This window comes from Aggregatibacter actinomycetemcomitans DSM 8324, assembly GCF_000372365.1.
Taxonomy (GTDB): domain Bacteria; phylum Pseudomonadota; class Gammaproteobacteria; order Enterobacterales; family Pasteurellaceae; genus Aggregatibacter; species Aggregatibacter actinomycetemcomitans.
Genome location: NZ_AQUU01000003.1, coordinates 115,344 through 172,793, shown reverse-complemented (window position 1 = coordinate 172,793; position 57,450 = coordinate 115,344). Strand labels below are relative to the sequence as shown.

Sequence of the window (57,450 nt, the reverse complement as noted above, 5' to 3'; positions counted from 1 at the left end):
CATCGTTAATGATTTTTGAAAGGCACGCAAACCTAAAATACAACTATGGTAACCGACATTTTTGGTCGAAAGGCTATTATGTAAGCACGGTAGGGCTAAATACAAAGACAGTGGAGGNGTATATAAGGAATCAGGAAAAGGAAGACATGATTCAGGATAATTTATCNAAGAAAGNATATGTGGACCCCTTTAAGGGGTAGGTCATAGAGTTATTTCGCGGTTGTCAGTTTTCACATGCCCTTTGAAGGGCATGTGAAGTACTAGGCCCTTATAGGGTAGCCTAAAAACCGCACGTTTTACGTGCGGATTGTTATTGCGTTAAACATTAACGGGATAAAAACAACGCCGCGGCGCCACGCACGCCGCCGGAGTCGCCATATTTGGCTTTTTTAATCACCGGCACTTTGGCGCTACGCATTAAATGCGGCGGTAAGGCTTTCGATAAGGCGCCGTATAAATAATCAAAATTGGACAATCCGCCGCCGAGCACGATCAAATGCGGGTCAAAGGCGGTAATGATATTGCCGATGGAAATCGCGGCAAGCTCCACAAAAACGCCGACAAAATCCACCGCACTTTTATCGCCAGCATAGAAACGTTGAATAATTTCTTTGGCGGATAAAGCCTCGCCTTTTAAATCGCGGTATAACATTTCAAAACCGCGACCGGATAAATAGGTGTCCAAACAGGCTTTATTGCCGCAACCGCAGTCGTAAATCGGTGCCCTGTCCCAGCCGAGTAATTTCAACGCATGGTAGTTCAATTGCAAATGCCCTAATTCGCCCGCCATGCCGGTTTGCCCGGAATGAATCTTGCCGTTTAACACAAAACCGCCACCGAATCCGGTGCCTAAGATTAGACCTAATACGGAAGGATATTGGGCGTTTTCCGCATCCCAGGCTTCCGACAAGGCAAAGCAGTTAGCATCGTTTTCGGCGCATACTTCGCGTTCTAAAATAGCGGATAAGTCGCACAAAATGGGTTTGTTATCCGCCACGCGGATATTGGTGATTTCCGCAATGCCGGTGGTTTGATTCACAAAGCCCGGAATGCCTAAGCCGACGGAACCTTTACCGCCGAATTTTTCGTCGGCTTTTTTCACCAAATCGGCAATAGTGTTCAGCCAATCTTCATAGCTGGTTTTCGGCGTTTCCACCCGTTCGCGATATTGCTTCTCCAACTGCGAGTTAAACACCGCCAACTCAATTTTGGTTCCGCCAATATCCAATCCGTATAACATCTGTTTCTCCTGTTAAAATACTTAAAAAACGACCGCACTTTTGGCAAACTTATTCCGCTTTTTGGAAATACCGCTTTTTGGCTAAAAATGCGAACATCACCCAATGCACCAGCCACGCCATTAAAACGGAAATCAATAAATCTATCGGATAATGCATACCGAAACGCAGGCGACTGACCAACATCAATAGCGCCCAAATGCTCATAAAGCCAAGTAATAATTTCGCGTTCCCTTTTCTGTTGCCGAGTAATTGCACAAAGCCCACGGTTAACATCAGCCAGCTGGCGGCGAAAATGGTGTGTCCGGAAGGAAAAGAATAGCCCACTTCATCGGCATAATGCCCTTTAATCCATTCAGGCACCGAAGACTGGGTTTGATAGAATCGGTCAACGATTTGCGCCCGCGCTTTACGATCTTGCGCATAAAAAGCGTCGGTGCCCGTGCCGGTTTGTTCGGCGATGTAAGTAACGAAAGGGCGCGGTTCGGCAAATACATTTTTTAAACCGGATTTTAATCCCTGTGTCACCACCATCGAAAAAGCCATTACAGCAACAGCTAAAATCCATTGTTTACGATTAGAAAATAATGGTAAAAAGAGCAGCGCAAAAACGCCGCAAGTGATAATGGCATAAGGCACACTGCCGGTTTCCGTTAGCCAATATAAAGGATGTTCGTAATCCTCAAAAACCAGATTTCCGCTCCACTGCCATGCAGATAACCAGACAAAAACAGGGACAAGACAAAGCAATAGCGTATATAATGACAATCTTTTTAACATATTCATAACCATAAATGAAAATCGGACTGCCATTTTATCATCAGAATTCGACGAGAGAAAAAGAATAAGGACTAATTAAGGACAAGTTATGACAAAAATTGAATTAGTTGCCCAAGCGAATTTACCGACAGAATTCGGTCTGTTTAAAATCGTGGGCTTTGAATTTCCCGACACCAAAAAAGAACACGTTGCGTTGGTTTTAGGCGACATCCGCAATTCGGACGAACCGGTATTAGCGCGTATTCATTCCGAATGCTTAACCGGCGACGCACTACACAGCCTAAAATGCGACTGCGGTTTCCAACTGGCGGCGGCGTTACGTCAAATTCAACAGGAAGGGCGCGGCGTATTAATTTACCACCGCGAAGAAGGCAGAGGCATCGGCTTAATTAACAAAATCCGCGCGTATTCCCTACAAGATCAGGGCATGGACACCATTGAAGCCAACCTGGCTTTAGGCTTTGCCGCCGATGAACGCAATTTTGGCGTATGTGCGGATATTTTTGATTTATTGGGCGTAAAACAAATTCGTCTGCTCACCAATAATCCGGACAAAATCGAAACTATGAAACAGGCAGGAATCAACGTAGTTGCGCGGGTGCCGTTAAATGTGGGTGAGAATCGTTATAACACTGCCTATTTGGACACCAAAGCGAAAAAAATGGGGCATTTTATCGTGCATAACGGCGAACAGCATTTAATGGAATGCCCGTATTGTCAGGAAGAAGTGCCGAAAAAATAACACAAAAATTCACCGCACTTATAGGCTTTTAGGCACAGTACCGGAACCAGAACAAGGGCTGTGCTTTCTGACTTCATTTTACACTGCTATACAACCTCTTTCAGCCGGCCGGCACGATAGTAAGTTTATTTTACTTATACTATTCACCTCAACAAATCCACATTAACAATAGGGTAATTTTTACACAAACAGTTCTGTTTAAACTTGAATTTAAGCGAATTTTAAATAAAATGCTTCTCATTTGATTTTAACAACAATAGATACAAATTAAGATATTTATGTTTAAAACCTTAAGTAAACTTATTTCATCTTCCATTTCTATGGCATTTTTAGTTGTTTTAGGCTGGTCCACTGCTTATGCCTATGGTTGGGGACAATCTTATTTTTACGGCTTTCCATGGTGGTATGTAGATGTAGGCACGGGCAATGTAGCTCGTAGTTTCGGCTATGTGATCTGGGTTAGCATTATTCTTCTCAGCACCTATTTAATCGGTTTATTCGGACTGAAGAAAACCCAGCCTTACATGACAGATGCTTGCCTTAGTCTGCTAAGAACCTATATTTTATGTACCGTTTTCCTTATCCCCGGCGTTATTGGTTACATTTTGACTGTTGGGAAAATAAGTTATCTTTTTATACTCACTTACATCATCATAACGTTTATTGTTACCCTGCTGTTTAAGCATTACATTCGGAAACACATAAACACAATCTCGCTCAATACCACCATTACGTTTCTGTATCGAAATAAAAGCTATGTGATGTTGTCCACTTATTGCTATTTTGTAATCTGTGCCTTCATTGTCGGCTACAGCCGCCCGCACTTCAAAACAGTGTTTGATTCCTTGGAAATTGAAGGTAGAGCCTATTACGTTTTAGCAAAATATAGCGATACCTTTATTTTAGCTAAAAGCATTCACGCGACTAATGGTAACTTTTATCTATACAAAATCGATCCTAATTCCTTATGTCACGTTCAAGTAATCAACATGGAAAGCATACCGAAACAACCTGAATAAACAGCTGTTTTTTGGGCGTGCTTTGTGAATAAAAACTAATGCTCCGCTCAAAAAGTGCGGTGAAAAAAACCAACGTTTTTTAGACGTTGGTTTGAACAAAAATAGTGCTGAAAATAAGAGAAATCACTTTGTTATTAGTTTGTTAATTTCAGAACACGTTTTTACGACCGCACTTTATCTGAGCAATTCCGGTTATCTATGTACCATTGCACGGTTTTTCGTATTCCGGAGAAGAAATTTTCTTGTGGCTGCCAGCTTAATTCTTGTTGAATTTTTGTGGCATCAAGGGCGTAGCGGCGATCGTGGCCGGGACGATCGGTGACATGAACAATTAAATCAGCATAATATTTTACGCCCATCGGTTTATTGGGCGCCAATTCTTCCAAGAGCTCACAAATGGCACAAATCACAGCCAAATTTGTTTTTTCGCAATGGCTGCTGATATTGTAGCTTTCGCCTACATTGCCTTTCATAAGCACCAAATACAAGGCGCGAACATGGTCTTCCACATAAAGCCAATCACGAATCTGCTGCCTGTTGCCATATACCGGCAACGGTTTGCCATTCAATGCATTGGAGATCATAAACGGAATCAGCTTTTCAGGATATTGATAAGGGCCGTAATTATTGGCGCAATTAGTGATTATTATCGGCAAGCCATAAGTGCGGTGCCAAGCGTGAGCCAAATGATCGGCAGAGGCTTTTGAAGCGGAATACGGACTACTTGGCGCATACGCAGCATCTTCCTTGGATAAGGCGTGATTTTCCGCCACATCGCCATACACTTCATCGGTAGAAATATGTAAAAAACGAAATTCCGCTTTTTTTCGGCAGTCAATTTCTCGTAATAATTACGGGCAGCTTCCAACAAAGTGTAAGTGCCGATAATATTGGTTTGCATAAACGCGGCAGGTGCGTCAATCGACCGATCCACATGGCTTTCGGCTGCCAAATGGATGACGGCATCAGGACGATATTGCGACAATATATGCGCCATCATTTGTCCATCGCAAATATCCGTCTGTTCAAAATGATAACGCGGATGGGTTTCTACGCTGTACAAAGCACATAAATTACCGGCGTAGGTAAGCTTGTCAACATTAATGATGTCGTGCTCAGTATGTTGAATCAGCCACCGAATCAAGGCCGAACCGATAAAACCGGCACCGCCGGTAATGAGAAATTGCATAGATTACTTATTATTATAAAAGGATTAATTCGCTTTCACCTGATTAATCGTGTCACTCTCCCAGCCCACATATTCACCGGAAAATTTTTCCGCCAAACGCTCAAACTGTTCAACATAAGCAAAAATTTCATCCGTATCCAAAGACATTTCCTGTTCAATTTTAACGATATAAAAACTTTCTTTGTCTTCCTCGTCAGAAGCAGAAAAGATAATAGGTGCATTGCTGTAACTCATGGTGTTGAAAGAAATGTCACTGAGATTGGTTTCTTCCATGAATTGATACATCAGCTGTTCATCGGCAAATTGAAAGGTATGTTCGATGAGATAGTTATCCGCCAAATTTCTGCCGTTTTGCAATAACATATCGAGAATTTCTTCCGTAACGTTAAGCTTCATTTCCAATGGCGACGGCAGCAAAAAGTCAAAATAAGTGTCCCAATTCGGATCATCCTGCACGCCCGTATGATCAATATGTTCCTTGAATTGGTCAAGCACATCAAAAAGTGCGGTCGGTTTATCGCAATAAAAATGCAACTGCAAATGCCCGTCACCAATGATATGCCCGGCATAAAGCACATCGGATAGTGCTGAAACCTGAATCAGAATTTTGAACAATTCCGTGATAACACGATGATGTTCATCCAAGGTCGGCATAGCATTTTCATCAGGCTCATAAGGCAGAGAAACCTGCACGACTTTATTGTATTTTTGCGGAGAAAACGTCTCAAAAATATCCAAATTAACCGTGCAACTGGCGATTTTGCCATTAATTAATGTGCGGTAATTTTGCCAATTCTGTTCGGGATTTTTCAACGGCATTATTTAAACTCCGCCCAAATCGGTGCGTGATCAGAAGGCTTATTCATGGCGCGAATATCCAAGGCAATACCGGTATCCACACAATGTGCCACCAAGGCTTTATTTGCCAAAATGTGGTCAATACGCAAACCGCGATTATCATCAAACCCTTTGGAACGATAATCAAACCAGGAGAATTTATCATTAACCGTCGGATTCATGTGGCGGAAGGTATCTTCCAAGCCGTACGCATATAAACGCTGATACCATTCGCGTTCTTCCGGCAGGAAAGAGCATTTGCCGGTCCGCAACCAACGTTTACGATTTTCCTCGCCGATACCAATGTCTAAATCGGAAGGACTGATATTCATATCGCCCATGATAATGACCGGGTTTTGCGCGTTATGATCTTGCTCCAAATAACGCTGTAAATCTGCATAAAATTTTTGTTTCGCCGGGAATTTAGTCGGGTGTTCACGGCTTTCCCCCTGTGGGAAATAGCCATTAATAACAGTCAGTTGACCGAATTTCGTCTCTAAATCAATCATGATGATCCGCTTTTGCGCTTCCTCATCATCTGTCGGAAACCCTTTTCTGACGGACAACGGCGCCTGCTTACTCAATAACGCAACGCCATAATGCCCCTTTTGCCCGAAATGATTGACGTGGTAGCCAAGATGATCCACCAAATCATACGGAAAGACCTCATCCGCCACTTTGATTTCCTGTAATCCCAGCACATCCGGTTGATATTTATTAATAATTTCTTCTAATTGATGTGGTCTGGCTCTTAATCCGTTTATGTTAAACGACATGATTTTCATGTTTTGTTCCTTTGCTTTGTGTTGGGGCAACATTATACTTGCAACAAACAAAAAAGCAGAAGTTTATTCTGCTTTTTGATATGCTTATCCAATGAACAAGCTTTTAATAAGTCCCATTTCGAACTAATACAGTTTTTAAGGTTCAGCATAAAATGGCAAAATCATTCCATAAAGACCAATTTTTAACATACCGACATCGATGATCTGCCACCCCAAAATTGGATACCACACCTAACCAGTTAAGGTGCAGCTTTTTATGGGTAAACATTATTCAATCGAATTCAAACATCACATCATCAAACTTATTTTAGAAGAGCATTGAGGCATTCGTGAAGTCACACAACACGATGCCCATTCTTCTGTTATAGTTTGGTTGCAACGCTTTGAAAAATACGGAACCAATGAGCTACATCGTCAACATACCAAAGTGAGAAAAATACTCGCCTTTAAGAATGTAGCAGTGAGTAAATAAAAAAACGCACTAAGTTTGAGCTTAGTATGTTTTGCATTTTATCAGAGAAAATCAATCAGCTGCTTGGGCTAATATGCCCCTTTTCTTCTCAACACAATGTTGACGGTTTTTGCCAAGATCACAATATCATTCCACAACGACCAGTTTTTCACATACCATGCATCTAAATATACGCGGGTGGCGTAGCCAATGTCATTACGCCCGCTCACTTGCCATAAGCCTGAAAGCCCAGGGCGAACCATTTCGTAGTAAATTAAGTCATCGCCATAGTATTTCAACTCTTGCCTCGTTACAGGGCGAGGGCCAACAAGGCTCATTTCACCTTTAAAGACGTTCCATAACTGCGGCAGCTCATCAAGGCTGGTTTTACGCAAAATTTTGCCGATTGGCGTGATTCTAGGGTCATTCTTGAGTTTAAACTCTTTATTCCACTGCTCGCGGGCTTCCTCATCTTTCGCCAATAATTCACGCAGCACTTGTTGAGAATTAACCACCATCGTACGGAGTTTATAGCATTTGAAGACTTTGCGATTTCGCCCGACACGAACTTGGCTATACACTGCTTTTCCACCATCTTTACGAATCATCAAAAATAGCACCAAGAAAAGCGGGGCAAGCAGAATCAACAATAGGCTGGAAACCACAATATCAAAAGTACGTTTCATCAAACGGGTTGAGCGCTTAGCGAGCTTATTGGGGATCCGCAGCACAATGGTTTCAGAGCTAAAGAAATGCGAAATTTCCGCCCCATAAAGTGGGGTGCCTTGCAACGACGGAATAATAGATACATTGCGAAAATTCAGCGCCGAGAGTTTTTTCACCCAATATGCCAATAAATCTGCCTGATCGTGTTCTAAGGCAATAAATACTTTTTCATAACGGTGCAAATGTTTTAAAAATTCCTGCTCAGATATAAAATCTAGGTGTTTTGCCAGCACACAACTTTCTTGTTGAGAAACAAAGGTTTGCACTTTATAACCAAGGTTAGACTCAGCTTGAATCGCCTTGTATGCACGAAAAGCATTGCGCCCCGTGCCGATGATCACGCTTGGCATATCCCACAAACAGTTAAATTTGAGGACTTTTTTGCAAATGATCCGAAAAAGAGGAAAACAGAGAAAAAGCACGCCATAGACATAAATCCACGTTTCCATAGGATCGGGTACTTTGGCAAACACCAATAGCGCCAAATTAACAAAGGCAATCACAAAGAGTGAAAAATAGGTGTCTTTCAATTCGTCCCAAAATGGCTTACGGTAAGTGTAATGACGATAAAATACCCACAAAATCCCAATGCTTGCTAACATCGCCAAGAAAAAGGAACCCGCCCGATAGATAGAACCTTTCAGTTCCAAAATATCGCGAGAAAAATCATCTAAAGGTGAAAGCCAGTAGCCCACCGCAATCGCAAAAACATACGAAATCATATCGGTGAAAATCAAACTGATCTTATTGATGAGGGGCGCGGAGCCTTCTGTTTTTCTCATCTTTCCAATATCCTTTGTGCATACTTAATGCCTTACACCACGCATAAGGCAATTTTTGATAATGATACCCCAGTTGAAAGCCAATCCATTTGGCAAAGGTTAATAGCAAGGCTTTGGGTAACAAGTGCGGTGCATTTTTTACAAGAAATTTGAGTTCAGAAAGCACAAACTTCTTTCCTTCTGAAGCCATTTTTCCAAAGGTTTGCTGAATCCACCCTTGTTCTTGCTGAAACACGCCTGTGTCAAAATAGCGTTGTAATTCCTGGCGTAAGGTATAGTTGTGGCTATGAAATACCGTTGCTTCCGCACAATAGGCAACTTTATAGCCTGCTAACACCATTTTGGCGGTTAAGTACATATCTTCCGCTAAAATTGTATTATCAGGAAAACCCCCAAGTTCTTCAAACACCGAGCGACGATACGCCGCAAAAGAGTTCGACATAAAAGCCGTTTTAATGCCTAAAGAGGGAATATCCTCTTTTGATTTTAATTTCGATTGCGCCGGGTAATTAAAATAGCGTGCGTGAGCGGCAACAGGCGTGGAATTAGCGTGTGGCAACTGTTTACCATACACCGTCGCTACCTCAGGATCCGCAAAAGGCGCTAATAAATTTGCCAATGAATCAGGCGAAGCTAAAATCGCATCTTGTGTCATAAACACAACAATATCTGCAAAACTTTTAGCAAATTTAACAGCTTGATTGCGCGTGCCACCATGATTAAATTCCATTTGCGGAATACTATGTACAGAAAAACCCGCCTCCTCCGCCCATTTTACCGTTTGGTCGGAGGAAGAAGAATCTACCACAATCACCTCATCGGCTTTTCTGGTTTGTTGCTGATAGGTTGCAATCCAATCTTGCCATTGCTGGTCTGCGTTGTAGGTAGGCACACACAACACAAATGAAAGAGCGGTCATTTTTCTTCCTTATTTTGCGAATAGCAATAATAAAACTCGCTTTAATTTTGGCACTGAAAGGTATTGTCGTTTTGAACGAATTAGCAAGTTATGTGGCTTTCCATATTGTTTGACAAATTGTTCAAACATTTTTACTTGCCGAATAGCTTGCTGAAAGTTTTTCCAATAAGCATGGAAACGAAATAAACGCCATTTATAATTAAACACGCCTACTTGATTGCGGCTATGTTGACGATAATCTAACAAAGGCAAATCAATAAATTGCGTGTTGCCGTAATAACGTGCCAACAACGCCAGCCACCAATCGTGCATATAAAGTTCAGATAAATTAATATAAGGTAAGGAATCCAATGCTAAGTTTCGCAATGCACGATTAATCATACAAGCTGCGCCTTGCACACAATTTTTATACAAAATAGAGTCATCTACCAAACAATCTGCTGTTAAAGCTTGATAAACAAAAAAACTCGATGTAATTTCTTGATTATATTCATCAATCAAACGTGCATCGCTGAAAGTGAGTGTTGGTACATCAGGCGATTGTGTTTGTGCCATTTTTGAAAATGTTACAGCTTTTTTATGATGCCAAATATCATCTTGATCGGCTAAAAAAGTAAAGTCTGCTGAACTATAAGCCAATGCCGATAAAAAATTAGCAATCACACCTTTTTTCGGACCTTGAACAATTTCATAATCAGTAAAATTTGCTTCTAAAAAAGTCTGTTGAACAACATCCAATGTGCCATCAGTTGAACCATCATCAGACACAATAATTTTTTGTGGCAAAATTGATTGAGTCAAAATACTTTTTAACTGTGCAGATATAAAAGATGCACCGTTGAGGGTGCATACAATGAGATCATATTTAAAATTATTTAGCATTTTTATAGAAATAAGTTTTTCAAAAAACTAATTAAGAGATTAAGGCTATAGTAGATTTTACTTAGATAATATCTTTCTCAAATAAGATTGAGATGGTTTTTCAATAAAATTGTAGCTAATGATAGATACAAGAAAAGCTAAAAAGCTTATAAAAAATACCATCATAGTTTTATTTTGCTCATAGAAAGGATCATTATTTCTAATATAAAATTCACCTACATAAAATACTAACTGATGCCACAGATACAACGAAAAAGAAATATTCCCAAAAAATTCAAGAATACCAGGCAATCTAAAGCTACTATCTTTTTCAGAAACAACAGCTCCATACACAAGCATCGCTGAAGGTAATGTCAGAGTTAATACTCGATTATATGGAGACTCCCAACTACCCAATTCAACATTTACATACGCCATTACTACAAATAATATTGCACCAAAAACAAAAATCGTTCTCCCATAGCTAACCTTATACGTAACAATAAATTGAGCTATAATACACCCAACACAAAATTGTAAAATTTGAGGATTAAATGGAATATAGCTGTTCCATTCTGGTTTATATACCGCAACCAACGAAATTATAATAATCTCAAAAAAGATCCAACTATATAAAAATAAAAAGAATTTTTTTCTAAAAAATATTGCTAAAGTTAAAACTAAATAGAAAAACATTTCATATGCTAAGGTCCAAGCCACCATAACCTTGCTATTTGTCACGGTAGTTAAAGTAAGTAGTTTAAATAATGATACTTCAGGAAACCAATCTGGAGCCAATGTTACAAAAGAAGAAGCCAAAAAAGCCCCTCCTAAAACAACCCAATATACTGGATATATTCTTATAACCCTTTTAACAAAAAAAACAAAAGCACTCCGACAGCAGTCATTACTATTAGAATCTTTAAATGCAACTAAAGTTACAACAAAACCAGATATAACAAAAAATATATCAACCCCTGTTGGTCCAAATAAATAATACCCATAATAAACAGCCCAGTCAGGCATTATTCCTGGTTTAAAAGAAACTAAATGAGCAAAGAAAACTAATAAAGAAGCAATTCCTCTTAATGCCTGAATATTATAAAAATACATATATTATTTTGCTCCCCACACTGCCATTGAATCATAAGATCTTGCAGGGAAAACATTATATTTAGGTTTAATTTTTAAGTTGTGTTCAGCAATAAATTCTTCTACTGCCGTTCTTAAACTTTTAGGTTTTCCAGAACAGCAATTAAAGATACCTGATTCTTTGCTTATAATTCTTTCTTCGATTTGCAAAGATAAGTCTTTAATATCAACGAAGTCATAAAGCATTTCCCCGCTATTTAATGGGAAATACTCTTGTACTTCATCTTCCGCTTTCAAAATTTTAGTAAATATTGAGTTATTAAAACGATCATCTCCTGTAATATAGTAAAAACGTAACCATCGTAAATTTAGTTCAGGTGTAACACTTGCAAAATCAAACATTGCTTGACGTAAGAAGTTTTTCGCTATGCCATAGGGATTTCTTGGGTTACAAGGCGTATTTGCATCAATAGGTCCAACGAAATAACCTACTTCATGCATTGTTCCAGCAACAGAAATATTCTTAATCCCTAACTCTGCCATAGAAGTTAAAAATTGATAATGTTTCATCACATTGTTTAAATGAGATGGATCTCTATGATTAAAGCCTGCTTGCCACGCTAAATGCAATAAACATTCAGCATTTTGAACTAAATCAACTTTTTTCTCTTGAGATAATGCAAATATATCTCCGTAAAATAATTCAGCTCCGCTTAGGAAAGAATGGGGAGATTCCCCATCAAAAAGAATTGCTATTACTTTATGACCTTTATTAAGTAATTCTTTTACTACATATCTTCCAATATATCCATTGGCTCCAGTTATAATTATATTCATGGAATTAATGTCCTCTCAATTTATGATAATAATGTCTTAATTTTCTATATGGCATACGTGTAATTTTAGATAATTTAGGATAATTTCCAAGTACATGATTTTTCAATAGTCTTACTACATTAATAACAAAATAGCGACTAACATTTGGATTGTCCCCTGATACATTACCTAACATATATTTTGCATTATGTGCTAAATGTATTTGATAAGGTATATCGCCATTAGATAAATTACTAACTAGCCTTTGCATTTTATATTCTAATTTAGTGTAATTAAGCTCCATCATTTCAGCAGACATAATATTGCATGCTAAATAGCCTGCATCATGAGCTGCATAAACTAATAAACGTTCTAGAATATGTGCTAATGAACTATCCTGATGCATCGGCTCTTTATTAAAATCTTCAAATTTCCAGTTATATTCAAAAAGCTTTTTCAATGCTTCAGGTCTAAACCAAAACATTGTTCCATATGCCGCAAACGGAGATATATCATCAAAGGGTAATTTAATACCAACTCTCTCTGCTATTTTTATTGCTAAGTCTCTATTAGTGAACCAAGCGTGGCCTAAAGTAGGGTGTCCAATATGAACCATTGATGGCATTGCAAACCCTATTGATTTATTTTTGTCTAAGTAATTAATAACTTTTGAAATATAAGCTTTATCTTTCAAAATATTTAAATACATCATTTCTTTAAAATGTATAGACATATTATGAGAATTTTGAGGAGACTTCTTCGAATGAAGTCGGCATACCCAATCATATCTTTCCGATATTATTTCCTGCTTACAGGTAATGAATAAAGATGACATATCTCTACCACGGTTTTGTTCAACAACTTTTACATTAATACCTTTAGCTCCACTCATTTTAAGTATTGGATTCGATTCAATCTCTAACTTACTTTTCTCATTAGCAGTTGTAATAAGTAAATCATAAGAACAAGGAATATTTTGTGTATAACTAATAATTTCATCAAGCATATCTGAGTAGTAAATATGAGCCACGACTAAAATCTTAATATCACTTCTTACTTTTTCAACTTTAGATGAATCAAACACTTTTAATAATGTCAAATTAGTTGCAAGATCTTTAGGCTTAGTAGTCCTTAGGATATTTTTAAAGATAAGACTTGTATCATAAGTTGTATTATTTTCAACATACTCTATACTTCTACGCAAAAATAAACATTCTACATCATGATAGATTGGATCATGAAAGAATGGTCTTCTTTTTAAAATTGGACAACGATGTTTTAAAGTTTCTTCTATAGATAAGAATGTTGGATAATTTACTGGAAAATTATCAGAGCTAATATAAACAGAGTAACTATATCCTTTAGATAAAAAATAATCTGTAAATTTAGATTCATGCATTAATACTGAGTCAGTATACGAATTTATCATTGGCATATTTTTCCAATAATCTTGGAATTCATAAGAACCTAATAATCCTTTCCTAATTGCAATGAAATGTGATTGTATATGTTTAGGCAAAACACCTGTTCCAGTATAAGGATTAGGTTTTATTTCAGCATGATCAGAGATCCCCCAAAAATCTATATCTTGATTTTCAGACCATTCGAATAATTCACAAAATGGGAAAATAGGGGCAAAGAAAGTATAATTTAATAAAATAACTTCATCATATTCAGCTAGTTTTTCAAAACCAATTTTTTCAATTGCTTCTTTATAACCCCAAACATCAAAACCGATATTTTCTCTACACATAATATGATCTGTGCAGCCTTGGATCTTCTTACGAGATTCTACTGTTAACCCAGAGTTTGAGACAAACCAAATATCTTGAACAAATTCTTTAAGTTTCTCAAGTTTATATGGAATATAATCATCAACGATACCATCGTGATCGTAAAATAAATAAATTGCTAAGCGTTTCATTTTTTTCCTATTTATTAGTCATATAAGAGATGTATTCTTGAGAAACCACTTCTATTTCTCCTATAGATTTAATTTCTCCACCATAAAGCCAAATGGACTTAGAGCATAATTCTTGAACCTGTTCTATAGAATGCGAAACAAATAATAGTGTTGTACCATTACTTAGCAATGTTTCCATTCTTTCTTTGCATTTTTGTTGAAAAGCAATATCCCCCACAGCAAGAACTTCATCAACAATTAAAATATCTGGTTTTTTAATTGTTGCAATAGCAAAGCCTAATCGTGCAGACATTCCCGAAGAGAAATTCTTTATTGGTACATCAATAAAATTACTTAATTCTGCAAAATCAATAATATTTTGGAAGTGCTCTTCAATAAACGCTTTACTATATCCTAATAAAGCACCATTTAAGAAAATATTCTCTCTAGCCGTAAGTTCAGGATCAAATCCTGCACCTAATTCAATTAATGGTGAAATTGTTCCTGTTACTTTTACAGTTCCTTGATAAGGTTTAATTATTCCAGAAATTAATTTGAGTAATGTTGACTTACCAGAACCATTTTTCCCAATTAAGCCCCAAGACTCACCTCTTTTTACAGTAAAATTAATATTCTTAAGCGCTAAAAATTCCTCAAAAAACAGCTCCTTTTTTAGCACCTTGATTACATATTCTTTTAATCCACTAACACTTTCAGTTGATTTGTTAAATCGCACTGTCGCACTCTGGATTTCTATTACATTTTCGTTCATATGAGTTAAATATAAAGAATAAAATCATTCTCTTTACGATTAAAGACCCAAATACCAATTAATAATAAAATAATTGATATGAGGAACCCTTGCCCTAATGATTCTATGGATAATGTTTGCCCATCTAGAATAACCATTCTGAATTGTTCTACATAATTGACTAAAGGATTAAGATTGTCATACCACCAACGATATTCTTCAGAAATAATTGATACTGGGTAAATTATTGGTGTTAGATACATCCAAATGGATGTAAAAACCCCCCAAAGATATTGGATATCTCTAAAAAATACCGTTACTGCAGAAAGAAAGAAACCTAATCCAAGACTAAATATATATAATTCTAGAAAAATTAATGGTATCCAAACAACATTAAACGTAATTTCCACCTGAGTAAATATCATTACTAGAATCAGAGCAATCATTGCAAATAGCATATTTACTAGAGAGCTTGTTATCTTAGATACCACAAAAATATATTTAGGCACATACGTTTTCTTTATTAACGATGAATTATGTACAATTGCTGTAACAGAACTAGATGTGGCTTCTGCCACAAAACCAAATATTAGCTGCCCAGTTAGTAGATAAGCTGAAAAATTTGGAATATCAAATCTAAATAAATTAGAAAAAACCACTGTTAATACAATCATCATTAACAAAGGATTTAAGATACTCCAAATATAACCTAAATAACTTCTTCTATATTTTAACTTAATATCTTTTAATACGAGCTGCTTTAACAATTCAATATATTTGAATTGATTTAAGCATACTTTTCCTAGTTGCATATAGAAAACCTTTATTTAAAAGTGACCGCATCTTTTAATACCTTACCCGCTAAATCCTTAGCCGATAAACTCGGTTCACCTTCAAGCGGCCATTCAATGCCAACAGTTTCATCATTCCAAATGAGTGAGTGTTCCGCTTTTGGATTATAGTAATCCGTGCATTTATAGGTAAATTCAGCCTCATCAGTTAGTACATAAAAACCATGGGCAAAACCTTCTGGCACCCATAATTGGCGTTTATTTTCAGCAGATAAAATTTCACCAACCCATTGACCGAAAGTTGGGGAGTTTTTACGCATATCCACAGCCACATCAAACACTGCACCAGAAACAACACGAACTAATTTGCCTTGTGTATTTTCTGTTTGATAATGTAAACCGCGTAACACGCCTTTGATCGATTTTGAATGATTTTCTTGCACAAATGTGTGATCTGCTACATTTTCTCTAAACCATTCATCACGGAAGGTTTCCATAAAGAAACCGCGTTCATCACCGAACACTTGTAGTTCTAATAATTTTACATCAGGAATTTTAGTATCAATAACTTTCATCTTTACTCCGCATACGCTCTAATATTCTTCAAAGCCCTTTGCCAATCACTTGGTTGAATACCGAATGCTTGTTGAATTTTGGTTAAATCTAAACAAGAATTCGCAGGACGTTTGGCTAGGGTTGGATAATCTGCCGTGGTAATCGCATTCACAAGCGGTACATTCTCTAACACTTTTTGCGCAACTGCTTCATCAAAAATAGCTATGGCAAAATCGTACCAGCTAACACAAGGTTCTCCAGTAAAGTGATAGATGCCATATTTAACAGTTTCGCCTACTATGATCTTTTCTGCAATTTGAATTAAAACAGAGGCGATGTCACCTGAATAAGTCGGTCCGCCGATTTGATCCGCAACCACACCTAAAATGTCACGATTTTTAGCTAAACGTAGCATCGTTTTAACGAAATTATTACCATATTCTCCAAATGTCCAAGATGTTCGGAGAATTATGGATTTAGGAGATAAAGTTAAAAGTAAACGCTCTCCCTCTGCTTTAGACTTTCCATATACGCAAAGAGGATGAATAATATCTGTTTCTTTATATTTCCCTGATTTATATCCATCAAATACATAATCTGTAGAAACATGTAAGATCGCTGAATTATGTCTTATTGCAGCTTCAGCTAAATATTGAACCCCTCTAACATTTACACTATAAGCAGAAGATACTTCTAGCTCAGCTTGATCTACAGAAGTATAGGCCGCAGCATTAATAATCACATTAGGTTTAAATGAATCTATTATAGAAAATACCATATCTTTATTTGTGATATCTAATTCAGAAAAATCTAATGCTAGTACTTCATATCTTCCATTATCCACTAATAATTTAGCTAAACTGCGCCCTAGTTGTCCCCCAGCTCCCGTTATAAGGAGTCTCGCCATATTATCCAGTTTCCTTAATTATTCTAAGTAAATACTGACCATATTCGTTTTTTGCCATTGGTTTGGCTAATTTTTCAACTTGCTCAGAAGTTAGCCAACCATTACGCCAGGCAATTTCTTCCAAACATGCAACTTGCAAGCCTTGTACGTTTTCAATAGTACGAACGAAGGAGGCTGCTTCATGTAAGCTCTCGTGCGTACCTGTGTCTAACCACGCAAAACCACGACCGAGTAATTGCACGTTTAATGAACCATCTTTTAGATACATTTCATTTAATGTGGTGATTTCAAGCTCACCGCGCGCAGATGGTTTCACCTGTTTCGCGAAATCGACCACACGATTATCGTAGAAATATAAACCTGTTACGGCATAGTTAGATTTAGGTTGAACAGGTTTTTCTTCAATAGAAACAGCTTTGAAATTTTCGTCAAATTCTACCACACCGAAACGCCCAGGATCTTTTACTAAATATCCAAACACTGTTGCACCGTAAGGTCGAGCAACGGCTTGCTGCAACATTTGGGTAAAATTCTGACCATAGAAAATGTTATCTCCTAATACTAAACAACAGCTATCGCCATTGATAAACCTTTCCCCAATGAGAAATGCTTGTGCTAAACCATCCGGGCTAGGTTGAATAGTATATTGCAAATTCACACCAAACTCAGAACCATCACCTAATAAACGTTTGAAACTTTCGTTATCTTCTGGCGTAGTAATAATAAGAATGTCACGAACCCCCGCTAACATCAGCACAGAAAGCGGATAATAAATCATTGGTTTGTCATACACCGGTAAAAGCTGCTTTGATACACCACGAGTAATAGGATAAAGGCGAGTTCCAGAACCACCTGCAAGAATAATACCCTTCATAAAAAGACCTTCAAAAAGTACAGTCATATTTAGTGTTGTTTTTGCGAAAAAGAACTAAAATCTAACCGCTTGTAAAATTATTGACTGCCTAAACGCTCACGATTGTAAGAACCATCTAACACACGGCTCCACCATTTTTGGTTATTTAGATACCACTCCACCGTTTTACGAATGCCTGATTCAAAGGTTTCTTGCGGTTTCCAGCCTAATTCACGACTGATTTTGGTTGCATCAATCGCATACCGTACATCGTGACCAGGGCGATCTTTAACGTAAGTGATTAAATCTTCGTATTTGGTAACGCCAGCAGGTTTATTTGGAACTAGTTCTTCTAACAAAGCACAGATGGTGCGAACTACATCAATGTTCGCTTTTTCATTATGACCACCGATATTATAGGTTTCGCCAATTTTGCCTTCTGTCACAACTTTGTATAAAGCACGAGCATGATCTTCTACAAATAGCCAGTCACGAATTTGCTGACCGTTACCATACACAGGAAGCGGTTTGCCATCTAAGGCGTTTAAAATTATCAATGGAATCAATTTTTCCGGGAAGTGAAACGGCCCATAGTTGTTTGAGCAGTTGGTCACAATCGTTGGCAAGCTGTAAGTACGCAACCACGCACGAACAAGATGATCGCTGGAGGCTTTTGATGCAGAATAAGGACTACTTGGGGAATAAGGCGTGGTTTCAGTAAAGAGATTTTTCGTCCCATCTAAATCGCCATAAACTTCATCGGTCGAAATATGATGGAAACGGAATCCTGCTTTTTTCTCATCGTTTAAACTACTCCAATAAGCACGGGCGGCTTCTAATAAAATGTAAGTACCCACGATATTGGTTTCAATAAAAGCAGCAGGTCCATCAATAGAACGGTCAACGTGGCTTTCTGCGGCTAAGTGCATTACTACATCAGGCTGGTGCTGTTCAAATATGCGAGCAAGTGCTTTTGCATCGCAAATATCCACTTGTTCAAATATATAACGTGGATTATTTTTCACTGTTTCAAGAGATTCTAAATTTCCTGCATAGGTCAATTTATCAACGTTAACTACGCTGTCTTGCGTATTTTCAATAATATAGCGAACTACTGCAGAACCTATAAAACCTGCACCGCCTGTAACTAAAATAGTTTTCAACATAATTATCCCTCTAGGTTTAAAAAAATTATCTCACAACTTTATAAAATGACCTAATTCTAAATGTTTAAGCCTATTTGACTCTTTGCTCAATCCTATCAGCAAACATTCCAATACTGACAGCAAAATAGTTGGATTTATTCCAATGTAGCAAGGTTCTGTAATTATTAGAGACCAAAAATGCACGCCCTAATTCACGATCAGGCCTTACCAGCCATAAGTCTTGTGTGCCGGAAAGTGCGGTCAGTTTTTGTTGTGTTTGTGGAGTTTGGTATTTTAGGGTGACACCCATATTTTGCCAGTCGCTTAAAGAACGTTTTTTATTTTCCGCTGTGCCAGCAAGCGCCATGTCTAACGGTTGGGTTAGTGCAACTTCTACACCCCATGGCAGGTTTTCGTTCCAGCCGACGGTGTGTAAATAATTAGCGATGGAGGCGAAAACATCATAATGATCGGTCCAGATATTTTTCTCGCCGTCATTGTTGCCATCTGCGGCGTAGCTGAGGTAAGAACTTGGCATGAATTGGGTCTGTCCCATGGCGCCTGCCCATGAACCCAGCATTTTATAGCGTTGAATATGATCGCGCTGTAGTATTTTCATGGCGGCAATAAATTCTTTGCTGAATAAGGATTCGCGGCGTCCATCAAAGGCAAGAGTGGCTAAGGTGGATAATACATCGTAATTGCCTTGATAATAGCCAAAGCTGCTCTCCATGCCCCACAAAGCTAACAGATAATTTTTCGGTACGCTGAATTTCTTTGAAGCATTTTCAAGCTGTGGCAATTGTTCCCAATAACGTGCTTCTGCCGTGTCTACTTTATTCTTGGTTAATACACGATTTAAGTAATTGGTCGTGCCGTTCGGATTGATGATCGGTGGGGCATTTGGATCACGCTTGCGAATTCTGCCCGCTTGCTGATCGTCCAAATCCACGGATTTTTGAATATAATTAATATTATTTTGTGCATTCAATACGTCGGCAGAAACGCCTTCTGCCGCTGCTTTACCTTTTAAGAAATTCACATAATCGTTGAAGTTATCCAAAGTGCGGGACTTGCTGTACACCGCAGTGGGATTCACAGCCGTAACGGAATTCACCGGCTCGGAAGGTTGCGTCGGTGCACTTGAATTTGAGGAACAGCCCGCCAGAAAAAGTGCGGTCGAAATTCCGGATATTTTTAAAATGCAATTTAATTTCATCATATTATTTTCTTAAAAAGGTTTGATAGATGTTTTTCAGTAATGATGTCGGCAATAATCTGGCACCGGAACGCAGGACAAAAGTGAATAGCCCGGATAAAAATCCCTGAATGCCAAGATGGTGTTTTAGCTTAAATAAGCGCCATTCCGCTTTGGCTTGGTTTAAACCACGGCGTCGCCCTACCATGCCGTTGCCGACGCGCGCATAGACCAAAATATCGGGTAAATTTGCTACGCGCTGCCCTTGCGCCACCAGTTTGATCCACAAATAATAATCTTCCTGCAAATCCTCATATCCGCCGCAATTTATGACCGCACTTTTTTGATACCCCACCGTCATGTGATTAAACGGGCAGCGTTTTTGGGTAAATGTAGCGATGTCTTGCGCAGAAGTCGGCACATTTCGATATGCCACTATGTCATGGATATTTTCACCGAATTCGGCAATTTGCCCGCCGAACACAATAGTATCAGGATGTTGTTCAATAAACGCCACCTGTTTGGCAAAACGTTCCGGCACGCAAATATCATCGGTATCCATGCGCAGAACCCAATCGTACGAGCAATATTTTAAACCTTCGTTGAGAGCTTTGCCTAAACCTAAATTGTTCGGTAATTTCACCAAATTAAACGGCAGCTTCGATTCAAACTCGGCAACCACCGCTTCCAATTCAGGCGTCACCGCGCCATCAAACACCAGTACGACTTCATCGGCAGGGCAGGTTTGTGCCACCAAACTTTCCAAACATTCTCTTAAATATTGTGGATTTTCCTTAATATATAAGGACATTAACACTGAAAATTTCACTACCAACTACTCTACTCTTTTCTTCTTCAATTTCAATGGTACACATCCGGAGACGCATACAATCAATGCGCTATTTACATAAACCGCTTCAAATTAATCGCCAATTTAGGAGAAATCAGCACTACCAAGGCAATAATTAATTGTTTCAGACTTCTGGTCTGTTTAAAAATATCAAAATAATATTTCGCCGCTTTGCGGGATAAATTCATGATATGCGGATAAGCCAGAATATAACTGGCGTTAATGTTGAAATTGCGCGCCTGTTCCGGCGTTTTTACATAATGCTCACGAATATAATCAATGGCTTTTTGCGTATTGGTGGTATCCGTGGAAACGCTTGCCCGTTTGGTGTGAAAAGTGCAATAGGTCAGCAGTTCATTCACTTTGCAAGGCTTGAAGGTTGGCTCTTGTAACAACTTCAGCAGAAAATCATAGTCTTCCAAGGAGCGAAGTGCGGTGGATAATCCGCCTATTTTTAAGAACAAATCTTTCTTCACGCCGATCATCGGCATACCGCCGATTTTATTCGCCAACAAAATGCTTTCAATGCTGATATGTTGCGGGTCAATAGGATGGGTGACATAAGTAAAACCTTCATTTACCATCTCACATTTCGCCGGGTGATAGATAAAGTTAATGTCGGCATGATCGGCAATCATCGCTGCCAATTTTTCACATTTATCATTAGCGAAACGATCGTCATCGTCTAAAAACAATAACCAGTCATGTTGTGCATGGCGCGCGCCGATATTACGACTTTCCGCCGCGCCCTGATTGGTTTCATTGCGAATCACCCGCACGGGGAAAGGATAATTTTGCGCCACCGTAACAGGCTCCCTCGAGCAATCGTCCACAATCACCACTTCAAAATCATGCGTGGTTTGTTGGCTTAAACTTTCCAACAGCGCAGGCATTTCCCCTTTTCGATTATAAGAAGGAACGATGATACTGAACATTATTTCGCCTCCTTTAGTTTGAATAACACAATCTGTTTGCCGTGTGAACCAAATAAAGAGAAGAACATCAACATTACAAACATAATGCCCGGGAAGGCGAAAGTGTCGGCTTTCACGTTGCAGGCGGCGAGAATCACCAACGCGGAAAGAATAAACTTCCAACTGCCGTCAAACCAGTTGATCGCCACTTTACGCACAAAATAGAAAGTCACTAAAAAACACACCAGCGCATAAGTCACGCCGCCGTATAAAATCTGGCGCAAGAAGCCGGAATCCGTATGCCCGTAGTAACTCCCCACTTCCGTTTGCCCCGTCATATAAAGCCCGTCGCCGGAAATAAATTGTTTTAATGTCGGCATAAATAAATGTTTTTCCACTAACGTATCTGTCGAAGAACTGACAAAGCCCGCACCATGTAACACATTAATCACCGGCTCCAAGGCATGCGCTACATATTTATTACCCGGCAGGAAATACGCCAACAATAGCAGCAAAACGGCAAACGAAATCACTACCGGAATATACCGCACTTTGAAGTACAACAAAATGCTCACCGCCGAAAGCAGCAAAAAGGTTCTGCCGGAAATCAAACCGATGCACAGCATAAAGAAGATAATCAAACTTGGAATGCGGTTATGTTTCGCGTTGTAGGCAAGCAGAAAATGAAACAGCATTAAATAGAACAAACTTAGCTGGAAAAAAGCCGCCGATGTGACGTTATATAAGCGATATTCCTGTTCGGAACCATAAAACCGCGCCGGCAGCAGCGTGTTCGTGGCAAGCAGGAAATCAATTATAAAAGACACGCCGAAAAGCGCCAATAAGCCCAGAACGAACTGCGTCACCACGCCGATTTGCAGATCCCGCACCATTCTTTGCTGACCGTGGGCATCTGCATAAAAAACGTTATAGATGCCGATGCCCAAAACAAATAACACAAGGCCCTTCACGTACATCATGATGACGGAAAGATCCCGCGTGCCGTTAACCAACAAGGGGATCACACTGAACAGAATCAAGCCGCATAATACGGCAAGGCTGTCTAACGGCACGATAACGCCGTTGGTTTGCTGTTTTTTTACTAACCGATACGCCAGTACCGCCAAGGCAACCAGCCCGGCAATGAGCGACATGCGCAGAAAATGGAAGAACCAAGGATCGTAAAGATAAAACAGATTAAAAAGTGCGGTCATTTTTTTCGTTATTTTCCTAAGTTATTCTTCACGGCTAACAGTTTTTTCAACGGGTATTTCAGCAGTTTTTTCGCTAAATTATTGGACTTCGACCTGCGCACGGCTTCCAAATTACTCACCAGTTGTGGGTTTTCAATCACCATCAACGGGCGCACCACCTGATTGCTCACCTTGAATTGGATTTCAAACAGCAGAAAATCATCGGCGAGCCAAAATGGGGTTTCCTGTTCCAGAATGGCAAGAAACGTCCGTGCGGCGGATTTTTTAATTAAATACGCCACGGTGCCGGCAAAATAGCTTTTGTACGGGTAGGCATAAGTGACGTCACCGAGTTTTTTACGCAGAAACGTAAAGGTGGTCGGATAGTTAATTTCCAGCTCCGCATCATCAAATCCGGCAATTTTGGATTGCCCGATAAGGATGATGTCCGCCGTGCAATGTTGCGCCAAAAGTGCGGTCAGATTTTCAGGTAAATTTTTATTGAACAGGGCATCGTCTTCACACACCAAGGCATAATCCTTTTCCGCCACCTTTTCATCAGCGACAATTTGGCGGTAAACCTCAAGATGACTCAGAGTACAACCGATTTCACCTTTGGTTACTTTACGCCCGTAGTGCTGTTCAAATTTGACCGGATTAAACACCGCTGACAGTGCATCCCAATCCTTTTGCATGGTATTTATTGCCGGGAAAACCGAAAAATCCGCCGTACCGGGCTGTGCAAAAAACAGCTCACGACGCTGAACGTCTTTGTCTAGTGAAACCAAATATTTATTCATAATCATCTCAATTAAAATCTGTTGTATATTTGATTATGCGAAGTCTAAATAATTACATAATAGATTGCTGATTATACTAAAGAAAACTATAATCCCCCACCTATTTTACGGAAAAAGGTCAAGATTAATTCTCATCATGTCCAACAAAACCATCGCAAAAAACACCCTGTTTCTTTATATCCGAATGCTCTTCAATATGGGAGCCATGCTGTATATTTCACGCGTAGTGCTACGGGTGCTCGGCGTAAAAGATTTCGGGATTTACACCATTGTGATGGGCGTGGTGATTTTGTTTTCGTTTTTCAACGGCACTATGACGGCAACCACCCAGCGTTTTATTAACGTGGAAAAAGCCTCAAACGACTCAAACGACTCAAACGACTCAAACGACTCAAACGACTCAAACAGAGTAAATCAGGTTTTTAACATCAGCATCTTGAATCACCTGTTTATTATGCTGGTCGTGGTGATTCTGGCGGAAACGGTAGGATTATGGTTTTTAAATCATAAATTGAACATTCCCGCCCCGCGTATGAACGCCGCCAACATTGTGTACCAGGTAGCATTGCTCATTGCGTTGGTGGAAATCATTAAAGTACCCTTTAACGCTATGATCGTGGCGCATGAGCGAATGTCCTTTTATGCCTGGCTCGGGTTGGCGGAAACCGGCTTAAAACTGGGCGCAATTTTTATTCTCATGCAAATAGAAAACCACGATAAATTGATTTCTTACAGTTTACTGCTGCTATGCGTAAGTTTATTGGTTTTCACCCTGTATTTTCGTTTCACCCGCAACGCCTTTCACGCAGAAACCCGCTTTCACTTTCAAAAAGATCTCGGCAAAATCAAAGAAATGATGCATTTTTCCGGCTGGATGTTGGTGGGGCAGGTAGCTTATGTAGGTTCCACCCAAGGCTTAAATATGGTGGCCAATCTCTTCTTCGGCGTCACCGCCAATGCCGCCGTGGGCATTGCCACACAAGTCGATACGGCGGTGTACAGTTTCGTCAATAATTTCCAGGTGGCGTTCAATCCGCAACTGGTACAGTCTTACGCGGCGAAAGACTACGATCGCAACAAAAAGTTAATTTTAGGCACGTCAAAATATTCCTTCTATTTAATCGCCATTTTATCGGCGCCGGTGTTGTATTTCAGCCATACATTGCTCACCCTTTGGCTGGGCGATCATGTGCCGCAATATTCCGATAAACTGGTGCAAGCCACCATTGTTTGTTCCTTAATCAGCGCCATGGCGGGTTCCTTCTGGATGACGGCGCTTGCCATCGGTTCGCACACCATCAAACGATACAACATCGTTTTGGCAACCATTGACCTGTGCACCGTACCACTCGCCTATTATTTATTCACGCTGGGCTACAATCCGGTGTTTGCGTTCATCGGCAAATTCTGCACCGCCTCACTCATGCAAATTTACCGTCTGTATTTTATTAACAACAAAATTAAATTTAATCGAAAAGAATTTGTCTCATACTTACTGAATATCGGCATTATTTTTGCCTTTTTATTGGGTTTAATTTATTTATCGAACACGCAACGCACGTATTCCCTCGTGGAATTTATCGGCGAAGCCATCCTTATTGAAATCGTTCTGTTTGCACTCATCCTGCTCATCGGGCTGAACAAAACGGAAAAAAACGTCTTATTTAGCTATTTATTGAAAAGAGTGAGAAAATGAATCAACAACTTATTGATTTAAAACATAAGCTGGCGCCCATTGCGGATTTAATCAAAGATAAAAATGACGTGTTTTATCTGGATTATCCGTTACATTTAAATGTGGGCGATTTATTGATTTATCACGGAACGGAGCAATTTTTTACCGATCACAACATTCATGTGAGGTTAAAACGTAGCGAATACGATACGAATATTGACGAAATCAAACAAAAAATCACACCGAATACCACGATTTTACTGCATGGCGGCGGTAATTTCGGCGATCTTTACCCGCAACATCAAAATCTGCGCGAAGCCATTGTGCAAACATTCCCGAACAACCGCATCATTGTTTTGCCACAAACCCTGTTCTATAAAAACCCAAAAACACTGGAAAAATCCACCGCACTTTTCCGCCAGCATCCCGATTGCCATTTGTTGGCACGTGACGAACGCACGGCAAAAGCCTTTGAAGCATTTTCTCCAAATGTGTATTTATCGCCGGACATGGCACACGAATTGTACGGCACCTTGCCCACCAAAAATACACAAACCGGAAAAGCCCTGTATTTTCTCCGCAAAGACATTGAAGCCAGTGACATAGAAAAAAACATCACCGCACAATTGCCTGCCGGCAGCCATATTAAAGACTGGGATGACATCTTATCCAAACGCGACAGCCTGGTTCTCGCGCTAAGCTGGCGTTTAGCCAAATTTGCCAACAAATATCGACTAGGCTGGTTAAAAGATCTCGTCCAGTTCGTCTGGAAAAATTACACCCTGAGCATTGTAAAACGCGTGGCGCAGGATTTTCTCGGCTACAACATCACCACCACCACCCGCCTGCACGGACATATATTCTCCAGCCTGTTGGAAATCCCTAATGTCGTCTGCGATAACGCCTACGGCAAAAATACGGGCTACGCCAATTTATGGACCAAAGGGTTGAATTTTGTGACATTTTATAAATAAGTAGAAATTATATTCAGAAAGCATACATCATAAAATGTGTGCTTTTTTATTGAGGACAGCTTTTTATTGTGCAATAATCTGTACAATGTTTTTATTAAGGAGAATAACATGAATGTAATAAGTTATTCTGCGTTCCGTGCAGAATTAGCAACAACACTTGATCAGGTGGTTGCAGATCATAGCCCAGTCATGATTACCAGACAAAATGGCAAACACGCTGTTGTAATGAGTTTAGAAGATTTTGCAGCTTACGAAGAAACGGCTTATTTATTACGTAGTCCAAAAAATAGGGAGCGTTTATTAGCCTCTATTGACCAGCTCAATTCAGGTAAAATCATCGAACGGGAACTCCAGGAATGATTTTAGCTTGGACGGAAACCGCCTGGGAAGATTATCTTTATTGGCAGCAAGTTGATAAAAAGACGTTGTTGCGCATTAATAAACTTATCCAAAATATTACCAGAGCACCTTTCGAAGGCTTAGGCAATCCTGAACCTTTAAAACATCAGTTATCCGGGTTTTGGTCTAGAAGAATAGATAAAGAGCATCGTCTTGTATACCAAGTATCGGATAGCCATTTAACGATTATTCAATGCCGCTATCACTACTAAAAAACGTTTAATATGTTCGAACTCAAAAAACTCATCACCGCTATGCTGTTGCCGCCATTTAACGTATTGATTTTATGGTTGCTTTCCTTATTTTTTTCATTAATCAGATGCAAAGCCGTAGGGCGTTTATGCGCTTTGCTTGGCATTTTGATTCTTTATGTGGTCAGCATTCCTTACACGGCGCAAATCCTTAAAGACAGCTTGGTGACGGAAGATCATTTAACCTTAGAGGATTACAAGCAGGCGCAAGCTATTGTGTTACTGGGCGGCGGTGTGCGTGACAGCAAAGAATTATATGCGCCTCTCGCCTCTTCCGCCACGCAATTAGAACGTTTGCGTTACGCTGCTTATTTGCAAAAAGAAACGCAGTTACCGTTATTAATCAGCGGTGTCAGCCCGACGGGTGCTTCGGAAGCCAAGGTATCCGCACAGGAACTGCTGGATTTCTTTCATGTGCCGACCAAGTGGCTGGAAGAAAAATCCCTAACCACCAAAGAAAATGCGTTATATACCCGTCAATTGCTGGAAAAAGAAGGCATCAATAAAATCATCTTAGTGACGAATGAATGGCATATGCAGCGAGCCAAACTGCTGTTTGAAGGGCAAGGATTTCAAGTGTTGCCGGCAAGTGTCGGTGAAGGCATTACCCCTGAGGCTTATTCGTTAAATATGATGCACTTTATCCCACAAGCCGGCGCCATAGCAAAAAATATGCAATTACTGAAAGAATGGATGGGGTATTTGAAAGAAAAATAAACGCCGAGATTTTTGACCGCACTTTACCGCGAAAAAAATCGAAGAATGCGCCAAGACAAAGCGCATTTTTTCTTGTTTTCATTTTTGATTTGGGATCGCCGTCGCAAAAATTCACAGGCATTGTTTATCTATAGCGCGCCTTTACCTATGCTCCTTTTTTATTTAAAGGTACCCGTATGCGTCATTTTAAACTGCTTCTCACCCTCTGCTTTTTCAGCCTTTTTTGTTACGCAGAAAAACCGGATTTAATGCTGTTATAAAGCTATAAGAACCAAAATGTGACAGGATGGGTCATGAGCGAAAAATTAGACGGTGTACGCGGCTACTGGGACGGCAAACAAATGTTTACCCGCGGTGGCGTGCAACTTAGTCCGCCCACTTACTTTCTGGAAAAATTCCCGCCTTTTGCCATTGATGGCGAATTATTTAGTCAACGTGATCAATTTGCCGACATTTCTTCTATTGTTCGCGCTTATCAGGACAAAGGCTGGCATAAATTAAAGCTGTATGTCTTTGATGTGCCTGACGCTGAAGGAAACTTATTTGCCCGCTTGGCACAATTAAAAACCTATTTGGCGCAAAACCCAAGCGACTATATTGAAATTATTGAACAGATTCCTATTGAGAGCCCACAACATATTCAGCAATTTTTGCACCAGGTGGAACAGCTCAAAGGCGAAGGCATTGTCATTCGCAATCCTAATGCGCCCTACGAAAGAAAACGTAGTTCGCAAATACTCAAATTAAAGACCGCACTTGACGAAGAATGCACCGTTGTCGCCCACCACAAAGGCAAAGGGCAGTTTGAAAGTGTGATGGGATCGCTCACTTGCGAAAACCATCGAGGGCAATTCAAAATCGGTTCGGGTTTCAAGTTGGATGATCGCATTAACCCGCCCCCGATCGGCGCCGTCATTACGTATAAATATCGCGGTTTAACCAATAAAGGTAAACCCAGATTTGCAACCTTTTGGCGGACAACCGAGCAAATACAGATACCCTAAAAAGTGCCCGTAAAATTATTCATAAATCACTGAGGTAATTTATTCACCCCTTGGAGGCCGTTGTCAAAGCTAACGTTAAAAAACATTGTTTTTTATGACCGCACTTTTTTCTCATCGACAACAAAGCAAAAATTATACTTTCTCCAACTTCGCCAAATGGGCAATCAACCATTTAATGCCCTGATTCTGGAAAGCAATTTGCAGGCGTAAATTGTTGTCTGCACCTTCCACATTGATCACCGTACCGAAACCGAATTTTTCGTGTTTCACTTTCTGCCCCATTTTCCATTCGCTTCCCCCTACAACCGGCGCAACACTTCCGATTTTCGCTTGATTTAACGCACGGGTAACGGTACCGCGTAAACGGATTTCCTGCAAACATTGCTGGGGTAATTCGGTGATAAAACGGGAAGGCAAATGACGTTCTTCCTTGCCATATAAACGGCGGCTTTCCGCATAAGAAATGGTGAGTTTCTGCTTGGCGCGAGTAATCCCGACGTATGCCAAACGGCGCTCTTCTTCCAGACGCCCCGCTTCTTCAAAAGAACGGAAACTCGGGAATAATCCTTCTTCCACGCCAATCATGAAAACACGCGGAAACTCCAAGCCTTTTACCGAATGCAGCGTCATCATTTCGACGCAAGCCTGATGTGGCGCAGCCTGCTCCTCGCCCGCCTCCAATGAAGCGTGAGTTAAAAATGCCGTCAGATCCGTCATATCTTCCGCGTCTTCAGGTTTGATAAATTCACGGGCGGCAGACACCAATTCTTCCAGGTTTTCAATACGCACCTCCCCTTTTTCGCCCTTTTCCTGTTTGTACATTTGATACAAGCCGGAATGTTTAATCACAAAATCCGTTTGCGCAAACAGCGGCATTTCTTCCGTGTCCCGCTGCAAAGAATTAATTAACTCCATAAAGCGCAACAACGCTGTGGCGGCGCGTCCGGCGAGTTTGTTCTCCTGAAGCGCTAAGTTGGTGGCTTGCCATAAGGTGATTTGATGTTCACGGGTAAGATTGCGCAAAGTATCCAACGTACGATCGCCAATGCCACGCGGTGGCGTATTAATGACCCGCTCAAAGGCGGCATCGTCCTGTCGATTGGCAATTAAGCGCAAATAAGCCAAGGCATCTTTAATTTCCTGCCGTTCAAAGAAACGCATCCCGCCGTAAATACGATACGGAATTTGCGAACGAATCAGCGCTTCTTCAATGACCCGTGACTGGCTGTTGCTTCGGTATAAAATGGCACAATCATTTAATTTGCCGCCGTCTTCAACCCAAGTCTTGATTTGCGAAGCCACAAACAATGCTTCATCCAATTCATTGAAAGCGGCATAAATGCCCACCGGTTCGCCCTGATTGCCTTCCGACCACAAATTTTTCCCCAAGCGATTGCTGTTGTTGACGATCAATTCATTGGCGGCTTGCAAAATGTTCATGGTGGAACGGTAATTTTGTTCCAGACGAATGGTTTGTGCGTTGGCAAAATCCTTTAAAAACAGCTGAATATTCTCAATTTTTGCACCGCGCCAGCCGTAAATAGACTGGTCGTCATCACCCACAATCATCACTTTTCCGGTTTTACCTGCCAGCAAGCGAATCCATTCATATTGAATCTTGTTGGTATCTTGGAACTCATCCACCAAAATATGCTGAAAACGTTGTTGATAACGTTGCAAAATCAGCGGCTTGTGTAAAAAAAGTTCGTAAGAACGTAATAAAATTTCGGCAAAATCCACCAGCCCGGCACGATCACAGGCATCCTGATAAATTTGATAAATTTTGATCCATTCGCGTTCCTGACGATCATTATGATCATCAATTTGATTCGGGCGCAGCCCTTCGTCTTTTTTATTATTGATGTACCAACAAGCTTGCTTCGGCGGGAAACTTTTTTCGTCGAAACTGTGCAGTTTCATTAAGCGTTTGATTAAACGCAGCTGATCTTCCGAATCCAAAATCTGGAAATCCTGCGGCAAATCCGCGTCAAGGTGATGGGCGCGCAGCAATCGATGGGCAATGCTGTGAAAGGTGCCGACCCACATACCGAACAGGCGTTGATTGCCATCGGATAACACGGATTCAATACGATGACGCATTTCTGCGGCGGCTTTGTTGGTAAAGGTCACCGCCATAATACTGCCCTCGGAAATGCCTTCAACCCCAATCAACCACGCGATACGGTTTGTCAGCACGCGGGTTTTACCGCTCCCCGCCCCCGCCAGCACCAAATAATTCCCCAAGGGCGCACTCACCGCCTCCCGTTGTTTATCGTTCAGCCCGTCTAATAATTCTGCAAAATCCATACCTTATCACTCATTAATACTGTTTTTTTGTACAGGCTGAATTATAGCGATTTCTCCTCAAAATACAATGAAAGAAAAGGAATGGAGAAAAAGTGCGGTCGTTTTTGCCGGTGTTTTTGAAATGAAAAAGCGCACCATGATGATGCGCTTTTAGTGAATAAATAAAGTTAGAAAATGATGCTACCGATTAAGGCGATGATAAAACCGACGAAGCCGATGGAAGTTTCCAACATGGTCCAGGTTTTTAAGGTGGTTTTGGTATCCATTTCCAAGAAACGGCTCATTAACCAGAAACCGCTGTCGTTCACATGGGAGAATACAGTGGCGCCGGAGGCAATGGCAATCACGATAAAACATAAATCCAATTGGCTGAGATCGGTTGCGGCGGCAACGGTTGGGGCGATTAATGCGGCTGCGGTAGTCAGGGCTACCGTTGCCGAACCTTGTGCCACGCGCAATGCCATGGAAATAATAAAGGCGGCGATGATGATCGGCATACCGGTATTTGACAACATGGCGGATAACTCATCGCCGATGCCGCTGGCGCGCAATACGCCCCCGAACATACCGCCCGCACCGGTCACTAAAATAATGGAGCAAATCGGACCCAAGGCACTGTTACAAAGACTTTCGATTTGTTCATAACTGCGTTCTCCGCGCAATAAGGCAATGGCAATTAATAATGTGATTAATAACGCGATCGGGGTTTTGCCGATGAGGCGCAGGCTTTCGACCCACAAGGAAGAACCGTCAATCACTTTTGCCACACTGAGAGCATTTAACCCGGTATCAAACAAAATAAGGAAAATCGGTAAAACCAAAATAAACAGAACGCGCCCAAACGCCGGTGGATTTTGCACGGCGGTTTCACTGATGGCGGCGGTGTTCAAAAAGGTCTTCGGCAATTCAACAAAAAACTTTTTGCTGATGTACATACTGAACAAATAAGTACCGATGTACCAGGTCGGGATCGCGCAAATTAAGCCAACAATCACCATCAAGCCCATATTCACGCCGAGCAAATCACCGGAAGCCACCGGACCCGGATGCGGCGGTAAAAACGCGTGCATGACCGCAAAAGCACCGGCAACCGGGAAGGCATAACGTAAGACGGAACCACTGAAACGTTTTGCGACGCTAAAAACGATGGGTAACATCACCACCAAGCCCGCATCAAAGAAAATCGGGAAGCCGAACAGCAACGCGGCAATCCCCAGCGCAAAAGGCGCTTTCTTTTCACCGAATTTATTAATCAACGTATCCGCAAGCACTTTTGCCCCGCCGGTGACTTCCAATAAACGCCCGATCATGGTGCCCAAACCGACTAATAACGCTACAGACGCCAAGGTGTTACCGAAGCCGGTTAACATGGTCGGCAGGATTTTATCCACGGCAATTCCTGCAGCAAGTGCGGTCAATAAACTGACTAAAATTAACGCCACAAAGGCATGCATTTTAAATTTGATAATTAATAGCAGAAGTAAAAGCACTGCTGCGATCATAATAAAAATTAACATAATAATTCCTTATGTTGATAATGTTATCGGTAACATACCTTTTTGCCGACTTTTGGTAAATAAACAGCGTTTAAAAATGTGATCACAATCACAAAAAATTATATTTATGCGACATATTCAGCAATGAATGGCATTTTTTATCATATAAATATTGTTACCGATAACATTTTTACGTTAAGCTAAGCTGATTCAGAATTTCACGAAAAAGGAAATCACAATGGCAACAGGCAAAAGCATTATTTTAATGGGAGTTTCCAGTACAGGAAAAACATCAGTGGGGACGGAAGTAGCACGTCGTTTGGGGATAAAACTGATTGATGGCGATGATCTGCACCCGCGCGCCAATATCATAAAAATGGGCGAAGGACATCCGCTCAATGATGAAGATCGGGCGCCTTGGTTGGAGCGTATTCGGGATGCCGCCTTTAGTTTGGAGCAAAAAAGCGAGGTGGGCATTATCGTTTGTTCCGCCCTCAAGAAGAAATATCGTGACCAAATCCGTGACGGCAACCGCAACGTGAAGTTTCTCTTTTTACAAGGATCTTATGATGTGATTCTGGAACGTATGCGCCAACGCAAAGGGCATTATATGAAAGAATCCATGTTGAAAAGCCAATTTGATACACTGGAAGTGCCAGGAGCAGATGAACCGGATGTCATTCCCGCTGATATTGATGCCTCTTTTGAAGAGGTCGTCGAGCGTTGCGTTCAGGCACTGAAACCTTATCTTTCCTAAGGCAAAAAGTGCGGTTGTTTTTCTAAGTGTTTTTGCGATTGAAAAACGCTTGAAAAAATTACCGCACTTTTAAATGCTTTCGCCCAAATGAATCTGATAACCCAAGTTAATAATCGCACTTTGCGCCGGAATATCGTTAATGCGCGCCAGTAATTCCTGCGCGGCAATTCGCCCGATTTCCAGACGCGGGGTGATGACCGTGGCAAGTTGCGGCGTGATGGATTGCCCCACGTCGTGTCCGTGAAAGCCTGCCACGGCGATTTGTGCAGGAACCTTAATACCTAAACGCCGGCATTCGAAAATCGCGCCGATGGCGATGTCATCATTGGTGCAAAAAATACCGTCCAACTGTGGAAATTTGGCGAGCGCCTGATGTAACAATTCTCCGCCCAAGGTAAAAGAAGAATGCGCTTTGGTGGCGATCACCTGTGGCGTTAATTGATGCTTTGTCATGGCATTTTCATAGCCCTGTTGACGTAATCGGGTGCGTTTGTCCTGACGGGCAGCAAAATATGCCACATTGCGATGTCCGCGATTAATCATGGTTTCCACCATGGCCTGTGCCGCCGCAATATTATCAAAGCCGACGACTTGCTGAATGCCCACTTCGGTCGTATCCATAATTTCAATCACTGGAATATTCGCTATTTTCAGCATTTTTTTGGTTCTTTCGGAATGATGACTTTCCGACAAAATAATGCCGTCCACGTTATAGGAAAGCAGGCTTTCAATGCGCTGCTCTTCTTTTTCTTCGCTGTAGCCATAGTGCGCTAACATGGTTTGATAGCCCGCTTTATCGGTCACCTGTTCAATACCACGAATCACATTGGCGAACACCTGGTTGGTCAGCGACGGTACCAACACGCCGATTGCCCGACTCTTGGCATTCGACAAAATATCCGGCGCGCGATTAGGAATGTAACCGAAACGTTCAATGGCTTCCGCAATACGCGCCTGCGTGCCGTTCGCCACGGAATCGGGATTGCGCAAATAGCGGCTGATGGTCATTTTCGTGATGCCAAGATAATCGGCAATGTCTTGTAAGGTAGGACGTTTATTTTTATTCATAGGAAAAAGTGCCGTAAATACATGACGTTATTTTAGTCCAAGGCAGCATTAATCACAAATCCGTAACCGTTCTCTGCCGCTGTAAACTGTGGCGCGCCCTGCTCTGGCAAAACCGATCAGGGTTAAGTTATATTGCTCCGCCATTTGCACCGCCAAATCCGTGGAAGCCGAAATCGCCACCAATATTTCCACGCCAGCAGACACGGTTTTTTGCACCATTTCATAACTGGCACGGCTGGTGACGACGATAAAACCTTGCGGCTTCCCTGCTTTGGCGTGCCAGCCCAATAATTTATCCAACGCCACATGACGCCCCACATCTTCACGAATAGCAAGCAAGCTCCCTTCCAAAGAAAAGAAACCGGCGGCGTGTGTGGAACCCGTTTGTTTGCCCAGTTCCTGCGATTTCTGCAATTGCTCTAAACAATCGTCCAGCTGCGCCACATCGAAGGTTAAAGTGCGGTCTAATTTGGCGACGTTTTTATAAACCTGTTGCAACTGCTCTGCGCCGCAAATGCCGCAACCGGTTCGCCCGGTTAAGGTGCGGCGATGATCTTTCAGCGCCACAAAACAGCGGGTGGCTAATTCGACTCTGGCTTCAATACCATTACAAACTTCTTCAATATCAATACTATAAATATCACTCGGTTTTTCAATAATGCCTTCCGATAGCGAAAATCCCATAGCGAAATCCTCTAAATCACGGGGCGAACACATCATTACCGTATGGGAAATATCATTATAAACCAGCGCCACAGGCACCTCTTTTGCGAGGGTTTCTTGTTTCTCGGAGATGATGATTGTGTTTTGATTTTGTTTCTCATTTGTTAATTTTTTGATAAAAAAAATTACTTTTTTTGTGATCCAGTTCAAAATTTTATCCCATTATAACTATTATTACTTATAGATTTCCGTAGAAAAAATAGGTATTCTACCCACCGCTAACAAATGTATAACAGATATTTAACATATCACATCATTTATTTAGCTTCGATTTTGCTTAAATATCATGTGATTTTAACAAAACCGATCGTAAATTATCTACTCAGATACGAATTTATAACTATCAAAAAAGAGGTCGACAAAACATTCTTTGTCGATGTGGGGAGTATTTATGCAGATCAGTAGAAGAAAATTCTTTAAGGTCTGTGCCGGAGGAATGGCGGGAACATCCATTGCGATGTTAGGCTTTGCGCCATCAACAGCCTTGGCGGCACCACGCGAATATAAATTATTGCGTGCCAAAGAATCACGCCAAACCTGTACTTACTGTGCCGTAAGCTGCGGTATGTTGATGTACAGTACAGGGACACCATCCAATAACATTAAGTAGTCATACGAGTACCAATACCCGTTCTAAATTATTCCATATTGAAGGTGACCCGGATCACCCGATCAGTCGTGGCGCATTGTGCCCTAAAGGTGCCGGCGCATTAGACTTTGTCAATAGTGAAAGCCGCGCCTTATATCCGCAATATCGCGCACCAGGCTCCGACAAATGGGAACGCCTTTCCTGGCATGATGCGGTTAAGCGCATCGCCCGCCTGATGAAAGATGACCGCGATGCCAACTTTGTCGAGAAAAATGAAGCAGGCAATATCGTTAACCGTTGGGCCACTACGGGTATCATGACTGCATCGGCAATCAGTAATGAAGCCGCGCTGCTAACTCATAAGTGGATTCGAATGTTGGGGATGCTGCCGGTATGTAACCAAGCGAATACTTGACACGGACCAACGGTAGCAAGTCTTGCTCCATCATTTGGTCGCGGTGCCATGACAAATAACTGGGTTGATATAAAAAATGCCAATCTTATTCTTGTTCAGGGCGGTAACCCTGCCGAGGCCCACCCTGTTGGCTTCCGTTGGGCAATTGAAGCGAAGAAAAACGGTGCGAAAATCATCGTTGTGGATCCGCGCTTTAACCGTACGGCTTCTGTTGCCGATTTACATGCGCCAATTCGTTCCGGCTCTGACATTGCATTCTTAATGGGTGTGATTCGTTATTTGCTGGAAACCAATCAGATTCAATATGAATATGTAAAACATTACACTAACGCCTCTTATTTGGTAAACGAAGGTTACAAATTTGAAGACGGTTTATTCTCAGGCTTTAACGAGGAAAAACACAGTTACGATAAATCCACTTGGAACTACCAATTTGATGAAAACGGCCATCCGAAACGTGATATGACGTTGCAGGATCCACATTGCGTAATTAATGTCTTGAAAGAACACGTTGCCCGTTACACGCCCGAAGTGGTTGAAAATATTACCGGTGTAAAACAAAAACTGTTCTTACAAATTTGTGAAGAAATCGGTAAAACCTCTGCACCAAATAAAACCATGACGCATTTGTACGCGTTAGGCTTTACCGAACACACTATCGGTACGCAAAATATTCGCTCCATGGCGATGATCCAATTGTTATTGGGCAATATCGGTATGCCGGGGGGCGGAATTAACGCCTTGCGCGGTCACTCTAACGTACAGGGTACTACCGATATGGGCTTATTACCGACCATGCTGCCGGGCTATATGCGTTTACCGACAGAAAAAGAAAGCTCATTCGATCAGTTTATTAATGCGATTACGCCGAAAGACATCGTGCCGAATCAAATTAACTACTATCGTAATACGCCGAAATTCTTCATTAGTATGATGAAAACCTTCTATGGCGATAAAGCGACCAAAGAAAACGGCTGGGGCTTTGATTATCTTCCAAAAGTGGATCGCGTATATGATCCGATTACCCATGTGAAAATGATGCACGATGGCGAAATGCACGGTTGGATTTTACAAGGTTTCAACGTATTGAACTCCTTGCCGAACAAAAACAAAACCGTTGCCGGTATGAGTAAGTTGAAATACTTGATCGTGTTGGATCCGCTACAAACCGAAAGCTCCGAATTCTGGAAAAACTTCGGTGAATCCAACGAGGTAGATTCTTCCAAAATTCAAACGGAAGTCTTCCGTTTGCCGACCACCTGTTTCGCAGAAGAAGACGGTTCCATCGCGAACTCCGGTCGTTGGGCGCAATGGCACCAAAAATCCTGTGACCAACCGGGTGAAGCCTTACCGGATGCGGATATTTTCTCCATGATTCGTGAAGAAATGCATAAGCTTTACAAGAGCGAAGGTGGTCGCGGTATTGAGTCATTTGAAGCAATGACTTGGAACTATGACATTCCGCATTCTCCGTCACCAACAGAATTAGCCAAAGAACTGAACGGTTATACGTTGGAAGATTTATACGATGCCAACGGCAATCTGATGTACAAAAAAGGTCAATTGCTGAACGCTTTTGCCCACTTGCGAGATGACGGTACGACAACCTCCGGGAACTGGTTATATGTCGGTCAATGGACGGAGAAAGGTAACCAAACGGAAAATCGCGATAATTCCGATCCGTCCGGTTTAGGTTGTACTCTTGGTTGGGGCTTTGCATGGCCGGCAAATCGCCGCGTGCTTTATAGCCGCGCCTCTTTGGATATTAACGGTAATCCTTGGGATAAACACCGTCAACTGATCAAATGGAACGGTAAAAACTGGAACTGGTTTGATATTGCCGACTACGGCACTCAACCGCCGGGTTCCGACACTGGACCATTTATGATGTCAGCCGAAGGTGTTGGACGCTTATTTGCCGTTGATAAAATTAATAGCGGACCGTTCCCGGAACACTATGAACCGATTGAAAGTCCGATTGATACGAATCCGCTTCATCCGAATGTGGTATCAGATCCGACGGTGCGTATTTACAAAGAAGATCGCGAGTTTATCGGCTCAAATAAAGAATATCCGTTTGTGGCAACAACTTATCGTCTAACCGAACATTTCCACAGTTGGACCGCGCAATCTGCCATTAACATCATCGCACAACCGCAACAATTTGTGGAAATCGGTGAAAAATTGGCAGAAGAAAAAGGTATCCAAAAAGGCGATATGGTACGTATTACCTCCAAACGGGGCTATATTAAAGCCGTTGCTATGGTCACCAAACGCCTGAGAGCATTGGAAGTTAACGGCAAAACGGTACACCATGTAGGCATTCCGATTCACTGGAATATGAAAGTATTAAATGGCAAAGGTAACAGAGGTTTCTCAACCAACACGTTGACGCCATCTTGGGGTGAATCAGTGACACAAACCCCTGAATATAAGACTTTCCTGGTGAATGTCGAAAAAATAGCGGAGGCCGCATAATATGAGAGCAATGGATGTACAAACGCAGGATGTTATTAAGATCTCCGCAACTTCAGGGTTAACTCCGGCACCACGTGCACGTGATCACAAGGTAGAAGTGGCCAAACTGATTGACGTCACCACCTGTATCGGTTGTAAAGCCTGCCAGGTAGGCTGTTCGGAGTGGAACGATATTCGTTCCGATGTCAATGCACAGTGTGTCGGTATTTATGATAATCCAGTGGATCTTAACGCAAAAGCATGGACGGTCATGCGCTTTAATGAAGTGGAAGAAAATGATCGTTTAGAATGGTTAATTCGTAAAGACGGTTGTATGCACTGCACCGAGCCGGGTTGCTTAAAGGCCTGCCCGTCTCCGGGGGCGATTATTCAGTACGCCAACGGAATTGTGGACTTCCAATCCGATAAATGTATCGGTTGCGGTTACTGCATCGCCGGCTGCCCGTTTAATATTCCGCGTATGAATACGGAAGATAACCGTGTCTATAAATGCACGCTTTGTGTAGATCGCGTTTCCGTCGGTCAAGAACCGGCTTGCGTGAAAACCTGCCCGACCGGTGCGATTCGTTTTGGTTCCAAAGAAGAAATGAAAGTGTATGCAGAGCAACGCATTGCCGATTTAAAATCCCGTGGCTACAAAAACGCCGGACTTTATGACCCTGAAGGGGTTGGTGGGACGCATGTCATGTATGTATTACACCACGCCGACAAACCGGAGTTGTATAAAGGTCTGCCGAAGGATCCACACATCGACCCGACAGTCACCTTATGGAAAGACATTCTGAAACCGATCGCAGCGGTTGCCATGGGAGGCTTGGCGCTTGCTGAAATCGGTCACTACCTCGTCGTAGGTCCGAATATTGAGGAAGATGTGGAAGATCATCATGAAGAATGTGAGGATGAACGCGGGGGCACTCAAGATGAATAAGAGTAAAATTGAAATCACCAATGATACCCGTATCATTCGCCATCGAGTCCCTGCGCGTCTAAGTCACTGGTTCTTGGTGATTAGTTTCTTTTTAACCACATTTACCGGGGTGGCGTTCTTCTTCCCCGATTTTGCCTGGTTAACGGAAATTCTCGGTACGCCGCAACTGGCACGTGCCATTCACCCGTTCACCGGTATTTTGATGTTTATTGCATTCGTGTTCTTATGTTCACTATATTGGCATCACAATATTCCGGAGAAAAACGATATTCGCTGGATGAAAGGCATTGTTGAAGTGTTGAAAGGTAATGAACATGCCGTTGCCGATAACGGAAAATATAACCTGGGTCAAAAAATGTTGTTTTGGACACTGATCCTTGCCATGTTTACCTTAATGGGTTCCGGTATCATCATGTGGCGTCAATACTTCTCACACCACTTTTCCATTCCGGTGCTACGCATTGCCATCTTGCTGCATTCTGCCTGTGCTTTTATGCTGTTTACCGGTATTTTGGTACACATGTACATGGCGTTCTGGGTAAAAGGTTCCATCACCGGTATCGTGGAAGGTTGGGTAACTGTTCGCTGGGCGAAAAAACACCATCCGAAATGGTATCGTGAAGAAGTGCTTCCTGAACTGGAAAAAGATGTTGAGCGGGAAGAGAAAGGTGAACAGACCAAAGCAATATTCAAGAAATTTAGCTAATCAATTAAAGTGCGGTGAAAAATAACCGCACTTTAATCTATAATCTATATCCCAATCGGATCCCACAACCGACTCATAATTAAAGCACAGATTTTCATGGGTAAACATTATTCAACGGGTTCAAACATCGAACCATCTACATACTAAACCGGAAAAGTGAAAAGAAACGCTAATCAAAACATGGCTTGCCATATTGCAACAAACTTACTCAAGCTCAATTTTACTGCCATGGAGCTGAAAGATAAATTGGTGACGGGTGTAAACAACTTTTAGCTTGGTCGTCAGTGCTGAAGGCGATATTAGGGCAATTAAAGGAAACGGATTTACCGATTATACAGACTAACCAAGGTTGTCTATCGGCTTGCCCGTTGGCGTGAGATGTTAATTCGCGATGAGGTTTGCTTTATAGCATACAGCGCATAAGCTGATGGGAAAATTTATCTGCCCAAGTTTTGAGAGGCATGTGTTAATAAATAATATTTTTTGCTCCATAGCATTCATTTCTTTCCATGGCATCTTGTTTCTCCGAGAGATTTTGACACTCATTTTACAAGATTGAAATATAAACGATGTTTTGAACGCTTCATGTGTGAACCACCGTATTGCATACAACTGTAATATTTTGAACTATTCTGTTTTTGATTCGTTGAATTGACCGGCAATCACTACCTGCCCCAAACTCAAGCCGCCATCGCCCATAGGGAATTGGTGGGCGCTTAACACATTAAATTCCGCTAAATTTTCTCTTACCAATCGGCGTAATAATCGGTTATGCCATACGCCACCCGATAACACGATGGTTTTGCAACCATGGCGTTCGGCTTGTTGGCGGGCGAGAATGGCGAAGCCTTCAGCCAACGCGTAATGGAAGATAAAGGCTTTGTCGGCGGCGGAGGCGTTGAGGGCGAGCCAGGTTTGCCAGAAGACGGCGAGATCCAATTTATTTTCGCTGTTTAACGGCATTAAGGTCGGGAGATTGATTTCGTTTAATGGCAAACGGGCGCGCGCCGATTGTTCGGCGAGCACCTCTAATTGGCAGGCGGCTTCGCCTTCCCAGCTAAGTTGTGGCGGGGTAATGCCTAAGCCGAATGCCACGGCGTCGAAGAAGCGTCCGGCGGAAGAAATCAACGGGCTGTTAATTTTGCGTTCAATGACGGTGGCGAGAAGTTGCCAGTCGTGATCGGCGCAGGTTTGGGCGACGATGTCTCGCCAATTTGGCACGAATTGTTGTAAATGTGCCAGCCAGTTGCGCCAAGGTTGTTTGGCGGCAAGATCGCCGCCGGGCAGAGCGACGGCAGGTAAGCCGCCTAAATAGTACGCGGCTTTTTCATCTGCCAGCAGACATTCGCCGCCCCAAAGTTGCCCGTTTTCACCCATGCCGATGCCGTCCAGCGCCAGCCTGATGACTTGTTCATGACAATGGTGTTCTGCCATAACGCTGACGATGTGGGCGTGGTGGTGTAACACTTCCACATAAGGAATTTGGTATTGCGCCGCCAGTTGTTTGCCTACTTCGTGGGTGAAATAACCGCGGTGTGCGTCGATGGCGATAAGTTCCGGCTTGAATTGGTAGATTTGGCAAAACAGGGCGATATTCGCTTCCAATTGTGACCGCACTTTTTCGTTGGCGGTGTCGCCAATGTGTTGGCTGACGATGGCTTTATTTTGGCGCAACAGACAGAAGGTGTTTTTTAAATCGGAACCGAGCGCCAGCACATTGCGCGGACTGTGGTGATCCAACAGGGTTTCGTCAGGTACATAACCGCGTGCGCGACGCAGGGTTTCCGTACCGTCGAAAGCGGCGCGAACTAAGGAATCGTCGGCGCGCTGCAAAATGTCGCGGTTATGACAAAGAAAATAATCCGCCAAATCACTTAAATTTTGGACCGCACTTTCGTTACCCAAAATCGGCGGTTGTGCGCTTGGGTTAGCGGAGGTCATCACCAGCGGGCGGTTGGCTTCCCGTAACAGTAAATGTTGCAGCGGGTTGCTTGGCAACATCACGCCGATTTCGTTGAGTTTCGGCGCGATCTGTTCCGCCAGCAACGGCACTTTGTGTTTTGCCAGCAAGACAATAGGCGCGGCGGTGCTTGTCAGCAATGTGGTTTCCGCTTCCGTTAAATCCGTTAAAAAAGACAAATCCGGCACCATCACCGCCAGCGGTTTGGTCGGGCGGCGTTTGCGTTCGCGCAGTAATTGCACGGCGTTGGCGTTGGTGGCATCGCAAGCCAGGTGGAAACCGCCGATGCCTTTGACGGCGACGATCCTGCCTCGTTGTAATAAAAGTGCGGTGGTTTTTATCGGTGTTTTTTCATCGGCAAGATTGCCGCGCTTGTCCACCAGCCAAACGTGCGGGCCGCAGACGGGGCAGGCGTTGGGTTGGGCGTGAAAACGGCGGTCGGCGGGGTTTTTATATTCGGCGGCACAATCGGCGCACAGCGGGAAACTCACCATGGAAGTATTTTTGCGATCGTAAGGAATGGCTTTAATAATGGTAAAGCGCGGACCGCAGTGGGTACAGTTAGTGAATGGGTAGTGATAGCGCCGATTGTTCCGGTCGAATAAGTCGTTCAAGCAGGCGGGGCAGGTGGCAGCATCGGGCACGATTTGGGTGTCCATGGCGTTGTTTTCGCTTTCGCGGATTTCAAAGCCTGTAAAGTGCGGTGGATTTTCCCAGCGTTTTTCATGCTGTTGAATGTCGGTGATGAGGGCAAGGGGCGGCAGTTGGGTTTGTAAGTCGTGCAGGAAGTGTTTAAGCTGCTGTTCCGTCGGCGCAAGCAGGCGGATTAATACGCCTTGTCCGTCGTTGTTCACATCGCCGCGCAGGTTATGTCGGTTCGCCAATAGCCAGACGAAGGGGCGAAATCCTACGCCCTGCACTTTGCCTTTGATGCGTAATTCAATGCCTTCCATGTGTTGCCTTCCTTTTTTACTCCGCGTCTCAACTATCTGTTTGAATTTAATAATAAATCTTATTTATGTTCGCAGTAAAATTTTACAAAACAGTAATATCATTAACACCGTTGTCATTTTGATAAAGTTTATTTTACTGCGGTTATATTGTTGTATTTACTGTATTTTATAAAAATGAAAAAAAGTATGATCTCTGTCAAAGAATAAAAACTTTTATATGTGATTTATTTTTAGGCAAGAGTATCCTTATGAAAAGGGTGGTTATTTGACTAACTCTTTTTTATAGGGGGAAAATATGAATCGTTTTGTTATCGGTGATCCGAAAGATTGCATTGGATGCAACACCTGTATGGCCGCTTGTAGCGAAGTGCACAAAGCCTTCGGATTACAATCTTATCCTCGGTTACAAGTCATGCGTAATGATGATATAACCGTTCCAATCCTTTGTCGTCACTGTGATGACTCGCCGTGTGCCACCGTTTGCCCGGTACACGCGATTACACATGAAGGCGACACCATTCAACTCAACGAAAGTTTGTGTATCGGTTGTAAACTGTGCGGTATCGCCTGTCCGTTCGGCGCGATTACCCAACACGGCAGCGCACCGATCGATGCGCCTGCATACTACGAAAGTTTCACTTTCACTGATGCGGTAAAACGTGACATTCGCACCGCGCCGGATAATTCGGAATTGCATAATATGCTAGCATGGCAACCGGGCGTGAAAGCCATTGCGGTGAAATGCGACCTGTGCTATTTCCGTGAACAAGGACCGGCGTGCGTTCAAACCTGTCCGACCAAAACCCTGTTTATCATCAGTGATGAGAGTATTCAAGAAGCTAACCGCAAAAAACGTGAAATGGCAATGATGTCTTCACCTGCTATTCCAAGATAATTTTTTTACTCGTTAATCAATGGAGTGAAATTATGAGTTATTCAATCAGTTTACTCATCACGACCCTGTTGATTTATGTCGTCGGTGCGTTTATTTCGCTAATTTTGAGTCGGAATGAACAACTTTCAATCAATATATCCGGCGTGACCGGTGTACTTGGTGGAGCTTTAGGCATTGTTGCCTGCATCCCCGTTCTTATCAGCAGCGACCCTGTCGTTGATGTTTTCCAAACCCCGTTTGAATTTGCCAATTTTTCAATCCGCATTGACGGATTGGCGGCGTTTATGGTGTGTGTGATTTCTTTGTTGGTTGTGGTGAGCGCACTCTACTCTTTCTCTTATGTCAAAGAGTATAAAGGCAAAGGCGCAGGTTCGATGGGTTTCTTTATGAATTTGTTTATCGCCTCAATGGTTGCCTTGGTGACCTGCGATAATGCGTTCTACTTCCTGGTCTTTTTTGAAATGATGTCGTTGGCGTCTTATTTCCTTGTGTTGACGGAACAAGACGACAACGCGGTGAATGCCGGTTTATTGTATTTCTTCATTGCTCATGCCGGTTCCGTATTAATTATGATCGCCTTCTTCATTTTCTACTGCTATGCAGGCAGTTTTGAATTCGGCGATTTCCGTCAAACCACTCTTTCCGAACCTCTTGCGTTTACCGTGTTTATTTTGGCGCTCCTCGGTTTCGGTGCGAAAGCGGGGATGATTCCGTTACACAGCTGGTTACCGAAAGCCCACCCGGCGGCACCTTCTCATGCGTCCGCCTTAATGTCCGGCGTGATGGTGAAAATCGGTATTTTCGGGATCGTGAAAGTGGGGATCGATCTGTTAGGTGCCACCAATATGTGGTACGGCGTGATTGTGTTAGGCTTCGGTGCGGTGTCTTCGGTGCTTGGCGTACTTTACGCCCTTGCCGAACATGATATTAAAAAATTATTGGCATACCACACCGTCGAAAATATCGGCATCATCATGATGGGCGTGGGTGTTGGCATGATCGGTATCGCCACACACCATCCGGTGCTTGCCACTGTGGGCTTACTCGGCGGTTTGTATCACTTATTGAACCATGCGGTATTTAAAGGCTTATTGTTCTTAGGTGCCGGCTCCATGATGTATCGGTTACATACCAAAGACATGGATTTAATGGGCGGTTTAGGTAAATTAATGCCATATACCGCCTTTTGTTTCTTAATCGGTACCATGGCGATTTCCGCATTGCCACCGTTTAACGGTTTCGTCAGTGAATGGTTTACTTATCAATCCTTGTTCAGCTTAAGCCAAAGCGATGATTTCGTGTTAAAACTTGCCGGTCCGATTGCCATTATCATGCTTGCCTTAACCGGTGCGCTTGCCGCGCTCTGTTTCGTGAAAGTGTACGGTATCAGCTTCGGCGGCGCGCCGCGTAGCGAAAAAGCGGCGAATGCACGGGAAGTGCCGAAACCGATGGTGATTGCCATGGCGATTTTGGCGTTATGTTGCGTGTTGTTGGGCGTGGGCGCTTCCGTGGTTACTCCAATCATTGCGAAAATTTCCACCGCACTTGCCAATACCGAAACCATGACCTTGGCACACAACGGCATTGTGGTTGCGCAAGCCGAACCGAATACGGCGCTTTCTACCCCGATGGTGACCATCATGCTGTTGGCGTTCTTCTTCCTGCCGTTTACCTATTACGCTTTTACCAAAAATCAACGATTATCGGATCGTGCCAAAGGCAATCCGTGGGCTTGCGGTTATGCCTATGAAGCGGATATGGCGGCATCTGCCGGCAGTTTTACCCGTCCGTTGCGCACTATCTTCAAACCGCTTTATACCTTGCGTGAAGTGTTGGATCCTGCGCCGTTAGGCAACAAAGGCGTTCAGGCGTTAATCAAAGGCGCAACCAAAACCGAACCGTTCTGGGAAGAAAAAGTCACCATGCCGATTGCGCATTTCATCCCTTGGCTGGGGACCAAAATTCAATGGCTGCAACAAGGCGACTTCCGCGTGTATTGCGTGTATTTCGTCATTGCCTTGGCGGCGTTACTGCTTTCCATTGCGTTGATGTAGGAGGTTGGTGATGATTACTTTACCTTCAGAAATTGCAACATCCGCCGGAATGTTTGTATTAGCCATCGTGCAAGCCTTGATTTTGCTTGCCCTTGCCCCGTTATTCTCCGGTATTTCACGTATGATCCGCGCACGGATTCAATCCCGTCGCGGTCCGGGCGTGTTACAGGATTATCGCGACATTGCGAAATTAATGAAACGGCAAAATATTTGGCCGGATAATGCCGGTGCGGTGTCCCGTATCATGCCTTATGTGCTGATCAGCACCGTAATGGTGGTGGCGATGAGTTTGCCGCTGTTTACCCGCGTTTCGCCTTTCGGGGCAGGCAGCGATTTAATCACCGTGATTTATTTATTCGCGTTGTTCCGTTTCTTCTTCTCCATCGCCGGGTTGGATTCCAATAGCACCTTCTCAAGTTTGGGCGCAAGCCGTGAAGTGACTTTAGGCGTGTTGGTTGAACCGATTTTAATGTTGGTGTTTTTGGTGATCGCGTTAATCGCCGGTTCCACCAATTTTGCCGTGATCGGCACACAACTGGCGGATCAAAGCTGGCAATACCCGATAGCCACCGTCGTTGCCTTGGTTGCCGCGTTCTTCGCCGTGTTTATTGAAATGGGTAAAATCCCATTCGACTTAGCGGAAGCGGAACAGGAATTACAAGAAGGTCCGTTGACCGAATATTCCGGTCCGTCCCTTGCCTTATTGAAAATCGGCTTGAGCTTAAAATCCATGGTGGTTGCCGCCATCTTTGTGAGCGTGTTATTGCCATTCGGCGCGGCTCAGGATTTCAGTATAAGTGCGGTCGTTTTCGGCGCCGTTTTCTTCTTCGTGAAATTGTTGGTGGTGTTCGTGTTAGCTTGTGTGTTTGAAAACACGCTTTCCCGTACCCGCTTCATGTTAACAGGACGTTTAACCGTTGTCGGCTTCGGCATTTCTGTGTTGGCGTTTGTGTTTTACTTCACAGGATTGTAAGGAGGAAAAAATATGGAACGTTTAGCTCTGATTACAATCATTTTGCCGTTTGTGGGCGCTTTTATTGTGGGCTTAAATAAAACGCATTTTGCCAAATTAGCCACAATCTTCTCCGCCTTAACCACCGCCTGTATCAGCGTCTTGGCGGGGCAGTGGTATTTAAGCAGTCATCAAAGCGTGACTTACGAGTTGGTGGCATTTGATCAAACCGTGATCTTCGGTGTGACACTGGATGCGGTCAGCACCTTAATCGGCTTTGCCGTGGTCAGCCTCGGTTTCTTGATTTGCTTATATTCCTGCGGCTATTTAACCGATAAAAACCGCGAACATCCGCACAACGGCTTACCGCGTTTTTACGCCTTCCTGCTCATCTTTATTGGCGCCATGGCGGGCTTGGTGTTATCCTCCACCTTGGCGGGACAATTATTGTTCTTTGAAATCACCGGTGGCTGTTCTTGGGCGTTAATTAGCTATTATCAAAGCCCGAAAGCCATGGCGGTGGCAATGAAAGCCTTGATTATCACCCATGTGGGTGCTATCGGCTTATACATTGCGGCGGCCTATTTATTTAGCAAATCCGGTACCTTCTCCATTACGGCGTTGGAACAGTTGGATCCGAGTGCGAAAACCATCGTGTTATTCGGTGTGATGTTCGCCGCTTGGGGTAAATCTGCGCAACTGCCGATGCAAATTTGGTTGCCGAACGCCATGGAAGCACCGACACCAGTGAGTGCCTATTTGCACGCAGCGTCTATGGTGAAAGTGGGTGTGTATATTTTCGCCCGTGCAGTCATGTCTGCCGGTGAAATTCCGTCTATTGTGGGCGAAGTGGGCATCATCATGGCGATGATTACCTTAATTTACGGCTTCCTGATGTACTTGCCGCAAACGGATTTAAAACGCTTGCTGGCGTATTCCACCATCACCCAGTTGTCTTACATTTTTATCGGTATTTCTCTTGCCGCGCTAGGTTCTAAATTAGCCTTCGTCGCCGCCATTGCCTATATTTTCAACCATGCCTTTGCAAAAAGCTTGTTTTTCTTGGTCGCCGGTTCCTTAAGTTATGCCACCGGAACCCGTTCAATGCCGTTATTACAAGGGATCATGCGTACCATGCCGGTCGTCGGTGCGGGATTTGGCGTTGCCGCCTTGGCAATTGCCGGGGTGCCGCCGTTTAACGGATTTTTCAGTAAATTCCCGTTATTTGCCGCCGGGTTTGAGTTAGGTAATGAATATAGCTGGATCACGACATTGATGGTTATCGCCTTGATCGAATCCACCGCAACCTTCGTTTGGTTGTTGTATAAATTCGGACAATGCGTTATCGGACAACCGTCAGAAGCCGTTGCCAAAGCACAACCGATTACGCTTTCTATAAGTGTCGTGTTGGTGGTGTTGATGGTGATGTCCGTTTGTTCCGGTTTTATCGCCGCCTATTGGCTGGGTTTGGCAGGTTAAGGAGGAATCTATGTTAATGATAAATGCCCTTGCAAGTTTACTCATTATTACCTCCCTCTGCGTAATTATGGTACGAACCGCCAAAAAATCGGCATTGTTTTATAGCTTGCAATCTTTCGTATTAGTGTTGTTGTTTGTGTATCTTGCCTATGAAATGCAGGCGCACGAACTTTATATGTGGTCAATCAGCGCGTTTATCACCAAAGTGATTTTGGTGCCGGCGATTTTGATTTACGCCATGCGGAATATTGACGAAAGTCAAACGCCCGGCGGAATGAATATCGCTTGGTTGATCCCGATCACAGCAGTGATTGTTTCATTGTGCTACTTTGTTGTCATCCCGATCGATTTACCGTTGGTAGAACATCTCAAACCGGCGCTTTCCGTGTCCTTAAGTCACTTCTTGCTCGGTTTGGTTTGTATCGTCAGCCAACGTAATATCGTAAAACAAGTGTTCGGTTATTGTTTGATGGAAAACGGTTCTCATCTCACCTTAGCCTTATTAGCGAATAAAGCACCGGAATTAGTGGAAATCGGAATTGCCACCGATGCGATATTTGCGGTCATCATAATGGTGGTGCTAGTCAATAAAATTTACCGCACGTTCCATTCATTAGATGCAAAACAACTTATGAGTTTGAAGGGGTAACGCTATGTATGAACAATGGATAATCGCGTTATTGACCGCACCTTTAGCCGTGGCTTTGGCATGCTTTGCCTGTCGCTCGACAAAAAATCGGACAATTTGCACCGCACTTCATGTAACAGGCTTAATCTTGATGGTGGGATTCGCCTTACAAATCATTAACGGTGTACTTACTCAAGGTGACATCAGCGCATTAAATAATTGGGTCTATATCGACAGTCTTTCCGCCATTTTCTTAGGATTAATTGCGGTTGTCGGTACCTTAGCCGGTGTTTATTCCATCGGTTATATCGGCACCGAATTACAAGAGGGACATCTGAGCCTTAAGGATTTCTACAATTATCACGGATTTTTGCACTTATTCTTTTTCACTATGATTATTTCCGTGATTACCAATAATGTGATTCTTATGTGGGTCGCCATTGAAGCGACAACCTTGAGTTCCGCATTTTTGGTGGGAACCTATAAACAAAAAACCTCTCTTGAAGCGGCATGGAAATACATCATCATTTGTTCCGTAGGGGTGGCGTTCGGCTTATACGGCACGATCTTAACCTTTGCGAACGGAAATAATCTGTTGGCGGATCCAAGCCAAGCGATTTTCTGGTCTGCGCTGAATCAACAAGCTGCCGGGTTAAATCCGATGCTCATGTATATCGCTTTTGTGTTCATTCTCATCGGTTTCGGCACCAAGTGCGGTCTGTTTCCGATGCATACTTGGTTATCCGACGCGCACAGTGAAGCCCCAAGCCCGGTAAGTGCGATTTTATCCGCCGTGTTATTGAATTGTGCCATGTTGGTGGTGTTGCGTTACTACATTTTGGTTTCAAAAGCCGTCGGTTCCTCCTATCCGCAAACCTTGTTGTTGGTATTCGGATTACTTTCCGTTTTGGTTGCCGCGTTATTTATCATCGTGCAATTCGACATCAAACGGTTACTGGCGTACTCCAGTATCGAAAACATGGGGCTAATCAGCTTTGCTTTCGGTTTGGGTGGACCTATCGGCGTGTTTGCGGGACTGCTGCACACCATTAACCACAGCTTGGCAAAAACCTTGTTATTCTGTGCTTCCGGTAACATTTTATTGAAATACAAAACCCGTGATATGAACCAAGTCCGCGGCTTATGGCGGGTCGCACCGGTAAGTGCGGTGCTTTTTGCCGGCGGTGCATTGGCATTGGGCGGATTACCGCCGTTTAACGTATTCGTCAGTGAATTTAGTATTGCGGTTGCAGGTATTTATGCGGGAAAAACCTGGTTGGTTATTTTCTGCTTAATCTTGCTCACCATTGTGTTGGCAGGATTAGCGTTAATGATTATGAAAACCGTTTTAGGAAAACAACCGGATAATATTGAAACGGGAGACATTAATAAAATCTCATTAGTGGCAATGGCGGTTCTCTTGTTATTAATGTTTGTAATGGGCATTCATATTGCCGAACCCATCTTACAGTTATTAAAAAGTGCGGTCGGAATCGTACTCGGATCCGAACAAGTATCCTTTGGCGATATGTTAGTTTTACCTTGGCAAAGTTTAGCGAAATGATCGACAAGAGGGGGAAAAAATGGAATTAACGAAAAATACATCCGTCGATCCGGGCAAAATGCTTGGCAAAAATTATATTGAAGCAGTCAATGCTAAATTTCCGAATACGATTTTGGACGAGGAGTGGTCAACGCCGAATCAGGTGACGCTCACCATCAAAACCAATATGCTGCCTGATGTGGTGGAGTACCTTTACTATCAACATGAAGGTTGGTTGCCGTTGGTGTTTGGTAATGACGAACGGACGATTCACGGCAATTATGCGGTGTACTATGTGCTTTCCATGGAAGGGGAAGTGAAAACCTTCATCACCATTAAAGCCTTGGTGGATCCCGTTACCTTAGAATTTCCTTCCGTCACGCCGAAAGTGAAAGCGGCGGTGTGGGGCGAACGTGAATTGTTCGATATGTACGGTTTGAAAGCCGTCGGGTTGCCCGATCAACGCCGTTTGGTGTTGCCGGACGACTGGCCGGACGATCTTTACCCATTACGTAAAGACTCTATGGACTATCGCTTGCGCCCGGATCCGACAACGGCGACGGAAACTTACGAATTTATTAATGAAAAAGGCGAAGCGCGTATCGTGCCGATCGGTCCGTTACATATTACGTCCGATGAACCGGGACATTTCCGTTTGTTTGTGGACGGCGAAGACATTATCGACGCCGATTACCGTTTGTTCTATGTGCATCGCGGCATGGAAAAACTGGCGGAAACCCGCATGGATTACGACCAAGTGAATTTCCTCGCCGACCGTGTGTGCGGCATTTGCGGGTTTACCCACAGCGTCGCCTACGCCAATTCCGTGGAAAGCGCGTTAGGCATTCAAATTCCAAAACGGGCGCAATGGATCCGTGCGATTTTGTTGGAAGTGGAACGGTTGCACAGTCATTTGTTGAATTTAGGGCTTTCCAGCCACTTTACCGGTTTTGATACAGGCTTTATGCAGTTCTTCCGTGTGCGGGAGAAATCCATGACCTTGGCGGAAGTGTTGACCGGCGCCCGTAAAACTTATGGTATCAATCTCATCGGCGGGGTGCGTCGCGATATGCTGAAACACCAACGTGAACAATGTATCAAGCTGATTGCGGAAATGCGTGCGGAAATTAAAACCTTATCGGAAATTCTGCTTTCCACGCCGAACATGGAACAACGCACCGTAGGCGTGGGCATTTTGGCGAAAGACATTGCCCGTGATTTCAGCCCGGTCGGCCCGATGATTCGCGGTTCCGGTTTTGCCCGTGATGTGCGCAAAGTGCATCCGTTCTCCGGCTACGGCGATGTGCCTTTTGAATTGTTCACCGAACAGAACGGCGACGTGTTGTCCCGCGTGAAAGTGCGGATCAACGAAGTGTTTGAATCCATGAATATCATCGATTACATGGTGGATAACTTGCCGAGCGGCGAAATCCTGAAAGAAGGCTTCAATTACACGCCGGGACGCTTTGCTCTCGGCATTACCGAAGCGCCGCGCGGTGAGGATATTCACTGGTCAATGCTGGGCGACAACCAAAAATTGTTCCGTTGGCGTTGTCGTGCGGCAACCTATGCCAACTGGCCGACATTGCGTTATATGTTGCGCGGCAATACGGTTTCCGACGCGCCGTTGATTATCGGTAGTCTCGATCCTTGCTATTCCTGTACCGACCGCGTCACCGTGGTTGATGTGCGTAAGCGCAAAGCGAAAACCGTGGATTACAAAGAAATCGAACGCTACGGCATTGAACGTAAAAACTCACCATTGAAATAAGGGAGGCGGAAGCATGTTTAAGTTACTTAAAACCGTATTTAAAGCCGGTGACGTTACCACCAAATACCCGTTCAAACCTTATGAAGTGGATGATGATTTCAGAGGCAAACCGGAACTTAATTCCGATCAATGTATCGTATGCGCCGCCTGCACCATGGCTTGCCCGGCGAACGCACTCACCATGCGTACCGATCCGGTGACCGGCGACCGCACTTGGTCTTTATTCCTGGGGCGCTGTATTTTCTGCGGTCGTTGTGAAGAAGTATGCCCGACCAAAGCCATTCGCTTAACGCAGGATTTTGAATTATCGGTGACTAACAAACAGGATCTTTATCAGGAAACCACCTTTGCGACCGTTGCCTGTCAGGAATGTGGTCAACCGTTCATTTCCTATAAAGAGCTGAATTACACCATTGATTTATTCAAACAAACCTTGGATGACCCGAATTTGGTTAAACAAAAACTGGCAGTGTTGCATACTTGCCCGGTGTGCAAACGCCAAGGTAGCTTGGAAAAAACCGCAAACATGGAATCCAATATGCGGCTGAAACTCATCGACTTCAAAGAACCGGTGCGCCTGAATTTCAAACAAATGATCGAGCAACGGGAAGAAAGTGCGGTGGAAAATTCAAGAGTTTTAGCAGGAGGCGAAAGACGATGAACACACAAATTCCAATGCCGGTCAATGGCATTTCAACACCATTCAGCATAGATGAAAATATCGCCAAAATGAAACAAACCCTGTTGAAGAATATTCAACGTTCGGCGTATGTCTATCGTGTGGACTGCGGCGGTTGCAACGGTTGCGAAATCGAAATTTTCAGCACCATCACGCCGACCTTCGACGCGGAGCGTTTCGGGATTAAAGTGGTGGCATCGCCCCGCCATGCGGATATTTTGTTGTTCACCGGCACGGTGACCCGTGCTATGCGCACCCCTGCAATGCGAGCCTACCAAGCGGCGCCCGATCCGAAAATCTGTATTTCTTACGGCGCTTGCGGTTGTGGCGGCGGGATTTTCCATGATCTTTATTGCGTCTGGGGCGGTAGCGATCAAATCGTGCCGATTGACGTGTATATCCCGGGCTGCCCGCCAACCCCGGCGGCAACCATTTACGGCTTCGCCATGGCGTTAGGGTTGCTCGATCAAAAACTGAAAGGCAAACAGGAAAAAGCCGATCCGAATGCCGACGCCAAATTGCGTTTTCCGGGCATTCCGCTGGATTTGCGTATCAGCTTAGAACGGGAGGCTCGTCGTCTTGCCGGTTATCGTCAGGGTGGCAATATCGCCAATCAATTTATGGCGATGATGTCGGAAGATGACAGCGTGCCGTTCGGTGTGCGTTTAGGGGAATACCTGGAACGGGAAGCGGATCCGCGCCTGAGCGAAATCGTCAACCGTCTGCATGCCATTAGTATGCCGTTTTCGGGGTAAGTTATTGGCTTATATTCTCCCGTAGGGGCGGGTCCTGTGCCCGCCCGAATTTACGTTTGGATAATGGGCGGGCACAGGACCCACCCCTACAAAAGCAACTCTGTTGCTGAGATGTAAAGCAGTAAGGACGTATCATGACCACCGTAATCTTCTATCTTCTCAACGAACGCTTTGTCGAAAACGAAGAACAAGTGCCGGAACAGGCGCAGCAAGTAATGTATTACTCTTTGGCAATCGGTCACCATGTGGGGGTGATTGATTGCTTCAAAAAATTGCTGATTTGCGACTACGAGGATTATCAACAATTTGTCGCCGCCTTCCCGGAGGGGGAGGCAAAGCGTAAATTTGCAGGGTTAATGAAATTCGGCGAAATCGTGATCGACTCCAGTCATGTGAATTTGTTGGCGAAAGCGCTGGACGAAAATAAAGCCCATTTCACTCCGCAACATCAGCAATGGACCGAAATTTTAATGGACACCTTGGCTTCCATTCAGCGCGAGCCGGTGATGTATATCATGGTGAAACGTCGTGACGAATAACAATATCATTCTCACCGTCGGCAACAGCATGATGGGCGACGACGGCGCCGGTCCGTACCTGTATCAGCTGTTAACTGAAAATCCGTTGGAAAATTGGACCGCACTTGACGGCGGATCCGCGCCGGAAAATGTGGCGCATATCGTGCGGGAGCTTAAACCCGAACTTCTGCTGATTTTCGATGCCGCAGATATGGAACTGGCACCGGGCAAAATCCGCATTATCGAAAAAGAAGCCATCGCCGAAATGTTCTTCATGAGCACGCATAATATGCCGCTTAATTTTTTAATCGAACAATTAGAACAAGACATTAAAAAAATCATCTTTGTGGGCATTCAACCGGATCTGGTTTCCTTCGGTTTTCCCATGACCGATGCCGTCAAAGAATCCGTGCAGTTTATGTATGATTTTTTAAAAGACGGACGGACGCTTGCGGAGATTCCGGTGTTGTAAGAAAAGTGCGGTGGGTTTTGGGCGTAAATCCGGCAACAGCTACATAATCGCGAAAAACACTTGAAAATATGACCGCACTTTTTTGCCGAAAAATAGAATATTCAAACTTAAAATCAGGACATTCAACCTGAAAAACAGGATATTCAACCTAAAAAACAGGATATTGAAAATCTGAAAGACGTTTTAGCAAATCAAAAAGGGCTTTCATATAAAACTATCAGTCACATTGAAAAATTATATCTGGCAGTCGGTTATTCTATTTTTTCCCGCGCTGACCTTATTGCTATTTTAACGCTTACTGCCTCGCCTTCCTCCGATCTGCTTGGAAAAATGCTAAAAATCAGCATTATTAAAAAGGTAGAAGGACAAGGAAAGGGAAAATATCAGTTTATCTAATCGGTTAAAATTATTGTTCCCATCTTTAGCGATGACATAATTTCACTATAAAATCCCAAAATTTACAAAAAACCTGTTCTATATCAATAAATCCATGCTTTTTGTAGGTCTATCCTAGTGTTTAGGAGTATGATGGCTTTGGACAATAACAATAATTTATCCATATCGTGTTGTAGCTCAAATAAGGACATTACTATGGCAATTAAAAAAGTGATTACTGTATGTCCGTATTGTGCCTCAGGTTGTAAAATCAATCTTTTGGTTGAAAACAACAAAATTGTGGGAGCTGAGGGCGCAAACGGCAAGACCAACGAAGGGGAGTTGTGTCTAAAAGGATATTATGGCTGGGATTTCGTACATGACACTAAAATTCTGACTCCTCGCCTGACTCAACCGATGATCCGCTACAAACGTGGCGAACCATTCACCCCGGTAAGCTGGGAAGAAGCGATTTCTTACTCCGCTAACCGTCTCAAAGAAATCTGTGAAAAATACGGTAACGAATCCATTATGGTAACAGGGTCCTCCCGCGGTCCGGGTAACGAAGTGAACTTCGTTATGCAAAAATTCGCCCGTGCGGTATTAGGAAATAACAATGTTGACTGTTGTGCGCGCGTATGACATGGCCCTTCTGTAACAGGTCTGCTCAAATCGGTCGGTAACGGCGCAATGTCCAACTCAATCGTTGAGATTGAAGACACCAAATGTGTATTTATCTTCGGCTATAATGCCTCCACTTCACACCCAATCGTGGCGCGTCGAATTAATCACGCCAAAGAAAAAGGTGCGAAAATCATTGTTTGTGACCCTCGTAAAATCGAGACTGCGCGTATTGCTGATATTTATGCACCACTTGCCAACGGTAGTAACGTGGCATTCTTAAATGCCATGATGAATGTGATTTTGGAAGAGGGGTTACAAGATCAAAAATTTATTGATGAACACACCGAAAACTTCGATGCGTTCTATGAAACCGTAAAAGCCTATACACCGAAATCCACGCAACACATCACCGGCATTGACCCTGAAATGTTGCGTGAAATCGCCCGCACTTATGCGAAAGCGGAAACCGCGACGATCTTGTGGGGTATGGGTGTATGTCAATTCCGCCAAGGGGTGGAAACCGTTCGTGCGTTGGCAAGTTTGGCAATGTTGACGGGTAATCTTGGTAAACCGAATGTGGGTGTAAACCCGGTACGTGGTCAAAATAACGTACAGGGCGCGTGCGATATGGGCGCGTTATTCAACACCTTGCCGGGCTATCAAAGTTTTGCTGATCCGGAAACCAATGCGAAATTCGCCAAAGCCTGGGGAGTACCGTCCATTCCGACCAAACCGGGCGTGCCGTTAAGTGAAGTGCCGCACGCAGTGAAAGAAGGCAAACTCAAAGCGTTTTACATCATGGGTGAGGACACCTTACAAACCGAACCTGATATTAACGCTATGAAACAAACCTTCAAGGATTTGGAATTCATTATCGTACAGGATATTTTCATGACCCAAACCGCCGCGGAAGCGGATGTGATTTTACCGGCAACCTCCTGTGCCGAACATGAAGGTGTGTACAGTGCCGCCGACCGTGGTTTCCAACGCTTCTATAAGGCCGTTGAACCGGTAGGCAATGTCAAGGACGACTGGGAAATCATCAGTTTAATAGCGCAAGCCTTAGGCTATCCAATGCATTACAACAACACCAAAGAAATTTGGGACGAATTACGTGAACTTTGCCCGATTTACAAAGGCGCGACCTACGAAAAAATGGAAGGTTTGGGCTACATTCAATGGCCTTGTACCGACGAAGGACCGGAAGA

Annotated in this window: 49 protein-coding genes and 3 pseudogenes (1 of these 52 cut by a window edge); 25 read left to right on the top strand and 27 right to left on the bottom strand. The window is 43.1% G+C overall.

Features of this window, described 5'->3' with window-relative positions:
- The coding region (locus A3CS_RS0102870) for an IS200/IS605 family transposase (protein WP_019518220.1) at positions 1–200 on the top strand (200 nt) is incomplete at its 5' end.
- A gap of 125 nt (positions 201–325) precedes the next feature.
- Here A3CS_RS0102870 and nagK read toward each other — a convergent pair.
- Together nagK and A3CS_RS0102860 are read right to left on the bottom strand one after the other, a co-directional pair.
- The gene (gene nagK / locus A3CS_RS0102865) at positions 326–1,240 is read right to left on the bottom strand and encodes an N-acetylglucosamine kinase (RefSeq protein ID WP_005547816.1); all 915 of its coding nucleotides are present in this window, start codon (positions 1,238–1,240) and stop codon (positions 326–328) included.
- A gap of 49 nt (positions 1,241–1,289) precedes the next feature.
- Positions 1,290–2,030, bottom strand: coding sequence for a phosphatase PAP2 family protein (locus A3CS_RS0102860; protein ID WP_005547817.1), 741 nt, complete (start codon positions 2,028–2,030; stop codon positions 1,290–1,292).
- A 76-nt stretch (positions 2,031–2,106) separates the two neighbouring features.
- Here A3CS_RS0102860 and ribA point away from each other — a divergent pair, with 76 nt between their 5' ends.
- Together ribA and A3CS_RS0102850 are read left to right on the top strand one after the other, a co-directional pair.
- A complete protein-coding gene (gene ribA / locus A3CS_RS0102855) occupies positions 2,107–2,760 on the top strand; it encodes a GTP cyclohydrolase II (protein ID WP_005547819.1) in 654 nt (217 codons plus the stop codon).
- 278 nt (positions 2,761–3,038) lie between these two features.
- Positions 3,039–3,779: a hypothetical protein gene (locus tag A3CS_RS0102850; RefSeq protein WP_005547821.1), complete on the top strand. Its 741-nt coding sequence runs from the start codon at positions 3,039–3,041 to the stop codon at positions 3,777–3,779.
- Positions 3,780–3,940: 161 nt separating this feature from the next.
- On the opposite strand, the pseudogene rfbB (A3CS_RS1000000111850) reads toward A3CS_RS0102850, so the two are convergent.
- From rfbB (A3CS_RS1000000111850) to A3CS_RS0102750, 20 genes and pseudogenes are all read right to left on the bottom strand, one after another.
- Positions 3,941–4,968, bottom strand: a pseudogene (gene rfbB, locus A3CS_RS1000000111850) (dTDP-glucose 4,6-dehydratase).
- Between the two features lie 24 nt (positions 4,969–4,992).
- Positions 4,993–5,787 (bottom strand): TIGR01619 family protein, encoded by a 795-nt coding sequence (locus tag A3CS_RS0102840; protein WP_005547825.1) that lies wholly within the window; start codon positions 5,785–5,787, stop codon positions 4,993–4,995.
- Positions 5,787–6,590 (bottom strand): exodeoxyribonuclease III, encoded by an 804-nt coding sequence (xthA, locus tag A3CS_RS0102835; RefSeq protein ID WP_005574053.1) that lies wholly within the window; start codon positions 6,588–6,590, stop codon positions 5,787–5,789. The genes A3CS_RS0102840 and xthA overlap by 1 nt, the downstream gene beginning before the upstream one ends.
- A gap of 540 nt (positions 6,591–7,130) precedes the next feature.
- Complete coding sequence (locus A3CS_RS0102830; RefSeq protein WP_005574051.1) at positions 7,131–8,549, bottom strand: sugar transferase; 1,419 nt, start codon at positions 8,547–8,549, stop codon at positions 7,131–7,133.
- A complete protein-coding gene (locus A3CS_RS0102825; RefSeq protein ID WP_005547832.1) occupies positions 8,512–9,468 on the bottom strand; it encodes a glycosyltransferase family 2 protein in 957 nt (318 codons plus the stop codon). The genes A3CS_RS0102830 and A3CS_RS0102825 overlap by 38 nt, the downstream gene beginning before the upstream one ends.
- 9 nt (positions 9,469–9,477) lie before the next feature.
- Positions 9,478–10,269, bottom strand: coding sequence for a glycosyltransferase family 2 protein (locus A3CS_RS0102820; protein ID WP_019518219.1), 792 nt, complete (start codon positions 10,267–10,269; stop codon positions 9,478–9,480).
- Positions 10,270–10,407: 138 nt separating this feature from the next.
- Complete coding sequence (locus tag A3CS_RS0102815; protein WP_019518218.1) at positions 10,408–11,442, bottom strand: acyltransferase family protein; 1,035 nt, start codon at positions 11,440–11,442, stop codon at positions 10,408–10,410.
- 3 nt (positions 11,443–11,445) lie between these two features.
- Positions 11,446–12,258 (bottom strand): NAD-dependent epimerase/dehydratase family protein, encoded by an 813-nt coding sequence (locus tag A3CS_RS0102810; RefSeq protein WP_005574044.1) that lies wholly within the window; start codon positions 12,256–12,258, stop codon positions 11,446–11,448.
- Between the two features lie 4 nt (positions 12,259–12,262).
- Positions 12,263–14,161, bottom strand: a complete 1,899-nt coding sequence (locus tag A3CS_RS0102805) for a rhamnan synthesis F family protein (protein WP_005547263.1) — start codon at positions 14,159–14,161, stop codon at positions 12,263–12,265.
- Positions 14,162–14,168: 7 nt separating this feature from the next.
- The gene (locus tag A3CS_RS0102800) at positions 14,169–14,912 is read right to left on the bottom strand and encodes an ABC transporter ATP-binding protein (protein ID WP_005574042.1); all 744 of its coding nucleotides are present in this window, start codon (positions 14,910–14,912) and stop codon (positions 14,169–14,171) included.
- A gap of 5 nt (positions 14,913–14,917) precedes the next feature.
- A complete protein-coding gene (locus A3CS_RS0102795; RefSeq protein ID WP_005588546.1) occupies positions 14,918–15,703 on the bottom strand; it encodes an ABC transporter permease in 786 nt (261 codons plus the stop codon).
- Positions 15,704–15,714: 11 nt separating this feature from the next.
- Positions 15,715–16,257, bottom strand: a complete 543-nt coding sequence (rfbC, locus tag A3CS_RS0102790) for a dTDP-4-dehydrorhamnose 3,5-epimerase (protein WP_005547272.1) — start codon at positions 16,255–16,257, stop codon at positions 15,715–15,717.
- A gap of 2 nt (positions 16,258–16,259) precedes the next feature.
- Positions 16,260–17,144, bottom strand: coding sequence for a dTDP-4-dehydrorhamnose reductase (rfbD, locus tag A3CS_RS0102785; RefSeq protein ID WP_005574038.1), 885 nt, complete (start codon positions 17,142–17,144; stop codon positions 16,260–16,262).
- Position 17,145: 1 nt separating this feature from the next.
- The gene (rfbA, locus tag A3CS_RS0102780; RefSeq protein ID WP_005547276.1) at positions 17,146–18,018 is read right to left on the bottom strand and encodes a glucose-1-phosphate thymidylyltransferase RfbA; all 873 of its coding nucleotides are present in this window, start codon (positions 18,016–18,018) and stop codon (positions 17,146–17,148) included.
- 77 nt (positions 18,019–18,095) lie between these two features.
- Positions 18,096–19,163: a dTDP-glucose 4,6-dehydratase gene (rfbB, locus tag A3CS_RS0102775; protein ID WP_005547278.1), complete on the bottom strand. Its 1,068-nt coding sequence runs from the start codon at positions 19,161–19,163 to the stop codon at positions 18,096–18,098.
- Between the two features lie 70 nt (positions 19,164–19,233).
- Entirely contained in the window at positions 19,234–20,364 is a 1,131-nt protein-coding gene (locus tag A3CS_RS0102770) for a lytic murein transglycosylase (RefSeq protein WP_005547280.1), read from the bottom strand.
- 1 nt (position 20,365) lies between these two features.
- Positions 20,366–21,169 (bottom strand): glycosyltransferase family 2 protein, encoded by an 804-nt coding sequence (locus A3CS_RS0102765; RefSeq protein WP_005588540.1) that lies wholly within the window; start codon positions 21,167–21,169, stop codon positions 20,366–20,368.
- A gap of 74 nt (positions 21,170–21,243) precedes the next feature.
- Complete coding sequence (locus tag A3CS_RS0102760) at positions 21,244–22,125, bottom strand: glycosyltransferase family 2 protein (RefSeq protein WP_005547284.1); 882 nt, start codon at positions 22,123–22,125, stop codon at positions 21,244–21,246.
- The gene (locus A3CS_RS0102755; RefSeq protein ID WP_005547286.1) at positions 22,125–23,318 is read right to left on the bottom strand and encodes a hypothetical protein; all 1,194 of its coding nucleotides are present in this window, start codon (positions 23,316–23,318) and stop codon (positions 22,125–22,127) included. Before A3CS_RS0102755 ends, A3CS_RS0102760 begins: the two co-directional genes overlap by 1 nt.
- 8 nt (positions 23,319–23,326) lie before the next feature.
- Positions 23,327–24,103, bottom strand: coding sequence for a glycosyltransferase family 25 protein (locus A3CS_RS0102750; RefSeq protein WP_005547288.1), 777 nt, complete (start codon positions 24,101–24,103; stop codon positions 23,327–23,329).
- A 130-nt stretch (positions 24,104–24,233) separates the two neighbouring features.
- On the opposite strand from A3CS_RS0102750, the gene A3CS_RS0102745 reads away from it, so the two are divergent.
- From A3CS_RS0102745 to A3CS_RS0102715, 6 genes and pseudogenes are all read left to right on the top strand, one after another.
- Entirely contained in the window at positions 24,234–25,793 is a 1,560-nt protein-coding gene (locus tag A3CS_RS0102745) for an MATE family efflux transporter (protein ID WP_019518217.1), read from the top strand.
- Positions 25,790–26,746: a polysaccharide pyruvyl transferase family protein gene (locus A3CS_RS0102740; protein WP_019518216.1), complete on the top strand. Its 957-nt coding sequence runs from the start codon at positions 25,790–25,792 to the stop codon at positions 26,744–26,746. Before A3CS_RS0102745 ends, A3CS_RS0102740 begins: the two co-directional genes overlap by 4 nt.
- 108 nt (positions 26,747–26,854) lie before the next feature.
- Positions 26,855–27,106, top strand: coding sequence for a type II toxin-antitoxin system Phd/YefM family antitoxin (locus A3CS_RS0102735; protein WP_005547296.1), 252 nt, complete (start codon positions 26,855–26,857; stop codon positions 27,104–27,106).
- Positions 27,103–27,357 carry a Txe/YoeB family addiction module toxin gene (locus tag A3CS_RS0102730; RefSeq protein WP_005547298.1) on the top strand — a complete coding sequence of 85 codons (255 nt, stop codon included), beginning with the start codon at positions 27,103–27,105 and terminating at the stop codon, positions 27,355–27,357. The genes A3CS_RS0102735 and A3CS_RS0102730 overlap by 4 nt, the downstream gene beginning before the upstream one ends.
- A gap of 12 nt (positions 27,358–27,369) precedes the next feature.
- Positions 27,370–28,113, top strand: coding sequence for a YdcF family protein (locus A3CS_RS0102725; protein WP_005542222.1), 744 nt, complete (start codon positions 27,370–27,372; stop codon positions 28,111–28,113).
- 176 nt (positions 28,114–28,289) lie between these two features.
- Positions 28,290–29,117, top strand: a pseudogene (locus tag A3CS_RS0102715) (DNA ligase).
- 132 nt (positions 29,118–29,249) lie between these two features.
- Here the strand turns inward: A3CS_RS0102715 and uvrD are convergent.
- Positions 29,250–31,424, bottom strand: coding sequence for a DNA helicase II (uvrD, locus tag A3CS_RS0102710; RefSeq protein ID WP_005547302.1), 2,175 nt, complete (start codon positions 31,422–31,424; stop codon positions 29,250–29,252).
- A 167-nt stretch (positions 31,425–31,591) separates the two neighbouring features.
- Positions 31,592–32,941 (bottom strand): GntP family permease, encoded by a 1,350-nt coding sequence (locus A3CS_RS0102705; RefSeq protein WP_019518215.1) that lies wholly within the window; start codon positions 32,939–32,941, stop codon positions 31,592–31,594.
- A gap of 217 nt (positions 32,942–33,158) precedes the next feature.
- Here A3CS_RS0102705 and A3CS_RS0102700 point away from each other — a divergent pair, with 217 nt between their 5' ends.
- Positions 33,159–33,677: a gluconokinase gene (locus A3CS_RS0102700; RefSeq protein ID WP_005547305.1), complete on the top strand. Its 519-nt coding sequence runs from the start codon at positions 33,159–33,161 to the stop codon at positions 33,675–33,677.
- Positions 33,678–33,746: 69 nt separating this feature from the next.
- Here the strand turns inward: A3CS_RS0102700 and gntR are convergent, their stop codons facing one another.
- Both gntR and fdhD read right to left on the bottom strand, forming a co-directional pair.
- Positions 33,747–34,745 carry a gluconate operon transcriptional repressor GntR gene (gene gntR / locus A3CS_RS0102695; protein ID WP_005547307.1) on the bottom strand — a complete coding sequence of 333 codons (999 nt, stop codon included), beginning with the start codon at positions 34,743–34,745 and terminating at the stop codon, positions 33,747–33,749.
- A gap of 48 nt (positions 34,746–34,793) precedes the next feature.
- Positions 34,794–35,618, bottom strand: coding sequence for a formate dehydrogenase accessory sulfurtransferase FdhD (gene fdhD, locus A3CS_RS0102690; protein WP_005588526.1), 825 nt, complete (start codon positions 35,616–35,618; stop codon positions 34,794–34,796).
- A gap of 241 nt (positions 35,619–35,859) precedes the next feature.
- Between fdhD and fdnG the strand changes: the two are divergent.
- From fdnG to A3CS_RS0102670, 3 genes and pseudogenes are all read left to right on the top strand, one after another.
- Positions 35,860–38,950: pseudogene (gene fdnG / locus A3CS_RS0102680) on the top strand (formate dehydrogenase-N subunit alpha).
- Position 38,951: 1 nt separating this feature from the next.
- A complete protein-coding gene (fdxH, locus tag A3CS_RS0102675) occupies positions 38,952–39,878 on the top strand; it encodes a formate dehydrogenase subunit beta (protein WP_005547320.1) in 927 nt (308 codons plus the stop codon).
- The gene (locus A3CS_RS0102670) at positions 39,871–40,584 is read left to right on the top strand and encodes a formate dehydrogenase subunit gamma (protein ID WP_005542205.1); all 714 of its coding nucleotides are present in this window, start codon (positions 39,871–39,873) and stop codon (positions 40,582–40,584) included. Before fdxH ends, A3CS_RS0102670 begins: the two co-directional genes overlap by 8 nt.
- Before the next feature lie 627 nt (positions 40,585–41,211).
- Here the strand turns inward: A3CS_RS0102670 and hypF are convergent.
- Positions 41,212–43,497, bottom strand: a complete 2,286-nt coding sequence (hypF, locus tag A3CS_RS0102660; RefSeq protein ID WP_019518213.1) for a carbamoyltransferase HypF — start codon at positions 43,495–43,497, stop codon at positions 41,212–41,214.
- A 295-nt stretch (positions 43,498–43,792) separates the two neighbouring features.
- Between hypF and A3CS_RS0102655 the strand changes: the two genes are divergently transcribed.
- From A3CS_RS0102655 to fdhF, 12 genes are all read left to right on the top strand, one after another.
- On the top strand, positions 43,793–44,392 hold the full coding sequence (locus tag A3CS_RS0102655) for a 4Fe-4S dicluster domain-containing protein (RefSeq protein WP_005547326.1): 600 nt from the start codon (positions 43,793–43,795) through the stop codon (positions 44,390–44,392).
- A gap of 32 nt (positions 44,393–44,424) precedes the next feature.
- On the top strand, positions 44,425–46,446 hold the full coding sequence (gene hyfB, locus A3CS_RS0102650; RefSeq protein ID WP_005569887.1) for a hydrogenase 4 subunit B: 2,022 nt from the start codon (positions 44,425–44,427) through the stop codon (positions 46,444–46,446).
- Positions 46,447–46,456: 10 nt separating this feature from the next.
- Positions 46,457–47,419, top strand: a complete 963-nt coding sequence (locus A3CS_RS0102645; RefSeq protein ID WP_005547331.1) for a respiratory chain complex I subunit 1 family protein — start codon at positions 46,457–46,459, stop codon at positions 47,417–47,419.
- A gap of 12 nt (positions 47,420–47,431) precedes the next feature.
- On the top strand, positions 47,432–48,877 hold the full coding sequence (locus tag A3CS_RS0102640; protein WP_019518212.1) for a hydrogenase 4 subunit D: 1,446 nt from the start codon (positions 47,432–47,434) through the stop codon (positions 48,875–48,877).
- Between the two features lie 10 nt (positions 48,878–48,887).
- Positions 48,888–49,526 (top strand): hydrogenase 4 membrane subunit, encoded by a 639-nt coding sequence (gene hyfE, locus A3CS_RS0102635; RefSeq protein ID WP_005547333.1) that lies wholly within the window; start codon positions 48,888–48,890, stop codon positions 49,524–49,526.
- Between the two features lie 4 nt (positions 49,527–49,530).
- Positions 49,531–51,069: a hydrogenase 4 subunit F gene (locus tag A3CS_RS0102630; RefSeq protein WP_005574001.1), complete on the top strand. Its 1,539-nt coding sequence runs from the start codon at positions 49,531–49,533 to the stop codon at positions 51,067–51,069.
- Between the two features lie 19 nt (positions 51,070–51,088).
- Positions 51,089–52,819, top strand: coding sequence for a hydrogenase large subunit (locus tag A3CS_RS0102625; RefSeq protein ID WP_005547341.1), 1,731 nt, complete (start codon positions 51,089–51,091; stop codon positions 52,817–52,819).
- Positions 52,820–52,832: 13 nt separating this feature from the next.
- Positions 52,833–53,480, top strand: a complete 648-nt coding sequence (locus A3CS_RS0102620; RefSeq protein WP_005547343.1) for a formate hydrogenlyase complex iron-sulfur subunit — start codon at positions 52,833–52,835, stop codon at positions 53,478–53,480.
- Positions 53,477–54,253, top strand: coding sequence for an NADH-quinone oxidoreductase subunit B family protein (locus A3CS_RS0102615; RefSeq protein WP_019518211.1), 777 nt, complete (start codon positions 53,477–53,479; stop codon positions 54,251–54,253). Before A3CS_RS0102620 ends, A3CS_RS0102615 begins: the two co-directional genes overlap by 4 nt.
- A gap of 134 nt (positions 54,254–54,387) precedes the next feature.
- Complete coding sequence (locus tag A3CS_RS0102610) at positions 54,388–54,792, top strand: formate hydrogenlyase maturation HycH family protein (RefSeq protein ID WP_005547345.1); 405 nt, start codon at positions 54,388–54,390, stop codon at positions 54,790–54,792.
- On the top strand, positions 54,782–55,243 hold the full coding sequence (gene hycI / locus A3CS_RS0102605; RefSeq protein ID WP_005547348.1) for a hydrogenase maturation peptidase HycI: 462 nt from the start codon (positions 54,782–54,784) through the stop codon (positions 55,241–55,243). The genes A3CS_RS0102610 and hycI overlap by 11 nt, the downstream gene beginning before the upstream one ends.
- 597 nt (positions 55,244–55,840) lie before the next feature.
- On the top strand, positions 55,841–57,450 hold the 5' portion of the coding sequence (fdhF, locus tag A3CS_RS0102595; RefSeq protein WP_080630343.1) for a formate dehydrogenase subunit alpha. Its footprint extends 544 nt past the window's final position; only the first 1,610 of its 2,154 coding nucleotides appear in the window; the start codon lies at positions 55,841–55,843; the stop codon falls past the right edge of the window.

Coding starts and splice junctions, on each gene's coding strand:
- nagK (WP_005547816.1), bottom strand. CDS start 1,240: ATGTTATACGGATTGGATATTGGCGGAACCAAAATTGAGTTGGCGGTG.
- A3CS_RS0102860 (WP_005547817.1), bottom strand. CDS start 2,030: ATGGTTATGAATATGTTAAAAAGATTGTCATTATATACGCTATTGCTT.
- ribA (WP_005547819.1), top strand. CDS start 2,107: ATGACAAAAATTGAATTAGTTGCCCAAGCGAATTTACCGACAGAATTC.
- A3CS_RS0102850 (WP_005547821.1), top strand. CDS start 3,039: ATGTTTAAAACCTTAAGTAAACTTATTTCATCTTCCATTTCTATGGCA.
- A3CS_RS0102840 (WP_005547825.1), bottom strand. CDS start 5,787: ATGCCGTTGAAAAATCCCGAACAGAATTGGCAAAATTACCGCACATTA.
- xthA (WP_005574053.1), bottom strand. CDS start 6,590: ATGAAAATCATGTCGTTTAACATAAACGGATTAAGAGCCAGACCACAT.
- A3CS_RS0102830 (WP_005574051.1), bottom strand. CDS start 8,549: ATGAGAAAAACAGAAGGCTCCGCGCCCCTCATCAATAAGATCAGTTTG.
- A3CS_RS0102825 (WP_005547832.1), bottom strand. CDS start 9,468: ATGACCGCTCTTTCATTTGTGTTGTGTGTGCCTACCTACAACGCAGAC.
- A3CS_RS0102815 (WP_019518218.1), bottom strand. CDS start 11,442: ATGTATTTTTATAATATTCAGGCATTAAGAGGAATTGCTTCTTTATTA.
- A3CS_RS0102810 (WP_005574044.1), bottom strand. CDS start 12,258: ATGAATATAATTATAACTGGAGCCAATGGATATATTGGAAGATATGTA.
- A3CS_RS0102805 (WP_005547263.1), bottom strand. CDS start 14,161: ATGAAACGCTTAGCAATTTATTTATTTTACGATCACGATGGTATCGTT.
- A3CS_RS0102800 (WP_005574042.1), bottom strand. CDS start 14,912: ATGAACGAAAATGTAATAGAAATCCAGAGTGCGACAGTGCGATTTAAC.
- A3CS_RS0102795 (WP_005588546.1), bottom strand. CDS start 15,703: ATGCAACTAGGAAAAGTATGCTTAAATCAATTCAAATATATTGAATTG.
- rfbC (WP_005547272.1), bottom strand. CDS start 16,257: ATGAAAGTTATTGATACTAAAATTCCTGATGTAAAATTATTAGAACTA.
- rfbD (WP_005574038.1), bottom strand. CDS start 17,144: ATGGCGAGACTCCTTATAACGGGAGCTGGGGGACAACTAGGGCGCAGT.
- rfbA (WP_005547276.1), bottom strand. CDS start 18,018: ATGAAGGGTATTATTCTTGCAGGTGGTTCTGGAACTCGCCTTTATCCT.
- rfbB (WP_005547278.1), bottom strand. CDS start 19,163: ATGTTGAAAACTATTTTAGTTACAGGCGGTGCAGGTTTTATAGGTTCT.
- A3CS_RS0102770 (WP_005547280.1), bottom strand. CDS start 20,364: ATGATGAAATTAAATTGCATTTTAAAAATATCCGGAATTTCGACCGCA.
- A3CS_RS0102760 (WP_005547284.1), bottom strand. CDS start 22,125: ATGTTCAGTATCATCGTTCCTTCTTATAATCGAAAAGGGGAAATGCCT.
- A3CS_RS0102755 (WP_005547286.1), bottom strand. CDS start 23,318: ATGACCGCACTTTTTAATCTGTTTTATCTTTACGATCCTTGGTTCTTC.
- A3CS_RS0102750 (WP_005547288.1), bottom strand. CDS start 24,103: ATGATTATGAATAAATATTTGGTTTCACTAGACAAAGACGTTCAGCGT.
- A3CS_RS0102745 (WP_019518217.1), top strand. CDS start 24,234: ATGTCCAACAAAACCATCGCAAAAAACACCCTGTTTCTTTATATCCGA.
- A3CS_RS0102740 (WP_019518216.1), top strand. CDS start 25,790: ATGAATCAACAACTTATTGATTTAAAACATAAGCTGGCGCCCATTGCG.
- A3CS_RS0102735 (WP_005547296.1), top strand. CDS start 26,855: ATGAATGTAATAAGTTATTCTGCGTTCCGTGCAGAATTAGCAACAACA.
- A3CS_RS0102730 (WP_005547298.1), top strand. CDS start 27,103: ATGATTTTAGCTTGGACGGAAACCGCCTGGGAAGATTATCTTTATTGG.
- A3CS_RS0102725 (WP_005542222.1), top strand. CDS start 27,370: ATGTTCGAACTCAAAAAACTCATCACCGCTATGCTGTTGCCGCCATTT.
- uvrD (WP_005547302.1), bottom strand. CDS start 31,424: ATGGATTTTGCAGAATTATTAGACGGGCTGAACGATAAACAACGGGAG.
- A3CS_RS0102705 (WP_019518215.1), bottom strand. CDS start 32,941: ATGTTAATTTTTATTATGATCGCAGCAGTGCTTTTACTTCTGCTATTA.
- A3CS_RS0102700 (WP_005547305.1), top strand. CDS start 33,159: ATGGCAACAGGCAAAAGCATTATTTTAATGGGAGTTTCCAGTACAGGA.
- gntR (WP_005547307.1), bottom strand. CDS start 34,745: ATGAATAAAAATAAACGTCCTACCTTACAAGACATTGCCGATTATCTT.
- fdxH (WP_005547320.1), top strand. CDS start 38,952: ATGAGAGCAATGGATGTACAAACGCAGGATGTTATTAAGATCTCCGCA.
- A3CS_RS0102670 (WP_005542205.1), top strand. CDS start 39,871: ATGAATAAGAGTAAAATTGAAATCACCAATGATACCCGTATCATTCGC.
- hypF (WP_019518213.1), bottom strand. CDS start 43,497: ATGGAAGGCATTGAATTACGCATCAAAGGCAAAGTGCAGGGCGTAGGA.
- A3CS_RS0102655 (WP_005547326.1), top strand. CDS start 43,793: ATGAATCGTTTTGTTATCGGTGATCCGAAAGATTGCATTGGATGCAAC.
- hyfB (WP_005569887.1), top strand. CDS start 44,425: ATGAGTTATTCAATCAGTTTACTCATCACGACCCTGTTGATTTATGTC.
- A3CS_RS0102645 (WP_005547331.1), top strand. CDS start 46,457: ATGATTACTTTACCTTCAGAAATTGCAACATCCGCCGGAATGTTTGTA.
- A3CS_RS0102640 (WP_019518212.1), top strand. CDS start 47,432: ATGGAACGTTTAGCTCTGATTACAATCATTTTGCCGTTTGTGGGCGCT.
- hyfE (WP_005547333.1), top strand. CDS start 48,888: ATGTTAATGATAAATGCCCTTGCAAGTTTACTCATTATTACCTCCCTC.
- A3CS_RS0102630 (WP_005574001.1), top strand. CDS start 49,531: ATGTATGAACAATGGATAATCGCGTTATTGACCGCACCTTTAGCCGTG.
- A3CS_RS0102625 (WP_005547341.1), top strand. CDS start 51,089: ATGGAATTAACGAAAAATACATCCGTCGATCCGGGCAAAATGCTTGGC.
- A3CS_RS0102620 (WP_005547343.1), top strand. CDS start 52,833: ATGTTTAAGTTACTTAAAACCGTATTTAAAGCCGGTGACGTTACCACC.
- A3CS_RS0102615 (WP_019518211.1), top strand. CDS start 53,477: ATGAACACACAAATTCCAATGCCGGTCAATGGCATTTCAACACCATTC.
- A3CS_RS0102610 (WP_005547345.1), top strand. CDS start 54,388: ATGACCACCGTAATCTTCTATCTTCTCAACGAACGCTTTGTCGAAAAC.